Genomic DNA, 55,276 nt, shown 5'->3' with positions numbered 1-55,276 from the left:
CGCCCATGGATCCCACCACCCGGGCGATCTTCCAGACCGGGCCGGGGGCGCTGACCGTCGCCCGCCCGGACTGCCTGCACGACATGATCCACCTCGGCCCCGGCAAGGGCGGGTTCGAACGCTTTTCCCTTGCACTTTGAGGCGATTCCGACCGAGCGGTGCCCTTGCAGGGCGCGGCCCGGTTCGCTATGTTGTACTCGAGAGGTTGGCGCGGGCAAGCTCCTCGCCAACCCGGTCAGGTCCGGAAGGAAGCAGCCGTAACGAGACCCGCTTGGGTCGTGTTCCAGCCTCTCACCCCGCCCTTTCGGGCGGGGCACCCTTGGAACGGGAGGGCTTTTGATGATTGTTGCGATCACCCTCCGGGGCGCCCTCTGAGCGCCTCGACCAGTGGACTGGCCGGGCGACGGGCGGTCCTCCTGCGATTGTTCCACAGGCTGATATCATGACATTTCCGTCTCTGACCGAGCTCGGTTGGGGTGCGCATTTCGCCGCACAGACTGACGAGGTTTCCCCCCGCGCCGCAAGGATAAGCGGCATCGCCCGCACCCGGGTGACCGCCCTTTCGCGCGACGGGCCGCTGACCCTGTCCTGCCCGCACGGGCTCTCGACCGGCGATCTTGCCGTCGGGGATTGGGTGATCTTCGATCCCGACACCCTGCTGATCGAGCGCCTTCTCGACCGGTTCACGCGCGTTTCGCGCAAGGCCGCCGGCAAGGACGGGCGGTCGCAGCTGATCGCCGCCAATGTCGACACGCTGGCGATCGTGACCTCGTGCAACGCCGATTTCAACGAAGCGCGGATAGAGCGGTATCTGGCGATGGCGGCGGCGGCCGGGTGCCTGCCGCTGATCCTGCTGACCAAGGCCGATCTCGCCGAGGACGATGCGGACTACCGCGGCCGGGCGACGCGGCTGTCGCCGGTGGCGGTGGTCATCACCCTGAACGCCCGCGACCCCGAGGAGCTTGGCCGCATCGCCGCCTGGTGCGGCCCGGGGCAGACCCTGGCGCTGGTGGGCTCTTCCGGCACCGGCAAGTCGACGATCACCAACGGCCTGACCGGCGAGAACGTGGCGACGCAGGCGATCCGCGAGGACGACGCGAAGGGCCGTCATACGACCACCGCGCGCCACCTCTTGCCTACCGCGAACGGCGGGTGGATCGTCGACACCCCCGGCATGCGCGAGCTTGGTCTTGCGGATGCCGCCGAGGGCATCGCCGAGGTTTTTTCCGACATCGAAGACCTCGAGGCCGCCTGCCGCTTCAACGATTGCCGCCACGAGACAGAGCCGGGATGTGCCGTGCAGGCCGCGCTGGCCGATGGCACGCTTGACCCGGACCGGCTGTCGCGGTGGCAAAAGTTGCGGCGGGAGGATCGCCACAACTCCGAGACGGTGGCGGAAAACCGGGCGCGGAGCCGCTCGCTGGGCAAGGTGTATCGCGCGGCCCAGAAGGGCCGACGCGACCGGGGCAGGCCGGGCTGAGGGTTTCGGCCCGCAAGCGGGCCGACCAACGGGGGCGCCGCCGGCCTGCGGCCGCCGGCGCCCCCGGACCACCCACAATGCCCTGTTGGCGGCATGTTCCGGTCCCGTCGCCCGACCTCTCGCCGGGCCGTCCGCCGGGCTGCAAATGAGCTATGTGTGACACAAGGATCCACGGCCGAGGCGCCGGTGACGGGATGGGGCGCCCCGGGACGTCAGCGCAGCAGATACGGCATGCCAACCGGGCACGAGAGCCGCCCCCACGGGGAAAGCCCGCAGCCGGCCTCTCGGGGCGGAAGACGGGCGCTTCTCAGATCGGCCCGTGCTCCACCACGGCGCCGGGATGCGCCTCTGCCCACCCATCGAGGAACGCGGCCATCGCCGGCTCGCCCGCAAACGAGATCGCCTTGCGCGGCAAGGCAACCCCCTCTTCCAGCGCAAGCCGGGCGCAGGCCACGTGATCCCGTTCCGCCCGCTGGGGGCAGTTCTCGGAGCCGTGGATGATCGTGGTGAGCAGCGTCCCGCCGTATTGGTTCACGTGGCCCAGGTCGGGCTTGAGCGAGAGGACCCAGGCCATGATCTCCGGCAAGCCCTCCCAACCGGCGACCCGCACCAACGTCAGCCCCTCGGAATCCGGCCTGTCCCATTCCAGCCCCACCGCGATCAGCGCCTTGAGATGGGGCAACCGGCCCGGCTGGTTGAGGATCTGGCGCGGGAGCGTGCGGAAATCCTCGGGCAGCCGGGCCGGGTCGAGAAAGCGGCCCCCGGGCACCGCGCCTTCGGCCGCGGCGGCAAGCAGCGCCTCGTCCGCCGCCAGGGACCGGTCGACGCCCAGCCCCTCCAGCCGGGCGGCCAGCGCGGCGTTGCCGTAGACGCGGGCGTAGGCGTAGGCGCTGATGCCGTTCCAGGTCGCCTCGGGCCGCGCCCCGGCGGCGAGCAACAGTTCCGCCATCCGATCATCGCCCATCCGCCGCGCCGCCTGGTGCAGGGCCGGGCAGGCGCCATGCGCCATGCCGTGCGCGGGCCTGCCGTCGGAGCCTTCGTTCGGATCGGCCCCGGCCTCCAACAGCATGGCGACGGCCTCGACATCGCCAAAATCCATCGCCCGCAACAGCGCGTTGGTGCCCTTCGGATCGGCGCCATGGGACAGCAACAGGCGCAGCCCGTCGCGATGGCCCAGCTCCGTGGCGTGATAGAGGCTTTCGTTGTCGTTCGGCGTCGCGCCGTGATCCAGCAGCCATTCCGCCAGGACCAGGTTGCCCGCGTGCCCCAGCGCGAAATAGAGCGGCGACAGGCGATGCGCGGAGCCCTTCTCCGCCGGCGGTCCAAAGTCGAGGTCCGCCCCCCGCAGCCGCAACATCTCGGCGATGGCCAGCATGTCGTTGCGCTTGTCGGGCCAGTGATGGATCATCCGGCTCTGGCAGAGATGGACGAGCGGCGGCGCTAGGCCGATCAGGCGCGTGGCCATTCCCGGATCGGCCTCCAGGGCCCGCGCCACGGCGTCTCGCCGGTAAAGCGCAAGCTCGAGGCCGAACTCCCCGTCGGCCAGATCGGGGGCATCCTCCAGGATCCGGTCGATCACATGGGTCTGGCCATGGGCGATCGCGATCTTCAGCCGCTGCAGCCGGGCGGCGGCGTCCATGCCGCGCATCTCGACCGAGGCCTTGAGCGCGGGCCAGCTGGCGAACCCCTCTTCGCGGGCGATCACATGGAGGAAGTCGGCATGTTTGAGGGGCGTGCCCTTGGGCTTCGGCGCGGTGGCGCGCACCCGCGCGAGCGCATCGCTCCTGCCAAGGGCGAGGTCGCGGCCAAGGTCACGCGCCGCACGGCGCAGGCGGTCGAGGGCCTGATCATCAGGTGTCATCGGCTTTCCCATTCTTTTATCCCGGCGATCCGCTAAGACGGGCATGAGAAAGACCGTATGGGTCTTTGGTCAGAGACTGGGGGGGGCCGACACGGCTTTCCGCGGATCAGGAAGCCGCCCCAACGGCTGAGGCAATGATACCAACGCGCGATCCGGCGCGTCAATCACGCAGGCACGGGACGGCCCCCCTCCCCGCCCGCGCTCGGAGTCCGGTGGACGCCGCCCGCTCCGCTCCTTAAGTTGGAACAGTCCGACAGGAGACCGCATGACCGACGCCCCCGCCTACCAGGTGCTCGCCCGCAAGTACCGCCCCGAGACCTTCGCCGACCTCGTGGGCCAGGATGCCATGGTGCGGACCCTGCGCAACGCCTTCGCCGCGGACCGCATCGCCCAGGCCTTCATCATGACGGGCATCCGCGGGACGGGCAAAACCACCACGGCCCGGATCATCGCCAAGGGTATGAACTGCATCGGCCCCGACGGGACCGGCGGCCCCACGACAGACCCCTGCGGCCAATGCGAGCATTGCGTGGCGATCATGGAGGGGCGCCACGTGGACGTGATGGAGATGGACGCAGCCTCGCGCACCGGCGTGGGCGACATCCGCGAGATCATCGACAGCGTCCACTACCGGGCGGCCTCGGCCCGCTACAAGATCTACATCATCGACGAGGTGCACATGTTGTCCACCTCGGCCTTCAACGCGCTTCTGAAGACGCTGGAGGAGCCGCCCGCCCACGTGAAATTCATCTTTGCCACGACCGAGATCCGCAAGGTGCCGGTGACCGTGCTGTCGCGCTGCCAACGGTTCGACCTGCGCCGGATCGAGCCCGAGGTCATGATCGCCCTGCTGCGCCGGATCGCCAGTGCCGAATCCGCCGAGATCGCCGACGACGCCTTGGCGCTGATCACCCGCGCGGCCGAAGGGTCGGCCCGGGATGCGACCTCGCTGCTCGACCAGGCGATAAGCCATGGCGCGGGCGAGACGACCGCCGAACAGGTCCGCGCGATGCTGGGACTTGCGGACCGGGGCCGGGTGCTGGACCTCTTCGACATGATCCTGCGGGGCGACGCGGCCTCGGCGCTGACGGAGCTTTCGGCGCAATACGCCGACGGGGCCGATCCGATGGCCGTGCTGCGGGACCTGGCCGAGATCTGCCATTGGGTCAGTGTGATCAAGATCACACCCGAAGCGGCCGAGGACCCGACCGTCTCTCCGGAAGAACGCGACCGGGGCCGCGCCATGGCCGAGGGTCTGCCGATGCGCGTGCTGACCCGGATGTGGCAGATGCTGCTCAAGGCGCTGGAAGAGGTCGCCGCCGCGCCCAACGGCATGATGGCCGCCGAAATGGCGGTGATCCGGCTGACCCATGTGGCCGACCTGCCCACGCCCGAGGAACTGGTGCGGCGGCTGGGCGACGGCCCGCCACCGCCGGGCAACGGGCCTCCCCCGCCCGGTGGCGGCGCGGCGCCCGGCCAAGGCGGGGCGACCCCGGAAGCGCGGGGGGCGCCGAGCCCGACCCATAGCGGCCCCAGCGGGCCTTCGGCGCAGGGGGCGCTTGCGGTCAAGTCCGAGACCGCCCTCGCCCATTACGCTCGGTTCGAGGACGTGGTCGAGCTGATCCGCCACCACCGAGACGTCAAGCTGCTGGTCGAGGTCGAAAGCAACCTGCGCCTGGTGTCCTACAGCCCCGGCCGGATCGAGATGGAGCCGACGCCCGCGGCGCCGACAGATCTTGCGCAGAAACTCGGCGCCCGGCTTCAGGCCTGGACGGGCGTCCGCTGGGCTGTCTCGATCAGCAGCGGCGGCGGTGCGACGATTTCCGAGGAGCGCGATGCGGCCGAGCGCGCGATCCGGTCCGAGGCCGAGGCCCATCCGCTGGTGCAGGAGGTGCTTCGCGCGTTCCCCAAGGCGCAGATCACCGAGGTCCGGACCCACGCGGATATCGCCCAGACGGTCGAAGAGGATGCCCTGCAGGAGGTCTCGGAGGAGTGGGACCCCTTCGAGGAGGACTGACGCGGCCGGCGCGGCGCCTTGTCGGGCCGCAAGGCAAGGCCTAGGTTAGAAATAACTCGAATGGGAGACGACACGATGCTGAAGGGATTGGGCGGACTTGGCGACATGGCCAAGATGATGAAATCCGCACAGGAAATGCAGACCAAGATGGCCGAGATGCAGGAGCAGATGGCCATGATGAGCGTGACCGGCGAAAGCGGCGCGGGCCTGGTGAAGGCCACCGCGAGTGTCCAAGGAGAGCTCAAGGCGCTGGACATCGACCCGTCGATCTTCGATCCGAACGAAAAGGAAGTCGTCGAGGACCTGATCCTCGCCGCGATCAAGGACGCCCAGAGCCGCGCCCAGCAGAAGATGCAAGAGGAGATGGGCAAGATCACCGAGGGCCTCGGGCTGCCTCCTGGCATGAAACTTCCATTCTGAGGGATCCTCTCCTGTCTCTCCGTTCGCCCACCCGTCCCGCCGCAGGCACGATCCTTCTCCGAAGGATCGTAGCAGAATATTCGCGAATATTCTGGGCCCCATGACAGCCGGGCAGGACGACATAGATGCGTTGATAGAGATGATGGCCAAGCTCCCCGGGCTTGGTCCGCGGTCGGCGCGCCGGGCGGCCTTGCACCTGATAAAGAAGCGCGGTGTGCTGCTTGTGCCTCTGGCCGAGGCCATGACGCGGGTGGGTGCCACGGCGAGGGAATGCCTGAATTGCGGCAACATCTCCACTGGAGACATCTGCGACATCTGCGAAAGCAACAAGCGGGCCAACGGTCAGATCTGCGTTGTCGAGGACGTCGCAGACCTCTGGGCGATGGAGCGCTCCGGCGTCTTCAAGGGCCGCTACCACGTGCTGGGCGGAACGCTCTCGGCGCTGGACGGGATGGGCCCCGACGAACTGCGGATTCCGCAGCTGAAGGACAGGATCGGCGCCGAGGATGTCAGCGAGGTCATCCTCGCCCTCGGCGCAACGATCGACGGCCAGACGACGGCCCACTATATCGCGGACCATTTGCCCGGGATCACGGTCACGACCCTGGCTCAGGGCGTGCCCGTGGGCGGAGAGCTCGACTATCTGGACGACGGCACCATCACCGCGGCTCTGAATGCCCGCAAGGCGCTCTGACGGGCCGGGGCTCTGGCGCGAGTTTCCGACCAACGTCGGCTGAGCCCAGCCGGATTTCTTGCGGCCGCGCGATCGGTCTGGACGAAATCCTGCGCATCCTTGGTGCCTTGTGGCGACCCGGATTGAGGGATGGAGGGCGCCTGGTGTCACCGCTCCGCTGACAGTCCGCCAACAGGGTGTCCGCCCGGATCTGAGAGCTTGGGGACCAGCCTGCGGGGAGCCTCGGGCGGCTGCGCCGCAGACAGGTCCGGTGCGGGACCGCGAGCCGCGAGGCCCTCACCCTCCTCGGGCACCCAGCTCGGGCACCGGAACAGGATGATCAGCACATCGGCGCACGAACAGCCCGGTCAGGCCGGAAAACAGCCTGCCCGGACCCGGGCAGACTGAAGCGGAGCCTAGCGGCTTCCTTCGTCCTCGTCTCCGCTGCTTTCGGGGAGGTTGAACAGGCTATCCGCGTCGGGCAGGGCCTTGTTCTCGTCCTCGTCCTCGTCGTCATCGGAGGTTTCCGACAGGGTGAACGTCTCGAGCCCGGAGATCGCCGTCGGCATCTTGGGTTCGGCATCCATCCCCAGGCTGGTTTCGGTCGAAACCAGCTTGCGCCGCTCGTCGTCCGTCATCACGCCACCGTCCCGCGCCTTGCGCTCTGCGGCCTTGGCGACGGCGGCGTCGAGTTCCACCTGCTTGCACAGCCCCAACGCGACCGGGTCGATCGGTTCCATGTTGGAGATGTTCCAATGGGTGCGCTCGCGGATCGTCTGGATCGTCGGTTTGGTCGTGCCGACCAGCTTGGAGATCTGCGAATCCGCCAGCTCCGGATGGAACTTCACCAGCCAAAGGATCGCGTTCGGCCGGTCCTGGCGCTTGGACAGCGGCGTGTAGCGCGGGCCACGGCGCTTTTCCTCGCCCACGGCGGCAGCGTTGAATTTCAGCTTCAGCCTGTGGGTGGGGGACTTCTCGGCCTTGTCGATCTCTTCCTGCGTCAGCTGGTTGTTGGTGATCGGATCGAAGCCCTTCACGCCCGTCGCCACGTCGCCGTCGGCGATGCCCTGCACCTCCAGCTCGTGGAGCCCGCAGAAATCGGCGATCTGCTTGAAGCTGAGCGTCGTGTTGTCCACCAGCCAGACGGCGGTTGCCTTGGCCATGATCGGCGTATCGGACATGCAAATGCCTCCTAATCGAAAAACGTCTTCCCCCGGCCCCGGTCTGGGGGCGAGCCGTGTCAGGCTCCGGTTCTCGTTGTCGGGGAACTCGGGCGCTATATAGTCGCCGCAAACGCTCATGGAAAGTGCAAATGCTTCGTCTGACCGCCCTGCTGATGATCCTCGCCCTGCCCGGCCGCGCCGACGATGTGGCCGGAGAGTTCGACTATTACGTCCTGTCGCTGTCCTGGTCCGCCAACTGGTGCGCACTGGAGGGCGATTCCCGCGGCTCGCCGCAATGCGACCCGGCCCGCGACCACGGCTGGGTGCTGCACGGGCTCTGGCCGCAATACGAGACCGGCTGGCCCAGCGATTGCCGCAGCACCGAGCGCAACCCCACCCGCGCCATGACCGAGGCAATGGCCGACGTCATGGGCACATCGGGGCTTGCCTGGCACCAGTGGGAAAAGCACGGGCGCTGCACGGGCCTGTCCGCCGAGGGCTATTACGACCTCAGCCGCACGGCCTATGATCGCGTCACCCGGCCGGAGGTCTTTCGCCGGCTTACCCGCCCGGTCGAGCTGCCCGCAGAGGTCGTCGAAGAGGCCTTCCTGCGCGACAACCCCGGCCTCGTGCGCGATGCGATCACCATCACCTGCCGGTCCGGCCAGATCCAGGAGGCCCGCCTGTGCCTGACCCGCGACCTGGAGTTCCGCCGCTGCGGCGCCGACGTGATCCGCGATTGCACACTGGACGACGCACTCCTCCACCCGATGCGGTAGGGCGCCCTGCCGGGCTCAAACCTTCGTGAGGCGCGAATCCTCAATCCTGTGCTAAAGTTTGCCGACTGCAAGAGGCCGATCCGCTCGGCCACACGGCCAGAGCATTGCCGGATCGGCCCGTCAACCACAGTGGTGAGAGGTCGGAATGGCACAGACGATAGGAAATCCGTTGTCCTGGGCGGCAAAGGCCCTGGGCGGAACCGCGGAACATGTCAGCACGTCAGTCGACAGGATTGGTGGCGACGCGCCGGTGGAAATCAGGGTGAATACCCTCACGATCGACGACCTGCGCGGGGCATTGCGGTTGGGCCTCGACGATTTCGCAGCGGTCCGCGCGGATGTGTTGATGCTGGTTGTGCTCTATCCGGTCATGGGCCTCGTGCTTGCCGGGGTCGGGCTGCAGCTCGCGCTGCTGCCGCTGCTGTTCCCGCTGGCGGCGGGGTTCGCGCTGCTGGGGCCGTTGGCCGCCGTCGGCCTCTATGAGATGAGCCGCCTGCGCGAGGCCGGTGAGACGCCGGGCTGGGGCGCGGCGTTCGCACTGATCGGACGGCCGAGGTTCGGGGCGCTTCTGGTGCTGGGCGCGGCCCATCTGGTGATTTTCGCGGGCTGGCTGCTGGCCGCCTGGGCGATCTACGAGGTGACGCTGGGGCCAACCCCGCCGACCTCGGCCACGGCCTTCTTGTCGGATGTCTTCACCACCGGGGCCGGCTGGGCGATGCTGATCCTCGGCATGGCGGTCGGACTTGGCTTTGCGCTGCTGGTGCTGGCGACCAGCGTGGTGTCGTTTCCGATGCTGCTGGACCGCAACATCGGCGTGCCCCGCGCCATCGTCACATCGGTCGCCGTCGCCCGCGCCAATCCGCGTGTCATAGGCACCTGGGGCCTGATCGTCGCGGCGACACTGCTGATCGGGTCGATCCCGTTGTTGATCGGGCTGGTGGTGGCGCTGCCGGTCCTGGGCCACGCCACGTGGCACATCTATCGCCGGGCGATCAGCTATGCCTGATACCGGCCGGCAGGTCCATTCGGGCTTGCCGGCATACGGGGCCCGCCGGTCGACCGTCCGGCGTGGTCCATAACGTCAGTCGGTGTCCCAGTCCGGGCTGAACGAGCCGCTGACCAGCCGCTCGTTCCTGTTCAGCCCGTCGATCGCGGCGATCTGCTCGGGCGTCAGGGTGATATCCGCCGCGCCGAGGTTCTCTGCGATATTGGCTCGCTTGGACGAGGTCGGGATGACCACGTAGCCCTTGGCCATCAGCCACGCGAGCGCCACCTGTCCGCCGCTCGCCCCGATCTCTGTCCCGATGCCGTTGAGCACCGGATCGTCCGAAACCTCGCCCCGTGCCAGCGGGGAATAGGCGGTGAGGGTGAGACCTTTGGTCCTGCAGTGATCGACGATCGGCGTGTTCGTGAGATAGGGATGCAGCTCCACCTGGTTGACCAGCGGCGCCTCGCCCAGGATCTGCATGGCAAGATCGACGTGCCGGATGGTGAAGTTGGACACGCCGATGAACCGCGTCAGCCCCGCCGCGCGGACGGCCATGAACTGCCGCATGTATTCCGACATCTCGTACCGGTCGCCGATCGCGGGCCAGTGCACCAGCAGAAGGTCGACGCGGTCGAGCCCCAGCCGCTCGAGGCTCGCCTCCACATGTGGCCGGACCGCGCCCGGAGCCAGGTTCTCGGGCGCGACCTTGGTCGTGACCCAGATCTCTCCACGCGGCACGCCGCTTAGGGCGATGCCGCGCCCGACCTCGACCTCGTTTCCATAGCCCTCGGCCGTGTCTATGTGGCGATACCCAAGCTCCAGCGCCGTGGCGACGCAGGCCACGCAATCATCTCCAGTGCGCTTCCAGGTGCCGTAGCCGATTTGCGGAATTGTGCCGAGCATCCTGTATTCCTTTCGCAGCGGAGCGCCCCGGATCGTTCTCGCGCTAAAGTCTAATCCCCGGCCGGGGGCCCGGCAAGACGTCAGACCCGCAGCACGATCTTGCCGATGTGATCGGAGCTCTCGATCCGCGCGTGGGCCGCCGCGGCATCGTCAAGCGCGAATTCGCGGTCCATCACCGGCGCGATCCGGCCCGCGTCCAGCAGCGGCCAGACCTCGCGGCGCAGATCCTCGGCGATCCGGGCCTTGGCGGCATCCGATTGCGGCCGCAGCGTGGAGCCGGTCAGCGTCAGCCGGCGGGTCATCAGCTGCGCAAGGGTCAGCTCTGCCTTGGCGCCCTGCAGGAACGCGATCTGAACAAGGCGTCCATCGTCGGCCAGCGCCTTGAGGTTGCGCTGGATGTAGGGGCCGCCGACCATGTCCAGGATCAGGTTCGCGCCGCCCTCGGCCCGCAGGACCTCGACGAAATCCTCGTTGCGGTAGTTGATCGCCCGCTCTGCGCCAAGCGCCTCGCAGGCGGCGCATTTGTCGTCCGACCCGGCAGTGGCAAAGACCCGCGCCCCGGCCATGCGGGCCAGTTGGATCGCGGTGGTGCCGATCCCGGACGTCCCGCCGTGAACGAGGAACAGCTCGCCCCCCGTCAGCCCACCACGGGTGAAGACATTAGACCATACGGTGAAATGGGTCTCGGGCAGGCAGGCGGCCTCGCGCAGGGACATGTCGCGCGGCACCGGTAGGCAATGGGCAGCGAGGGTCACGGCGTATTCGGCATAGCCGCCGCCGGGCAGCAGGGCGCAGGCCCGGTCCCCGACCGCAAGGCCGGTCACGCCCGGCCCGACGGCGGCGATCTCTCCCGATGCCTCGAGCCCCGGCAGGTCGGAGGCCGTGGGCGGCGGCGCATAGAGGCCCGCCCGCTGCAGCGCGTCGGGACGGTTGACACCGGCAAAGGCGACCTTCAGCAGAACCTGGCCGTAGCCCGGCGCGGGCACCGGCCGTTGGCATGGGGTTAGGACCTCGGGGCCGCCGGGCTTGCGGATCTCGATGGTGCGCATTGTCTCGGTCATGGGGCTCCCTTCCGTCGTTGGATCAGGTTCTGTCACGGAGGCGTTCCGGGTGCCAGCCCGACTACTTGGCGTCCGGCGGGGTCCAGCGCCCGGGCAGGTCGGACGGCGGCACCCGCATCGGCGGCTTGACCATGGCACCCAGCTTCTGCAGCGGGCCGAGCAAGGGCTTCAACAGACGGTTGTCGTTGACCTGCGCCTTGACCTTCTCGATCCGCATGACGTCCTCGATCCGGCGATCGATGAAGGCGTCGGTGGCCTGGTGATCGACGCTGTCATCGCCAAGCCAGTAAAGCACCGTGGAGGCATAGACCCCCGACAAAGTCGCCCGCTTGGTGTACCAGTTGATGTCGTCCGCCGGATCGCCGAGCGCGTTCCAGATCGCATCCGCGGTGCCCCAGATCAGGCGGGCACCCTCGGGCCCGTGATGCGGCAGGGCGAACAGGGCAGAGCCGCGGCGCACGGCCTCCTTGTCGCCGGCAATGTCCAGGCGCAGCCGGACAGCACGGGCCACCTTGTCGCGAAAGCGCATGTCGTCGAGCTTTTCCCGGCGCAGGGCATCGGCCAGTTGCGCGTCGCCGCGCTTGTGGAAGGCCACGGCAAGATCGACCGCGCCCCGGGGGCAGATCGCCCGGGCCTCGGCAAGTGGCATGCCGCTGTCCTCGGCCGCGGCGCGAAAGGCCGCGTCCGACCAGCCGTCGAAGGCGACATGGGCGAGGATGGCGTCAAGCAGCGGGTCTCGTGCAGGATCCTGTGTGGTGGTCATCGAACGTCTCCCGTCGGTTTCATCATTCTGGGTGCCCGGCGTCGGGGCTTGTCACTGGACAACGTAGGGGGCCTTTGCTATAGCGCCACTTCCTGCAAATTCTTGCAACTTCAAACCGGAAAGGTGGTGACACCCACATGCAGGTCAGTGTTCGCGACAACAATGTCGACCAGGCGCTTCGTGCCCTGAAGAAGAAACTTCAGCGCGAAGGCGTGTTTCGTGAAATGAAGCTCAAGCAACATTTCGAGAAGCCGTCCGAAAAGAAAGCGCGCGAGAAGGCCGAGGCGATCCGCCGGCAGCGCAAGCTTGCCCGCAAGAAGGCCCAGCGCGAAGGTATGCTCTGAGCGATCTGGAAGAACACTTAGGTGTTTGATGACCCCCGTGGCTGCGATGCCCGGGGGTTTGTCGTTTCAAATGGCCCGCCGGTCCTTCCGGGGCCCAGAATATTCGCGAATATTCTGGCCGCTCCTGGCTACCGGCGCGCTCCTATCCGAAGATCCGGCTCCAGACGAACAGGGGCACGCCAAGCGCGACGCCCGTCGTCGCGGCGCCAGCAATCACGTAAAGCCCGTCACGCGCGAGGAAGCTCACGGAATAGAGCAGCACCGCCAACCCCAGAATTGAAGACGAGAAGGGCATAAGCTCGAGAAACGGCATCGCACTGCCCGACAGCACCGCCAGGGCCTGCGGCACCGCAATGCCGGGCGGATCCGCCAGAATTGCCAGCCGCGGAGAGGTATGGGCATCGATCCAGCCGGCCAGCCTGCGGATCCCACCCATCGCACGGCTCAGTTGACGACCGGTGACCTGCCGCTCCATCAGGACAGCCGGCAGCCAGAGGTGCGTCCGCCGAAACAGCATCTGCAATGCGACCAGCGCAATGGTCAGACCGCAGATCGACGAAAAGAACGGAATGCCCGACAGCGGCGACACCACCAGGATCGCCGGTATCATCAGGGCCGGCACGAAGGAGGCCGTCCCGAAGACCCGCAACAACATCCGCAACGACAAGACAGGCTCCGCCGACAAGGCGTCCAGCCGATCCACGATGTCCCCGACAGGATGGCCCGCGCAAGTCGAAGCCGGTTTCATCACTTTCATCTCCTCGCCACCGAGACCGGAGATGCGCTCTGTCGCTCAAGAATTCAACACTCTTGAAATGGCGGGCGAATGAAGGTCAACGCGGCCAACGGTCGGCCCATGCCAGCCCGTTTGGTCCCCGTGAAAGACAGACAGGACACTCGAAATCACGCCGGCAAGCCGCCTTGCGGCGCCATGTGCGACGGTCTCACCGCCCGCTCAGCTCTCGGCCCACTTGATGGAGCACCCCATTGACGGCACCTGCTCGCGCGGGCCCTCGCCCGTCCGGGCCACCTGCGCCATGGCTTCGTAGAGCTCCCGGGTCAGGTCCGGCGGCCCCGCAGAGTCCCGGCTCGCATCGAGGCGTCCGCGGTATTGCAGCTCCAGCTTGCCGTTGAATCCGAAGAAATCGGGCGTGCAGACCGCACCATAGGCCCGGGCAACCGACTGGTCCTCATCGTGAAGGTAGGGAAAGAAGAAATTCTTCTCTTCGGCCAGCTTCACCATGTTCTCGAAACTGTCGTCCGGGTGGCTCTCGGCATCGTTGGAGCAGATGGCGGCAAAGCCCACCCCGAGCGGCGCCAGGTCGCCGGCATCCCGCAGGATCCGGTCCAGAACGGCGCGGACATAGGGACAATGGTTGCAGATGAAGGCCAGGACAAGCCCATTCTCCGCCTTCAGCCCCGAGAGGTCATAGAAATGGTGATCCGTCGCCGGCAGCCGGAAATCGGGGGCCTTCCAGCCGAAGTCGCAAACAGGGGATTTGGGCGCCATCATATCCTCCAGACCGGGCCTGATTCCGGCGGCCCGCTTGCCATTGAAGGAAACACCAGTCCGCCCGCTCTTCAACCCTCGCGCACAGTGGCTGCAGTTTCGCGCAGCCGCTGTGCGATGGGCAAGGCCGCCTTGTCGGGCTCGAAATCGCGAATAAGTGTGGATGATGTATCCGGAAGGAGAGAACATGACCGACAGCTATACCCCCCCCGAAGGTCTGGACCTGGGACCCGGAAAACGGTGGCAAGTTCAGCAAGACCAACCGCCCGACCGCCGGTGCGACCCACGACGCGGAGCTGCCCCGCGGCGAACATTCCCTGCAGCTCCACTCACTGGCCACGCCCAATGGCGTCAAGGTGACCGTCATGCTCGAAGAGTTGCTGGACGCGGGCCACACAGGCGCCGAATATGACGCCTGGCTGATCGACATCGGCGAAGGCGAACAGTTTGGATCGGGCTTTACCGAGATCAATCCGAACTCCAAGATCCCCGCCCTGCTCGACCTGACCGGACCGGAACCCGTGCGCGTCTTCGAGAGCGGGTCGATCCTGTTGCACCTGGCCGAGAAGTTCGGCGCCTTCCTCGCGCCCTCTGGCCCCGAGCGGACGGAACAGCTCAACTGGCTCTTCTGGCAGATGGGGTCCGCCCCCTATCTCGGCGGCGGCTTCGGCCATTTCTACAGCTACGCGCCGGAGAAATTCGAATACGCGATCAACCGCTACGCGATGGAAACCAAGCGTCAGCTCGATGTGCTCGACAGGCAACTGGCGGAGCGGCCGTATCTGGGCGGCGACACCTACTCCATTGCCGATATGGCGAACTGGCCCTGGTTCGGGCAGCTCGTCTTGGGGCGTCTCTACGACGCCGCGGAATTCCTCGACGTCGACAGCTACACCAACGTCGTCGAATGGGCGAAACGGATCGACGCGCGCCCCGCGGTCAAACGAGGTCGGATGGTCAATCGTCCTTGGGGAGAGCCCTCGACCCAAATGCCGGAGCGCCACTCCCCCGCCGATTTCGACTCCATCGGCTCCGACAAGAACCGCCAGGCCGCCGAATAGGACGGCGGCCGCCCACGTTCACCGCGCCTTGAGCGTGTCGCGGATCTCAATGAGAATATCGAGCTCCGAAGGGCCACTGGGCTCTTCGGGCTTTTTCTCCACAGGCGTCTGCGCCGAGGACTTGATGCGGTTTACGGCCTTGACGAGAAGGAAGACGACGAAGGCGACAATCAGGAAATTGATGACGGCCATGATGAAATTTCCGATCGCAAAGACCGGGGCGCCAGCGTCCTGCGCGGCCGTCAGCGACGCATAGGTCTCGCCATTCATGGCATAGAACCATCCGGTGAAATCGATCCCGCCGGTAAACAGCGCGATGAACGGGTTGATCAGATCGCCGACAAGCGAAGTTACGATCGTCGTGAACGCGGCCCCAACGATGATGCCGACGGCCATGTCCATGACATTGCCCTTGGCGATGAAATCCCTGAATTCCTGGATCATGACGTTCCGATCAATTTCTGACATGCGCCCCCTGCACAGCCGCCGAACTCCTTAGCGCACTGCAGGAATATGCCAAGAGATTTCCGTCGCGCCGCCAGAACGCCGAGCCGGGAAAACCGCTCCACATCGCCGCAGGAATGGGAATACCTAAGCCCCTTCGGCGGACGCGTCTGCCCGCCAGGACAAGGCTACCGCCGCGCCGGAGGCCTAGGCCGGCAGCTTGCCCGTCATGACATAGCGCAGGATCTGCGCCACCTGCGCCGGCGTCTCGGCCACGGCGCGAGCGGCCTCATCGACCTCTTTCAGGGCATGGGCATGCTCCGGCATGTGCATCACGATGACCGGCTTGCCAAGCGCCGAGGCATATCCCGCATCAAAAGCCGCGTTCCATTGCTTGTATTTTTCGCCGAAACGCACAACGACCACATCCGCGTTCTCGATCCCGTGCCGGGTGCGAATGGCGTTCACCCCGGCCCCCTTGCGATCGTGCCAGAACTTGTCGGCCTCCGCGCCCAGTATCGCCACGCCGCAATCGTCGCTCGCGGCGTGATCGGTGACAGGCCCGGTAAAGGCGATATCCAGCCCTTCACAGCCTTGCACCACCTCGACACGCCAATCCGTGTGGATTTCCCCGGACAGATACACGTTCAACGTCATGTCTTCCCCTTCATCTTGGCCAATAAACTCCCGCCGGAGGCACCCGCCCTCAGCCGCGCAGGCTGCCGCCCGTCGCCTTGGTGACCTTCTCGACGATTTTCGCCGACACGGCCTCGATCTCCTTATCCGTCAGCGTCGCCGTGTCCGGCTGCAACCGAACGGTCATGGCGAGGGACTTGCCGCCGCCCTCCAGCATGAACTCGTCGAAGATCCGCACGGACTCGACCAGCGCCTTGTCGGCCCCGGCCGCGGCATTGACCAGTGTCAGCGCCTCGACCTCGGCATCGACGACAAAGGCGAAGTCCCGCTCCACGGCCTGCAGATCGGGCGCCACCAGCGCGGTGCGCGTGGCGCTTGTCTTTCTCGGAAGCGGAACGGCATCCGGCCAGATGACAAAGCCCACCGCGGGTCCCTTCACATCCATCGCCGCCAGAACCTTGGGATGCAATTCGCCGAACACGCCCAGAACCTTCTTCGGCCCCAGGCAAATCACTCCGTGCCGCCCCGGATGCCACCAGCCGTCGCCGGTCCGCAGGATCTGCACCTTCGCCGGCGCCCCGATCGCCGCCAAAACGGCCTCCACGTCCGCCTTCACGTCGTAGATATCGACGGCCCGCGCCGCGCCATGAACGTCCTTCGGCCCGGTCCGCCCCACGCGCAGGCCCGCCGCCTGAACATCCTGCTCTCCCGGCTCGCCGCCGGCAAAGGCCGCGCCCACCTCGAACAGGCCCAGATCCTGGAACCCCCGCGCCTGGTTCCGCGCCGCCGCCTGCAGGAGCCCCGGCAATAGCGACGGCCTCAGGTGGCTCATCTCAGACGAGATCGGGTTCTCCAATCGCGTCGCATCGGTCCCGCCGCCAAACAGCGCAGCCGACGCCCGGTCGATGAAAGAGTAGGTCACGCATTCATTCAGCCCCATCGCCGCAATCGTCCGCCGCGCAACCTGCTGCCGCTTCTGGCCCGGCGTCAGGATCGGCTTCGGCACGCCGACGCTCGTCCGGGTCAGCGGCCGGCCTTCCAGCTGGGTCAGCGATGCGATCCGCGCCACCTCCTCGACCAGGTCGGCCTCGCCCATCACATCGGGCCGCCACGGCGGCGCATAGGCCAGGTCGCCCTCCAGCCGAAAGCCGAGCGCCTCCAACGTCGACCGTTGGGCGTCGGCGGGAATATCCATCCCGACAAGGCTCACCACCCGGTCCGTATCCAGCCTGTAGCCGCGCTTCACGTCCGGGATCTCTCCCGCCGTCACCAATGTCGAGGCCTCGCCCCCCGCCACATCGACAATCAGTCGGACGGCCATCTCAAGCCCCTCCGGCGTGAACACCGGGTCGATGCCCCGCTCGAACCGATACCGGGCATCCGAATTGATCTTCAACGCCCGGCCCGTGTAGGCGGTCCGCACCGGATCGAAATAGGCCGCCTCGACAAAGACGTTCACGGTCTCGGCGGTGCAGCCAGTCCGCAGGCCGCCCATCACGCCCGCGATGCTCTCCGGCCCCTCGGCATCGGAGATGACCGTCATCCCCGGCTGGAATTCATAGCTCTTGTCATCGAGCCCGACAAGCCGCTCGCCGCCCTCCGCCCGGTGCAGCCGCAAGGCCCCGCCAGTGATCGTGTCCGCGTCGAAGACGTGCAGCGGCCGGTTCAGATCGTAGGTGAAGTAGTTCGTCACATCGACCAGGAACGAGATCGGCCGCAAGCCGATCGCCCGCAGCCGGTCCTGCATCCAGCGCGGCGAGGGCCCGTTCCGGACGCCCCGGATCAGCCGGCCGTAGAACACCGGGGCCTGCTCCAGCGTGTCCGCATCGATCGACACCGACACGGGACAGTCGAAGGCCGCCGGCACGGGCTCGACCGACAGCGGCAAGAGCCGCCCAAGGCCGCGCGCCGCCAGGTCCCGCGCGATCCCGTGCACCCCCAGGGCATCCGGCCGGTTCGGCGTGATCGCGATCTCGATCACCGGATCGACCCGCGCGGGCTCGTGCTCCGCCAACCAGTCGACAAAGGACTGCCCGACCTCGCCAGACGGCAACTCGATGATGCCGTCGTGCTCGTCGGACAATTCCATCTCGCGCTCGGAACACATCATCCCGTGGGACTCTATCCCGCGGATCTTGCCCACGCCGATCGTCGTGTCGATCCCGGGGACATAGACGCCCGGATGCGCCACCACGACCGTGATCCCCTGCCGCGCATTCGGCGCCCCGCAGATGATCTGCCGCTCGCCCTGCGACGTCGCCACCTGGCACACCTTCAACTTGTCCGCGTCGGGATGTTTCTCCGCGCTCAGCACCTTGCCGATGGTGAACGCCTCGAGCCGCGCGGCCGGATTCTCCACCCCCTCGACCTCGAGCCCGAGATCGGTGAGCGCGTACAGGATATCGTCCAGAGACGCCTCGGTCTCCAGATGGTCCTTGAGCCAGGAAAGCGTGAATTTCATTCTGTGCCTGTGGGTCCGGGTCTGATCGGGCGCGGTGTAGCCCAAGGGGGCAAAAGGGGAAAGCCCCCGGACCCTTCATTGCCTCTCATATCCCCGCCGGAGGCGCACGGTCGCAGATCCCGCGCCGCACGCACGAACAGGACAGCCGACCCGGCCCCGACCCGGTCACCCCGCGGCGAGGTTCGCCCGCAGGATCATGTCCGGCTCATCGAAGCAGGACCCCATCAGCACGGTGAACCCGGTCGGAAAGGAGGGCTGGTCAAAGGTCACCTGGATCCGGCCCCAATGATAGCTCGCCCGCCCGTCGGGCGCCGAGATCGCCACGTCGCAACTCTGTCGCGCAGCCGGGCCGATCCAGAACCCGCCATGCACACCCCGCGCGTCATAGTTGAAGGCAAGTTCATCGACATAGAGCATCACCTCGTCCCCGTCCCAGGGCGCCGAGATCAGCGCATAGGGCTCCAGGTCCGTCTCGTAGACCATCTCCCCGTCCATCGTGTACCAGACCTCGTCGGCCAAGACCGCAAGGGGAAAGCCGGACAGGGCAGCCGCAAAGACAAGAGAGCGCATCGGATATCCTTTCAGGACGGTCAGATCCTCAGAAGGCCATGCAAAATGCCGATCCGTCAAGAAAAACGGGGTGCGCTGCCTCCGCCCCGAGCCGAGGACCGGAGAGGCAGACCGACCACCCCTATCCCCGCCTGCGACACGGGTCCATTCAGGCCAACGCCCTGGCATGAGACCGCGGGGGCGGGTTCAAACTCCCGGGTATCGGCTGCGCGGACAAGGCGGAAACTTGCCGACAGTCTAAACCAGACACCGGTCTTCGACCTCCCTGGCCGTATTTCGTGGGTCATGCCCCCTATGGCGGCGACCGCAACGGCGACCTCGATCGAGGTTGCGACAAGTTCGGACACGCCGCCCTCCGGATCATGCGCCGACCCGCCGCCAGGACAGAGTGTCCCGACGTTGATCGCGCGGGCTTTGCGATGCTGCAACAGATGGCCGAAGAACCGCAGGTTGGTCGTCTCGGCGCATACGGACCGGTCCGCGACAGTCTCCGCCGAGGCCAGGCCATGTTCGATGGCTTTCGCGCTGGTCAGGCGCCAGACCAATTTCAGGATTTCCGGAGGCGCCTCCCCGGGCTCGTCGGGATGTTGCGGGTTCGCGAAGGTCACACTTCGAATGGCCTCCAGTTTTCCGCGCAGCTCAGGTGTCGGGACAGGAGAGGAGAACACGGTCGTGCCGGACGCCATTATCGGCTGCGCCGCGTCCGGAAGCACCTGAATTAGTTCGGCATACCTGTTCCCGATGATCGGGACCTCCAGATCGGCATGTGCGCCGGATCGGGATGCGCCGAGCCCGAATGGGCCACTGCACGCCGAGCCCACAGTCCGGCCGCTTTGCGGAGGCCCGGGTAAGTCGCGCCCGCCATATCCGGGTAGCGCATCAGGATGCCGAAGGTCTGAAGGGACGCCGCCCAGCCCTCCCAAAGGACCACGTGGATCCGGCTCCCGGCCTCCCGGCTTTGGGACGGCGGGCGGGGCGATGCCGAAGGCGAGCGTCGTTCGCCGTCAGCTGTTGTCGTAGCGTTGGGCTAGGTCCACCGAGTCCCCGATCGACGCCAGCTTCAGCTCCCGCGCCAGGCGCAGCGAGGGCTTGACGGCGAAACAGACCGAGCCCACCACGAAGAACCAGATCGCGATCACTTCATAGGCCTTCCAGAAGAACAGGATCGAACCCACCAGGAAGGCAATCGCGGCCAGGAAGTCGATGATCGTATGTGCCAGCTCGAAGGCCGCGTAGATCCGCTGCGACCTCTCGCTCCGGTTCCCGTTCCTCAAGTCAAAAAGACCCATTTCCACGTTCCTTTCCGATTGATGTCACATCTGCCGGCAGGATAGCGCGGCCCGCCGCCCCGTCACTGCGGCCCGCACACTGTGGCCCTGACCGCATGGGGCGATCGCGGGAAGCGTCGCAGGGCATTCGCCACGCGCCCCGCCCGAGGGCCGATCAGGCCGAGAGACCGCGCGGCAGTGTCGGCACGTCCAGCGCCGAGAAGCCGTAGTGCCGGAGCCACCGCTGGTCGCTGTCGAAGAACGCCCGCAGATCCGGGATCCCGTATTTCAGCATCGCCAGCCGGTCGATACCGAGGCCGAAGGCAAATCCCTGCCAGACGTCCGGGTCGATGCCCGCAGCGGCGAGCACCTTTGGGTGGACCATGCCCGACCCGCCAGCCTCGAGCCAGTCGTCCCCCTCGCCAAGCCGCAGCTGGCCGTCGACCCACGAGCAGCGGAAGTCGATCTCCGCCGAGGGCTCGGTGAAGGGAAAGTGCGAAGCGCGGAAGCGAACCTCCACCTGGTCGACCTCGAACAGGGCGGCGGCGAATTCTTCCAGCACCCACTTGAGGTTGGCCATGGAAATGTCGCGATCGATCGCCAGCCCCTCGATCTGGTTGAACATCGGCGTGTGGGTCTGGTCGTAATCGGCGCGGTAGACCCGGCCCGGAGCGATGATGCGGCAGGGGGCGCCATGGGCCTCCAGGTGACGGATCTGCACCGGCGAGGTGTGGGTGCGCAGCACGTGGGGCGGGCGGTCGTCGCCGTCGGCACGGGCCATGTAGAAGGTGTCCATCTCGGCCCGGGCCGGATGGTGACCGGGAATGTTGAGCGCGTCGAAATTGTACCAGTCGCTCTCGACCTGGGGGCCTTCGGCGACCGAGAACCCCATGTCGGCGAAGATCGCCGTGACTTCCTCGGTCACCTGGCTGATCGGGTGGATGGTCCCCGCGGGGCGCGGACGCCCCGGCAGGGTCACGTCGAGCCATTCGGTGCGCAGCCGCGCGTCCAGCGCCGCATCGGCGAGCCCGGCTTTCTTGGCCGTGAGCGCGGCTGTAATCTCGGATTTCAGCGCGTTGAGCTTCGGCCCCGCGACCTGCCGTTCCTCGGGCGACATCCGCCCGAGCTCGCGCATGGCCAGGCTGACCTCGCCCTTTTTTCCGATCGCCTGCACCCGCAGGGTTTCGAGCGTGGCCTCGTCTTCGGCCCTGGCGATGAGGGCCAGATACTTCTCTCTCAGATCGTCCATTTGGCGCGTCCTCGGATGGGTCGATGCGCGAGGTAGCCGCACGCCGCGCCTTTTGCAACCGGGGGAAAGGGGGCGCTGCCCCCTCTTGGCCGCAAGGGCCAATTCACCCCCGGGATATTTTCGACCAGAAGAAGGTCAGCCCGCGCCCAGCACGGCATGAACGGCCTTTGCCGTCTTTTCGACGATCTCGTCGGCCTCGTCGCGGGTCAGGCAGAAGGGCGGCGCGAAGCCGATGATCTCGGCCTGGGGCATGGCCCGGCCGATCACGCCGTTCTCGAGCAGATGCGCGACCGTCTTCACGGTGGTCTTGTCGTTCGGATCGAGCGCCGCACGGGTGGCCTTGTCGGCGGTCAGTTCCACAGCGCAGAGCATGCCTTCGCCCCGAACGTCGCCGACGTTGGGATGATCGCCCAGCGCCTCGCGCATGCGGCCGCTGAAGTAGTTTCCGACCTCGCCCGCGTTCTGCACCAGGTTGAGATCGTCGATCAGCTGCAGGTTGGCGACGCCGGCTGCGGCACCGATCGGATGGGCGGAGTAGGTCCAGCCGTGGCCGATCGGGCCGAGTTCGTCCGTTCCGGCCTCGAGCACTTTCCAGACCTTGTCGGATACGATGGAGCCCGACAGCGGCGCATAGGCCGAGGTCAGCCCCTTTGCGATGGTGATCAGGTCAGGCCGCAGCCCGTAGTGATCCGACCCCATCATCGTGCCGAGCCGGCCGAACCCGGTCACCACCTCGTCGGCCACCAGCAGGATGTCGTGCCGTTCCAGCACCGGCTGGATCGCCTCCCAGTAGCCCTCGGGCGGGGGCACGATGCCGCCGGTGCCGAGCACTGGTTCCGCCCAGAAGGCGGCGATGGTCTCGGGGCCTTCGCGTTCGATCATTGCCTCGAGCTCGGCCGCGCACCAGGCGGAGAACTCCTGCTCGGTCATCTCGCCCTTGTCGCGACCGTAGTAGTAGGGCGCCTCGGTGTGCAGGATCTGCGCGAGCGGCAGGTCGAACTTCTTGTGGAACAGGTGCAGCCCGGTCAGCGACCCGGTCATCAGGCCGGAGCCGTGGTAGCCGCGCCAGCGCGAGATGATCTTCTTCTTCTCGGGCCGTCCGAGGATATTGTTCATGTACCAGATCAGCTTGATGTTCGTCTCGTTCGCATCGGACCCGCCGAGACCGAAGAACACCTTGGACATGTGGTCGGGCGCCCGGTCCATCACCATCTTGGCGAGCGTCACCGACGCCTCGGTCCCGTGACCGACATAGGAATGGTAATAGGACAGCTCGCGGGCCTGCTTGGCGATGGCCTCGGCGATCTCCTGCCGGCCATACCCCGCGTTGACGCAATAGAGCCCGGCAAACCCGTCAAGCAGACGGGTGCCGTTGCGGTCGGTGATGTGGCAGCCCTCGCCGCCGCTGATCAGGCGCTGCGGCACGTTGCCCCGGGCAAACTCCGCCAGATGGGTGGAGGAATGCAGGAACGAGTCGCGGTCCCATTGCTCCAGAGGGTCGTTCTTCAGCATGGCGCTCTCCCCGGCCAGTCGCATTTCGTTTGGGCATGCCTAGCGTAACAGGGGCGCCTGTTACAGGGGGTGCGGCAAGACAGCAGGCGCACCGGCGGCCGCTGTCCGGGCTCTCGAATGGCGCAGAGACAGGTGCCCTGGCCATCCGGGTGCCGGTCTCTGCCGCGCCGACGTCTTGCCAGCAGGCCAATGCCGAACAGACCGATCGAGAGAAGCGGCAAACCGGCGGGGACCGGGACGACGCCACCGATGTCGGTGGATGGCGCCTGGCCCCGGACGTCGAACAAGCGGCTCGGGGAACTGCCATAGCTGCCTGCGGAACATCCGGTGCATCCGAGAATATCGGAAAAGTCGCTGCAGCTGAGCAGTGTCCTTTCCTCGAATTCGAACAAATTCGTGTTGGCATAGGTGTCCAGGGCCTGGGTCGCCTTCTGCCAGGAGAAGGCGATGTCGAGGGTGGACCGGTACTGATTGCCGGCAAACGGCCCGCCGAAGTCCGCCGTGCCGAAGCTGAGCACCGGACCGAAGTCGTAGCTGAATTTGTAGCCGAATGTCCTTTTCTCGAAATCGCTGCCGTCGGGGCCGGCGACAAAAAGCCGGGCCTCGGGATCGTTGAGCAGAAACGTCCGGCTGACCAGCCCTTGGTCGATGGCCCTGGCAAAGTTCGAGGCGAGGCCGGTGATGGAGTCCGGGTTGAACACCCGGTCATGTAGATGAAATCGCCCGGGTTTGCGGCGGCGGCGGCCTCTCGGCCCGCCTGCCAGGTGGCGTGGTCGACGCCGGAAAGGCTGCGTCCCCAAAATGCCTGGTTGAAGTCGTGGCGGAGGGTTGCGGCCGAAATGGCACAGACGGACAGGGGCGCGGCAAAGGCCCCGGCGAAAAAGTTCTTGATCATACGAAACTGTGCCTGACGTGGTCAGATTTCTTGGCCGCAGCCTGAAATGACATCGGCCCGTTATGGGGTAGCTGATGAAAACGCTTGGTCAAGCAGTGCAACCGCGACATATCTCCGGCCCCGGAACCTTCTCCCGAACGAAAAAGGCCGCGCTCGGGGGCGCGGCCTTTCGGTCAGATATGATCGGCTTCAGGCCAGCGCGGCCTTGGCCTTTTCGACGATCGTGCCGAACGCTTCGGGCTCGTGCACGGCCAGGTCGGCCAGAACCTTGCGGTCCACTTCGATCCCGGCCAGCGACAGGCCGTTGATGAACTTGGAATAGGTCAGGCTCTCGTCGATCGAGCGCACCGCGGCGTTGATCCGCTGGATCCAAAGCGCGCGGAAGTTCCGCTTGCGCACGTGGCGGTCGCGCGTAGCGTATTGGTTGGCCTTGTCGACGGCCTGCTTGGCCACCTTGAAGGTGTTCTTGCGCCGGCCGTAATAGCCCTTGGCTGCATCCGTGACCTTCTTGTGGCGACGGTGGGTGACGGTTCCGCTCTTCACTCGCATGGGTCTGGCTCCTTAACGCGCGTAGGGCATCATCGGCTTGATGATCTGCTCATCAGCCTTCGACAACGTGGTGGTCCCGCGCGCATCGCGGATGAACTTGGTGGTGCGCTTGATCATGCCGTGGCGCTTGCCCGCCTGACCGGCCTTGATCCGACCCGAGGCCGTCACCTTGAACCGCTTCTTGCAGCTCGACTTCGTCTTCATCTTGGGCATTTCGGTCTCCTGACTGGTGCCGTTTGGCCGCGACTCGGCATGCCACTGATGGCCGGCCGCGACGTTTGAACGTGCCCTATAGTGCCCCCGCGGACCGTTGGCAAGACGGTCCGGCGGAGCGCGGCGGCGGAAACTGCGCGGCCCGCAGAGCTCTGCCCATGGCAGAGCCCGAGGCAAACCAGTGCGCGGGCCCGCAAGGGACCGCGCTCCGCAACCTTCCGGGCGGTCAGGTCAGTTCAGATAGCGTCCGATGACGCGAACGAAGACGTCCGGGATCTCGCTCACTTGGAATCCGCCCGGCTGTTGATTCACTGCGAGGGCCGTCAGCCCGCCGCCGATCAGGATCATCAGGGCGGCTCCGCGAGGGGTGCGGCCGTCCGATATCGCGCTCACGATCGCGGGGATCGCAAAGGCGAGGATGATGATACCGATGACAAAGACCAGGTCCGAGTCCATGCCCGCCTCTACACTGCCCTATCGGACCATGAGTTTAACCGGGTTCCTGGCGGAAGATCAATCTTTCCTCGCAGGGCGCGACCCGCAGGATGTTGGTGGAGCCGGGCGTGTTGAACGGCACGCCGGCGACGACGACGATATTGTCCTCGGGCTTGGCGCCAAGGATGCTCTGAACCGCGCGCACCGCATAGACGACGGCCGTCTTGAACCGGTCGAGGTCGCCGGTCATCACCGGGTTCACCCCCCAGGTCAGGCAAAGCGCCCGCGCCGTGTTGCGCTGGGTCGTCATCATGATGATCGGGACCTCCGGCCGCTCCCGCGCGATCAGAAGCGCGGTCGTCCCGCTCTCCGAGAAACAGCAGATCGCAAGCACGTTGGTCGCCTCGGCGATTTCGCGCGCGGCAGACACCACGCCGTCGGCGACCGTCGTGCGGTGCACCGATCGGCTGGCCTTCATGATCTCGTTGTAGGTCGGGTCGGATTCCACCTCGATCGCCACGTTGTCCATGGTCGTGACCGCCTCGATCGGGTAATCGCCCGCCGCGGATTCCGCCGAGAGCATGGTGGCATCCGCGCCCTCGTAGATCGCTGCGGCGACGTCCGACACCTCGGCGCGGGTCGGCATCGGGCTCTCGATCATGCTTTCCAGCATCTGCGTCGCCACGATCACCGGCTTGGCCACCGCACGGCATCTGCGCACCAGCTGCTTCTGGATCGGCGGCACGTTCTGCACCGGAAGCTCGACACCCAGGTCGCCCCGCGCCACCATGATCCCGTCCGACACGTCCAGGATCTCCTCGAAGGCCCTCACGGCCGCGGGCTTTTCGATCTTTGACAGGATGTTGGCCCGCCCCTTGGCAAGCGCGCGCGCCTCGAGGACGTCCGCCGCCCGCTGCACGAAGGACAGGGCCAGCCAGTCCACGCCCAACTCGCACACGAATTCCAGGTCCTTGCGGTCCTTGTCCGACAGCGCCGCCAGAGGCAGCACCACGTCGGGCACGTTCACCCCCTTGCGGTTGGAGATGATGCCCCCGACCACGACCTCGCAATCGGCGAAGTCGCGCCCGCAATCCTTGACCTTCAGCCGGATCTTGCCGTCGTTCACCAGCAGGGTGGAGCCCGGCTCCAGCGCGTCGAAGATCTCCTTGTGCGGCAGTTTCACCCGGGTGACGTCGCCCTCGGCATCGTCCAGGTCCAGCCGGAACGACGCGCCGGGCACCAGCTCGGCCTCGCCATCCTTGAAGGTGCCGACCCGCAGTTTCGGCCCCTGAAGATCGGCGAGGATGCCGATCGGGCTGTCCACGTCCTTCTCGACCTGCCGGATGATCTCGTGCCGCGCCCGGATCTCGGCATGGTCGCCGTGGCTCATGTTCAGGCGGAAGACATCCGCCCCGGCAAGGTGCAGCGCCTTGATCATCTCGTAGGTGCTTGACGACGGACCCAGGGTCGCGACGATCTTGACGTTGCGCTGACGTTTCATGGGAGGTCTCCGTTCAATTGTCTCGTGGGGCGCTCAGGCCCGTTATCGCTAACGCGAAAGTCGCGGCCCTTATTGCCCAATTCCATTCCGCCGACAACTGGCCTATGTCGACAGACGAGCGAATGAAGCAAGCATGCCCCATACTGCCTACGAGATCATCAACCAGGACGCAGACTCCCCGTGGCTGTTGACCTGCGACCACGCCAGCAACCGGGTCCCGCCTTCGGTGGCCGGCGGCGACATCGGCCTGCCCCCGTCCGAGATGCAGCGCCATATCGCCTATGACATCGGCGCGGCCGGGGTCACCCGGCACCTGGCCGACCTGCTCGGGGCGCCCGCGGTCCTGTCGAATTTCTCGCGGCTGGTGATCGATCCGAACCGCGGCGACACCGACCCGACCCTGGTGATGAAACTCTATGACGGGACGATCATTCCCGCCAACCGCCATGTCGACGCCGAAGAGGTCGCCCGCCGCAAGGCCGCGCTCTATGCGCCCTATCACGACGCCATCGCCCGGCTCGCCGCCCGGCGCGAACAGACGATCTACGTCGCGGTCCACAGCTTCACGCCGCGGCTGAACGGCCGGGCGCCGCGGCCCTGGCATATCGGTATCCTGCATGCCTGGGATCAGCGGTTCTCCCGCCCCTTCATCGACCGGCTGATGGCGCAACGGGACATAGTGACCGGCGAGAACCAGCCCTACCCCGGCCACCTGCCCGGGGATGCGGTGGACCGTCACGCCCTGCGCCACGGCCGCCCCAACGCCCTGATCGAGCTGCGCCACGACCTGATCGACACGCCCGCCGGCCAGCGGGCCTGGGCCGAGCGCCTCGCCCCCCTGCTCCTGGCGGCCCGCGCCGACATGGACCCCGCCTGACGCCCGAAGAAAGGACATCCACATGGACGACCAGACCCGCATCGAACTCGAAGCCGCCGCCTTCCGCCGCCTGCGCCAGCACCTGATGGAGGACCGCGCGGACGTTCAGAACATCGATCTGATGAACCTCGGCGGCTTCTGCCGCAACTGCCTGTCCCGCTGGTATCAGGAGGCCGCCGCCGAGCGCGGCATCGCCATGACCAAGGAAGAGGGGCGCGAGGCGTTCTACGGCATGCCCTACGACCAGTGGCGCAGCGCCCAGCCCGAGGCCGATGCCGACAAGCGGGCCGCCTTTCAGGAAAGCTTCGAGCGCAACGTCGGCTCTCGCGACTAGCCGTCACCGTGGCCGTCCGGGCAGGCACGCCCGCCGCAGGCGCCCGCGGTCAACGCCGGTCACATTGCGATCCACGCCCCCGCGATTCGCGGCGAATGACGGCATCCCGACGACGGGGCCCGTCAGAATAGGGCAATATTGCCCCCATGGCGCTGAACAATCACCGCCGGCCATGCCGCCTGTGGCCGGGCTGGAAACGCTAACCGCCTAAAGTTTGACACGATTGATCCCGATTTCGTAGCTTTTCTTCCGTAGGACGGATCTGGCAAAGGCCATTGACGCCTAAGGAACGACAGCATGGAAAGCGCGTTGCGCCCTCCCCTCCTCGGGATCCTCTCATCCCTCGAGGGCGCCGCGCCGGACCGTGATGCAAACGCCTTCCCGACAGCCCGAAAACTCCCCCGACACGCCCCAACGCTCCCGATGTCCCCGGAAATTGCACCGCGCCGATACCGCGCCGATCGTGAATTGACGGTCTCCCGCGGCCAGAAGCACGGCCGCGCCACAGATTTCCCGTTCTCGTGATGGCAAGTGCCTTGATCACGGCACTTTCCCTGTCCATGTTCGACTTGGCGGGCCGGACACCCCCAAGGAATTGCCGGTCCGTCGTTGAACTCCTGAATGGCCGGGCGTGGCGCATGCCCGGACGGTCAGTGCGGCGCCGCCCGACCCAGCGGCGCCAGAAGGCCGCGGCCCATTGGCTGCGGCCTTCTGCGTTTCCACCTCTCAGATCGCGATCTTGAGGGCTTCTTCGAGGTAGATCTCGCGTAGCCGCCGCGCCACCGGGCCGGGGGTGCCCTCGCCCAGCGCGACCCCGTCGATCTTCACCACCGGCATCACGAAAGCCGAGGCCGAGGTTACGAAAGCCTCGTCCGCCTCTCTCGCCTCATCAGGCGTAAACCCCCGTTCTTCCACGGTCATCTGCGCCTCTCGCGCCAGGCGCAGCACCGCGGCACGGGTGATGCCGTGCAGGATCTCCGTCGACAGCTGCCGGGTGATGATCGCACCGTTCTTGACGATATAGGCGTTGTTGGAGGTGCCCTCGGTCACCTGTCCGTCCTCGACCATCCAGGCATCGTCCGCCCCGGCCTTCTTCGCTGCCATCTTGCCCATGGATGGGTAGAGCAGTTGCACCGTCTTGATGTCCCGCCGCCCCCAACGGGCGTCGGGGATGGTGATGACGCTGATCCCGGCCCGGGCGGCGGGCGAATCGGCCAGCCCCGGCTTCGACTGGGTGAACAGCACGATTGTCGGCGCGACGTCCTCGTCGGGATAGACGAAGTCGCGGTCCGCCGGCGCCCCGCGCGTGACCTGCAAATAGATCAGCCCGTCCTCGATCTCGTTCAGCGTGACAAGTTCCCGGTGGATCGCCAGCAATTCGCCCCGCTCCACTGGGGCCCGCATCTCCATCTCGCCAAGGGACCGTTGCAGCCGCCGGGCGTGGCCGTCGAAGTCGATCAGCTTGCCACCCAGGACGCTCGTCACCTCATAGACGCCGTCGGCAAAAAGGAACCCGCGGTCGAAGATGGAAACACTGGCCTCCTGCTCGGGCAGATACTGGCCGTTGACATAGACGGTGCGCATGGCGGTTCTCCTCTGGATCTTCCGCGTGGTCCTCAAATCGCGCCCCGGGGTCAAGCCCCAAGACGATGGCCGGCCCTCACCCCCAGAGCGCGGCCTCCGGCGGATGCACGCCGGCCCCGTCGTAGAGCAGCGGCGTGGCGCGATCTTCCGCCAGCAGAAGCGGCGCGTCGAGGTCCACGACCTCGGCCCCCTGCGCCACCAGGACCGCCGGCGCCATCGCCAGGGACGAGCCCACCATGCAGCCCACCATGATCCGGAACCCCGACGCCTCGGCCTCCGCCCTCAGCGCCAGCGCCTCGGTCAGGCCGCCGGTCTTGTCGAGCTTGATGTTCACCATGTCGTACTTGCCCCGAAGCCCGGGCAGAGAGGCCCGGTCATGACAGCTTTCGTCGGCACAGACCGGCAGGGGCCGTGCGATCTCGGCCAGGATCTCGTCCTGGCCCACGGGCAGCGGCTGCTCGACCATGTCCACCCCAAGCCGCACCATGTGCGGCGCAAGCTCCGAATAGATCTCGGCGGTCCAGCCCTCGTTGGCATCGACGATGATCCGGGCGCCTGGTGCGCCGCGCCGAACGGCCTCCAGCCGCGCCATGTCGCCCTCGCCCCCCAGCTTGATCTTCAGCAACGGCCGATGGGCATGCCGCGCCGCCGCCGCTTCCATCTTCTCCGCCGTGTCGAGCGACAGCGTATAGGCCGTCACCTCCGGCCCGGGCCGCGCCAGCCCCGCCATCTCCCAGACGCGACGCCCGGCCGCCTTGGCCTCGGCGTCCCACAACGCACAATCCACCGCATTCCGCGCCGCGCCGCCCGGCAGGGCGTCCTGCAAATCCGCCCGGTCGATCGCCTCCGGGAGGTCGGCGATCTGCGCCGCCACGCTTTCCAGCGACTCGCCATAGCGGGCATAGGGCACGCATTCGCCCCGGCCCTGCCCGGCATGAACCGTCAGGACCCGCGCCTCGGTGCGCGACCCCCGCGCAATCGTGAACGCCTCCGCCAGACGAAAACTCTCGGCTTCAACACGCAAGCGCCCGCTCCTTCATTGCCTTGATAATATCCCCGCCGGAGGCTCCGCCACCGGCCAGACGCGCCGTCAGATCGCCGCCAGCGCGTCCACCAGCCGCCCCGCCCCCTGGCGGAACGGATCCGCGGCCGGCAGGCCCATCCGATCCTCGATTTCCTTCAGGCAGGCCAGCGCCTCGTCCTCGCCCAGCGCGGCGGTATTGACCGAGATCCCAGCGACCTGGCACGCCGGGTTCGCGACCCGCGCCAGCGGCAGCGCGGTGTCCCGCAGGGCCTCCAGCGATGGCAGCGCATAGCCGGGCAGCCCCCGCATGTGGGTCCGCGTCGGCTCGTGCGAAAGGATCAGCGCGTCGGGCTGGCCGCCGTGGATCAGCGCCAGCGTCACCCCGGAATAAGAGACGTGGAACAACGACCCCTGGCCCTCGATATGGTCCCAATGGTCCGCGTCGTTGTCGGGGGTCAGCCACTCGATCGACCCGGCCATGAAATCCGCGATCACCGCGTCCAGCGGCACGCCCTCGCCGGTCACCAGGATGCCGGTCTGGCCGGTCGCCCGGAACGTCGACTTCTGCCCCCGGCGCCGCATCTCGGCATCCATCGCCAGCGCGGTGTACATCTTGCCGGCCGAGCAATCCGTGCCCACCGCAAGGCAACGCTTGCCCGTGCGCTTCACGCCATCGGCGATCGGATACTTGACCGCGGGCAGCCGGACGTCGTGCAGCAGCCGCCCGTTGGCCTCCGCCGCCGCCACCAGCCGCGGCTGGTCGCGCAGCAGCGTATGCAGCCCCGAGGCGATGTCGAACCCGGCCTCTACGGCAGCGACCAGAACCTCCATCCAGCTCTCGGAGATCACCCCCCCGCGGTTCGCGACACCGATCACCAGGGTCTGCGCCCCGGCACTCCGCGCCTCGTCCAGCGTCATGTTAGGCAACCGCAGGTCGGCCTTGCAGCCGGGCAGGCGGAACTGGCCGACCGCGTTCTCCGGGCGCCAGTCGCGGATCCCTTGCGCCACCTTCGCCGCCAGCGCGTCGGGCGCATCGCCCAGAAACAACAGGTAAGGTGTCTTGATCATGCAGGTCTCGTCCTTCGGCCTCGGGTTTCGAGGAATCCATCACGGACCGCCCCCCGTGGCAACCGCCTGCCGCCGGGTCGGACGCTCATCCCGGCCCGCCCGAATGTTTCTGCACCTGCAAAAGAGCCTTGCCTCGCCCTGCGCAAGATAATAACCACAACTAAACCTGAAACGAACAAAGATTACCTGCCCATGTCCTTTCGACGACAACCCACGCCGCCCGCCCGTCCGAATCGCTGCCAACTCTTCGGCCCCGGCTCGCGCCCCGCGATCTTCGAGAAGATGGCCGGGTCCGCCGCGGACGTCATCAACCTCGACCTCGAGGACAGCGTTGCCCCCAGCGACAAGGACAGCGCCCGCGCCAACATCATCGCCGCCACCCGCGACGTCGACTGGGGGACCAAGACCCTCTCGGTCCGGATCAACGGCCTCGACACGCCGTGGTGGTACCGCGACGTGGTCGATCTACTGGAGCAGGGCTCGGATCGGCTCGACCAGATCATGATCCCCAAGGTCGGTTGCGCCGCGGACCTCTACGCCGTCGATGCGCTCGTGACGGCGGTGGAGCGGGCCATGGGCCGCGACAGCCCCATCGCCTTCGAGGTCATCATCGAAAGCGCCGCCGGCATCGCCCATGTAGAAGAGATCGCCGCCGCCTCGCCCCGGCTTCAGGCGATGTCCCTCGGGGCCGCGGATTTTGCGGCCTCCATGGGCATGGCCACCACCGGCATCGGCGGCACCCAGGAACAATATTACATGCTGCACGACGGGGCGCGGCACTATTCCGACCCCTGGCACTGGGCTCAGGCCGCGATCGTCGCCGCCTGCCGCACCCACGGCGTCCTGCCGGTCGACGGTCCCTTCGGCGATTTCTCCGACGACGAGGGCTTCCGCGCCCAGGCCCGCCGGTCCGCCACGCTCGGGATGGTCGGGAAATGGGCGATCCACCCCAGGCAGGTCGCCCTGGCGAACGAGGTCTTCACCCCGACAGAGGCCGCTGTGGCCGAAGCACGAGAGATCCTGGCTGCGATGGAGGCCGCGAAGGCACGGGGCGAGGGGGCTACGGTCTACAAGGGCCGCCTGGTGGACATCGCCTCGATCAAGCAGGCCGAGGTCATCGTCCGGCAGTCAGAGATGATCGCGGGCTAGTGGCCCGCGATCACGCTATCAGTCAGACGGCTACCCGCCGTCTGCGGCCGACGAAGGCAAAGGCGGCCAGACCGGCCAGCAGCATTCCAAACGTCGCAGGCACCGGCACGGGCGCGACGTTCATGCCGATTCCGGTCGCGGCCGCCGTGGTAAAGCTCGACGCCGCCAGCAAGAAGCTGTATTCACCGCCGTTGGCATTGAACGCGGACACGGTCGGCGCCGTCACCCCCGGGTCTCCGGTGGTGAGGTAGCCGAATGTTGCGTTCTGGCTTGCTTGCACGATGTTCCCGCCCGTCCCGGTCAAAAGGCCGGACAGGTCGATGATTCCCATGTCGTCGCGGTCGGTAGCCGCGGTCGGGTCGAGGTCGTAGAACAGCTTCAGGCCGATGTTCTCCAGCAGCAGCCCGGTTCCCGTTGCGGGGAAAAGCTCTGCATAGAAGCTGAAGTTCCAGAGCGCACGGGGAGTTGGGTCTGAACCAGCGGCAGCGAGTCCGGGTTGAACCGAATAGGTGCCGTCACTATCGGACACCGGCGTAGGGGCAGCACTATAACGTCGGGTGGCAAGGATCCCGAGCAACAGCTCGTTCCCCGCGATATCGGTGAAGGTGCCGTAGTTGGCCGGGGATGTGGGGATGCCGGACCCCGAGAAGGTCACGTTGGTTCCGAAATCCGCGAGGTCCCCCTCGGTCCCGATCGTCGGATCGATCGGCATCGCAGTGACCGGCGTTGTGGCGATCGCTGCCAATACTGCGCCAATACAAATGGCTCGTTTCATCGTCGATCTCCTCACCCTACAATTTATCGAGTGATCTATGGAAATTCCCCCGACGTCAAGACCCCGCACCCATCGGCAATGACAGGTCGCCCGTTTCACACTGCGACGAGGCCCTGCATCCATGCTATCCTGATCCGACCCCTGCGCAGGAGGATTGCCAATGACAACCACCCACATCATCCGACTCACGGCCCGGGTCGCTATCCTCGCGGCCGCCACCCTCCTGCCCCGGTCCGCCACGGCACAGGGCATCTGCGCTGGTGACCTGCCGGCGCCGGATCCCTGTCTTGTCGGCAACTGGATCGGAGAGAACACGGCCGGCATGGCGGTCCGGGACGCGCTGGAGCGGATGCCGGGCGTGGATGTCTTGCCCGACGTGCCCCCCGCGCTCGGCCTCACGATCTACGAGGACGGGCTCTACGTGACGCTCCCCTTCGCGACGAACGCGACGACCCTGATCGACGACGAGGATGGCGACGGCATCAGCGTGCTGATCACCGATCTGGCGATCGGCACCGAGGTCGGACGGATCTGGGGCGATGGCGGCACCCTGTCCTTCTGCACGCTCGAGGTCACGCCCCCGCTGCTGAACATGGACATGACAGCGTCGGACGGCACGCGCGGGGCGGCGGGCTTCGCCGTCACCGAAATCGGCGGCTTCACCCCCGCGATCGGCTACACCTGCTCGGACGGTTTCCTGATGTTGGACGTCCAGCTGCCCCAGCCCATCGGCACGGTCTATTACCAACTCAGCCGTATCGCGGATAGCCGCTTCGACGAGACCTTCGCCGATCTCGTCGATCGGCGCTTCGGCATCGACTAGGCGCGACCAAGGGATGGTGGGTGGGGCGATGTCGGTCCCGGCAGGGACCGGCGAGCGTCACCGACCATCCCGAACCCTGCTCATACAGGGCCGCCCGCCGCGCCCGGGCTCGGTTGTCCCGGATTCGTTGCATCAGACCGGCCAACGCGCCATATAGCCTTCCAACGCGTTCACCCCGGGACTCTTCATGACCATCTACCTCGATTTCGAAAAACCCCTCGCGGAGATTGAGGGCAAGGCGGCCGAGCTGCGCTCTCTTGCCAGGACGACCGAAGGCATGGATGTCGAGGACGAGGCCAAGGGCCTCGACAAGAAGGCGGCCGACCTTCTCAAGTCGCTCTATGCCGATCTCACGCCCTGGCGCAAATGCCAGGTGGCGCGGCACCCCGAGCGGCCCCATTGCAAGGATTACATCGACGCGCTCTTCACCGAGTGGACCCCCTTGGCCGGCGACCGCAATTTCGCCGACGACGATGCGGTCATGGGCGGGCTCGCCCGGCTCGAGGGGCGGCCCGTCATGGTCATCGGCCACGAGAAGGGCAACGACACCAAGAGCCGGATCGAGCGGAATTTCGGCATGGCCCGCCCCGAGGGCTATCGCAAGGCGATCCGCCTGATGGACCTGGCCGACCGCTTCGGCATCCCCGTGGTGACCCTCGTCGACACCCCCGGCGCCTATCCCGGCAAGGGCGCCGAAGAGCGCGGCCAGTCCGAGGCCATCGCCCGGGCGACCGAAACCTGCCTGCGGCTGCAGGTGCCGCTGGTCTCGGTGATCATCGGCGAGGGCGGATCGGGTGGCGCCGTCGCCTTCGCCACGGCGAACCGCGTGGCGATGCTGCAGCACTCGATCTACTCGGTAATCTCGCCGGAGGGCTGCGCCTCGATCCTCTGGAAGGACGCCGAGAAAATGCGCGAGGCGGCCGAGGCGCTGCGACTGACCGCGCAGAACCTGGCGGAACTGGGCGTCTGCGACCGGATCATCCCCGAGGCGACCGGTGGCGCCCATCGCAACCGCGCGGCGACGATCGACGCGGTGGGCAAGGCGATCGGCGCCATGTTGTCCGAACTCACCGGTCAGGACGGCAAGGCGCTGCGCGACAATCGACGCAAGAAATATCTTGGCCTCGGGACCAGAGGCCTGGCTGCGTGATCCGGGGTCTGGCCCTCGCGCTGCTGCTGGCGGCGCCGGCGCTGGGCGAGACCTCCGGCGGCCTTGAGGGCCGCACCGTCACGTTCGGCGCATTGCTCTATGAGGACGACCGCGACAAGCCGATCTTCGAAGGTGCGCGCCATGTCGCAGAGGTCGGCCCCGGGCTCGAATACGGGCTGGAGCAGGAAGGGCCACAGAACGGCTGGGACATCGTCCCGGCCTACGTGGACATCTCGGACGACCGGGTCGTCATCCGCTACCCGCCGGACAGCACGGCGTATTTCCCCGAAATCGGTTTCAATGGATATGTTCTAGATTTCCTCGTCGATTGCGTGCTGTTCCGCTCTGCCCGGGTCGACACCGAATTGAGCACGGGAACCCTGTCGGACGCGGATCTCTTCGTAGAGGGCGCTCGGCTTTACATCGACGTCGGCGGACAGAAATACGAACCCGCGACGACCTTCGCGATCCAGCTCGAGGTCATGGATTGTCCGATCGGGTAACAAGGGGGCGCTGCCCCCTCTTGGCCCGTGCCGGTCCAATTCACCCCCGGGATATTTGAAACCAGAAGAAGGGGCCGCATTGACGACCAGGGAACTCTCACTGCGGGCGACGGAAACAGAACGCCCCGTCGTTGAATCGATGTCGTGCTGGACTACTTCTATGCGTCAGGGTGGTTTGACCATGAAGCCGGGGACACTTTCATGAGATTCTTGCGCCGCAGTCTTGTCGGCATTTTCCTGCTGTCTGTCACCCTGGCGCTTTTCGCGCTGGCCGGTCGGACCGTTTTCGACGCGGTCGAGACGCGTATGAACGCCGAGCCCCGGGCGTTTCCGCAGCGCGAGCGGGTCATCGCGGTCAACGTGGTCGATTTCACTCCGGAATCCATCATCCCCGAGCTCGACGTCTTCGGCGAATTGCGCAGCCAGCGGACGCTTGATCTTCGCGCCTCGGTGGGCGGGACGGTCGTCTCGGTGGCCGACAATTTTGTCGAAGGCGGCACCGTGGCGGCCGACGAGGTGCTCTTGCGGGTGGATCCGACCGATGCGCAATCCGCGCTTGCCCGCGCTCAGGCCGATCTGCAGGACGGCCTGGCCGAGGTGCGCGACGCCGAGCGGGCGCTGAACCTGGCCGAAGACGAGCTGGCCGCCGCCGAGGACCAGGTGACCCTGCGCACGCAGGCCCTGGAGCGGCAGCGCGACCTGGCCGGCCGGGGCGTGGTCACCGCGGCGGCGCTGGAGGATGCGGAGCTTGCGGCGTCGGCCGCGCGGGCCGCCGTGCTGTCGCGGCGCCAATCGGTCGCGCAGGCCGAGGCGCGCATCGATTCCGCCCAGACCGAATTGTCCCGCATTCGCATCGACCTCGACGAGGCCGAGCGGACCCTTGGCGACACCGAGATCCGGGCGGCCTTTGCCGGCACCCTGTCCGGGGTCTCGGTGATCGAAGGAGGGCGGATCACGTCGAACGAGCTGTTGGCGCAGCTGATCGACCCGAGCCGGCTTGAGGTGGCGTTCCGGGTCTCGACCTCGCAATACGCGCGGCTGCTGGATGCGGAGGGCGCCCTTCGGCAATCCCCGGTGACCGTGACGCTCGACGTCTCCGGTGTCGATCTGACTGCCCGCGGCGTGCTCAGCCGGGAAAGTGCCGGGGTCGCCGAAGGTCAGACCGGGCGGCTGCTGTTTGCGCGGCTTGACGCCGCGCCGGCGTTCCGGCCCGGGGATTTCGTCACCGTGACCATCGCAGAGCCCGCGCTGGAGCGGGTGGCGCGTCTGCCGGCGACCGCGGTCGCCGCCGACGGCACCGTGCTTGTGGTCGGCGAGGGCGAGCGACTGGAACTGGCCCAGGTGGAGCTGTTGCGCCGGCAGGGGGACGATGTGATCGTCCGCGGCACCGATCTGGGCGGGTCGATGGTCGTCGCGGAACGCTCGCCCCTTCTGGGCGCAGGGATCAAGGTGCGGCCGATCCTGCCGGGCGGCGCCTCGGCCCTGCCGGAGGGTCCGCAGACCCTGCGGCTGGAGCCCGACCGCAGGGCGCGCCTCAAGGCCTTCGTCGAAGGCTCGCGGATGCCGGACGAGGCGAAGTCCCGGATCCTCGCGCAGCTGGAAGAGGAAGAAGTGTCTGCCGAGGTGGTTGCCCGGCTCGAAAGCCGGATGGGGAGCTGATCCATGGCCGACGCCCGCAGAACCGACCGCCCGCGCGGCATCCTGAGCTATTTCACCCGGCACCGGACCGCGGCCAACCTGTTCCTGGTGCTGATGATCGGCGCGGGGCTCTGGGCCGTTCCCAACATGCGGGCCCAGTTCTTTCCCGACATCGTGGTCGACAGCGTCACCGTCAGCGTCTCTTGGGACGGGGCCGGCGCGGAGGATGTCGACCGGGCCGTCGTGCAGGTCATGTCCCCTGTGCTGCTGGCCGTCGAAGGGGTGACCGACAGTGAGGCGCGCTCGACCGAGGGGCGCGGCCGCATCTCGCTGGAATTCGAACCCGGCTGGGACATCGAAAAGGCGACCGAGGACGTGCAGGCCGCGGTCGACACGATCTCGTCCTTGCCCGAGGCAGCGGAGGACCCCGAGGTCCGCTCGGGCGGCTGGACCGACCGGGTGACGGATGTGGTCATCCGCGGGCCGGTGGGCACCGACCAGCTGGCAAGGTTCGCCGATGAATTCACTCTGCGCCTGTTCCAGGCGGGCGTGACTCAGACCACGATCCAGGGCATTGCCGCGCCCTCGACGCTGATCGAGGTACCGTCCCTGGCGCTGATCGAACATGGCGTCACCCTGTCCGAAATCGCGCAGGCGATCCGTGCCGAGGCCGACACCGACCCTGCCGGCGACGTCTCCGGCTCCGCCCGGGTCCGGACCGGCACCGCCAAGCGCAGTCCCGAGGAGATCGCGGGGATCGTCCTGCGCTCCAACCCCGACCGGTCGGAGCTGACCATCGGCGACATCGCCACGATCACATCGCTCGGCGTGGACCGGGAACAGGCCTATTTCGTCGGATCCGACCCCGCGATCACGGTCAGCGTCGCGCGCTCCGAACGGGGCGACACGATACAGTTGCAGCGGCTGGTCGAGGAAACCGCGCGTGAATTCCAGGCCAACCTGCCCGCCGGCGTGCAGATCGACCTGATCCGCACCCGGGCAGATTACATCACCGGGCGGCTCGACATCCTGATCGACAACGGGCTGATGGGGCTCGGCCTTGTCGTGGCGCTTCTGTTCCTGTTCCTCAACGCGCGCACCGCGTTCTGGGTGGCGGCGGGCATCCCGGTGGCCATGTGCGCGGCGATCTTCGTGATGTACATGGCCGGGCTGACCTTCAACATGATCTCGCTCTTCGCGCTGATCATCACGCTCGGCATCGTCGTGGACGACGCCATCGTGGTGGGCGAGCACGCCGATTTCCGCGTCAGGCGATTGGGCGAGGGCCCTGTCGAGGCGGCCGAGAACGCGGCCAAGAAGATGTTCCTGCCGGTGTTTTCCGCAACGGTGACCACCGTGATCGCGTTCTTCGGACTGGTGGCAATTGGCGGCACCTTCGGCGATCTGATCGCCGACATCCCCTTCACCGTGATCGCCGTTCTGATCGCGTCCCTCGCCGAATGCTTTCTGATCCTGCCCAACCACATGAGCCACGCGGTCGCCGCCGCGAACAAGAACCATTGGTACGACATCCCTTCACGGCTCGTGAACCGGGGCTTCAACTGGGTCCGTGACACGCTGTTTCGCCCCTTCATGCGCCTGGTCATCTGGGCGCGCTACCCTGTCTTTGCCGGGATGGTGCTGGTGCTGGGCGGGCAGGCCGCCCTGCTGGTCCGCGGCGATGTGCAATGGCGGTTCTTCAACTCGCCCGAACAGGGCTCCGTCACCGGCAATTTCGCGATGCTTCCCGGCGCCACCCGCGAGGACACGCTCGAGATGATGCGAGAGATGCAGCGCGCGGTCGAGGCTCTCGGCGCCCGCTATGAGGAGGAACACGGCACCAATCCGGTGGATTACGCCATCGCCCAGGTCGGCGGCAACACCGGGCGGGCGATCTCGGGCTCCGACACCAAGGATGCCGACCAGCTCGGCTCGGTCTCGATCGAGCTGATCGACGCCGACCTGCGCCCCTATTCCAGCTTCGCCTTCGTCTCGGCGCTGCAGGACGAGGTGGTTCAGCACCCGCTGGCCGAGACCGTCAGCTTCCGCTCCTGGGGCCAGGGACCGGGCGGGGACGACATCGACATTCAGCTTTTCGGCGCCAATCCCGAAGAGCTCAAGGCCGCGGCCGAGGACCTCAAGTCCGAGCTTCTGCAATTCGCCGAGATCACGGCGGTCGAAGACAACCTGGCCTATGACAAGGAAGAGCTGATCCTCTCGCTCACCCCAAGGGGCCAGGCGCTCGGTTTTACCATCGACGGGCTGGGCAACACCCTGCGCGACCGCCTCGGCGGTATCGAGGCGGCCAGCTATCCCTCCGGCGCCCGCTCCGCCACGATCCGGGTGGAGCTTCCGGACGGAGAGTTGACGGCGGACTTTCTCGACCGCACCCAGATGCGGTCCCCGGGCGGGGTCTACGTGCCGTTGGCCGACATCGTCACCGTCGACAGCCGGACCGGCTTCTCGACGATCCGGCGCGAGAACGGGATCCTGCTGATCTCGGTGACCGGAGACCTGACCGACGACGACGCCGACCGCGCCTCCGAGATCAACCAGATCATCGGCGACGACATCCTGCCCGCACTCGAGGAAACCCATGGCATCCAGACCCGCCTCTCCGGCCTCGCGGAACAGGAACGGGCGTTCATGGCCGACGCCCGGACAGGGATAACGCTGGTGCTGGCCGGCATCTTCCTCACGCTGGCCTGGATCTTCTCCAGCTGGACCAGGCCGATCGTGGTCATGGCCATCATCCCCTTCGGCCTCGTGGGGGCCATAATGGGGCACAATGTCTGGGAAATCCCGATGTCGATCTTCTCGGTGGTCGGGCTGATCGGGATGATCGGGATCATCATCAACGATTCCATCGTGCTGGTGACGACCATCGACGAATACGCCGAGGATCGCGGGCTGATCCCCGCCATCGTCGACGGCACCGCGGACCGCCTGCGGCCGGTCCTGCTGACGACGCTCACGACGGTGCTGGGCCTTGCGCCCCTGCTCTACGAGGGATCGAGCCAGGCGGAATTCCTCAAGCCCACGGTGGTCACGCTGGTTTTCGGCCTGGGCTTCGGCATGGTCCTCGTGCTGATGGTCGTGCCGGCGCTCATGGCGATCCAGTCCGACATCGGCAAACAGGCCCGCGCGGCGCGCCGCGCCTTCGGCGCACAGACGGCCGCCGTAACCTGGCCGGCCCTGGCCGGGGGCTTCGCCGCCCTCGCCCTGTTCGGCGCCACCCTCGGTCACACGATCCTGTTCGGGACGCCCTGGCCGGCCCTCGCGAACGCCCTGCCCTTCGACATCGACAGCACGTCCCGCCAGCTTGCCCTCTTCGCGGCCAGCCTCGGGGCAGTGCTGCTGGCGCTCTACGTCGTCGCGGCCCTCGCCTTCGGCATCACCCGCGGTTATCGGAGTGCCGACCCGAACGAGACCTGAGACAGCCGGAGGCCGGCACCCCGAAGGGCCCGACCAGACATTCATCTTGGCCGAAAAACTCCCGCCGGAGGCATCCGACACAGGCCAGAAAGACCACCGCCGGATCGACAGAGACCGCCAACCCGAAAGGTCAGTCGCAGCCCCGGATGTCGATGGCCCGGTCGCGGCCCAGGATGGTGAAGCGCAAGGCGGACCGATCCAGCGCAAACGCGCCGCCGTCGATGTGAACGAGGTCGGCCTCGGCCGAGAGCACACCGCCGCTGCGCGAGGTGACCGGCTCGGACACCCAGACCTGCGGGTCCCCCGCCTCGATCACGACATCGTCGGTGCGGCCTATCGCCGGCACCCCCAGCTCGGCCTGCAAGCGCAGCCCGTCGGTCGTGGGCGTCAGCCGGCAGCGCACCGAGGTGACGCCGGCATCGGCCCCCGACACCGGCTGGTCGACCAGCGCGGCGAGGATCTGCGGTGACCGGTGCCCGGCCCCGGGCGGCAGCTCCGCCGCGACCGAGAGCCGGACGGGAATGCAGACCTCGGCGCAGACGCCGATCTCCACCTCGCCCGACAGCCGGGCCGCGACACCGTCCGCGGGGGTCGTGAACTCCATCGGGATCACCACATGGCCGGCATAGCCGATGGACCGCATGCCGTTGCTGTGGCTGACCTCGGGGACGGGCCAGTGCATCTGCACGCCGCTCACGTTCTCGACCCGCCCCCAGTCGAACAGCGGCGGAATCCCCGCATCCCCCGGCGCACGCCAATAGGTCTTCCACCCGGGCGCGAGGGTCACTTCCAACCCGGCCATATGGGTGCCCCGATCGGTCCGCCATCCGGGCAGAAGCCGCACGGAGACCACGCCCTCGGGCACCGCGCTTTGTGCGGACAGGGGAGACGCGGCGGCGGCCAGAAAGCCGCAGGCGAGGGCGAGACTGCGAAGCATGCGGGGACGATAGAACCGCCGCACGGAAAGAAAAAGTCACGTTGCGGCGAGGCTTTCCGCTTCTCGCCCTTGTCAGTTGCCCCCCGGCACCACATCATTCTGGTATGACACCAGAGCCCACCTCTCTCGCCGGTCGCCTTCTGGTGGCCATGCCCGGCATGGGCGATCCCCGGTTCGATCACGCCGTGATCTACCTGTGTGCCCATTCCGAGGATGGGGCCATGGGATTGATCGTGAACAAGCCCACGCCCGAGGTGAACTTCCCCGACCTTCTCGACCAGCTCGAAATCGTGCCGGGCCCCGAGACGCGCGACATTCGGGTCTACTACGGCGGCCCGGTCGAAGGGGCGCGGGGCTTCGTGCTGCATTCGACCGACTACGCCTCCGAAGGGGCGACCATGCCGGTGGATGACGACGTCGGCCTCACCGCCACCCTCGACGTGCTCGAAGAGCTCGCCAAGGGCCGCGGGCCGACCTCGTCTCTGCTGGCGCTGGGCTATTCCGGCTGGGGCCCCGGCCAGCTGGAGGGAGAGATCGCCTCCAACGGCTGGCTGACCTGCCCGGCCCGGCGCGACATCGTGTTCGGCCGCGCGAACGAGCACAAATGGACGGCCGCGATGAAATCCTTAGGCATTGATCCGCTGCTCTTGTCGGACGCGGCCGGGCGGGCCTGACGATCGGGGCTTGCCGGCGGGCCGAGGCCGATGGCCTGCGCCCCTCGGCGGTCAATCCCCGTCGATCAGGGCCGCCACGATGGCGCGGGCACTTTCGGTGTCCCAGTCCGCCCCGCCCTGCAACCGGGCAACCTCCTGGCCGTCGCGGTCGAGGATCACCGTCACCGGCAGGCCCAGGACGCCCATTTCCCGCGCAAAGCTCTGGGTCGGATCACGATGCAGGGGCAGGTTCTCTACCCCGATCTCGTCGAAGAACCGCGCCATCGCCTGCGGCGGATTGCGCCCCGTCGCCACGGTGACGACCGCGAAATCCTCTCCGCCGAAATCGGTCTGAAGCGCCGAGAGCGCGGGCATCTCCTCGCGGCAGGGGGCGCACCATGTCGCCCAGAAGTTCAGCAACACGATCTGGCCGGCGTGATCGGCCATGGTGACGGGGCTGCCGTCCTCGGCCTCGAAGGCGGCGTCGGACACCGCCATCGGCTCCGCGTGAACGGCCAGCTTGCGCATGTCCCCATCGCGCAGATCCGAAATATCGCCGAGAGCGGTGTTTGCAACGAGGGCCAGCCCCGTATAAAGCAGCGCAGTCTTGAAGCTCATGCCGGGGCCCTTCCTCATGTCGTCTCCCTCAGATACCCAGTCCAACCAGATGTGGGGCGGCCGCTTTGCCGAAGGTCCCGATGCGATCATGGAGGCGATAAACGCCTCGATCGGGTTTGACAGGCGGCTGGCCCCGCAGGATATCGCCGGGTCGCGTGCCCATGCCGCCATGCTGGCCGCCACAGGTATCCTGAGTTATAGTGATGCCGAGATGATCCGGGAAGGGCTGCTCACCGTCTTGTCAGAGATCGAGACCGGCAGCTTCGCCTTTTCCACCGCCCTGGAAGACATCCACATGAATGTCGAGGCGCGGCTGACCGAGATCATCGGCGACCCCGCCAAGCGCCTGCACACCGGCCGGTCGCGCAACGACCAGGTGGCGACCGATTTCCGCCTCTGGGTGCGCGAGCAATGCGACATGGCAGAGGACGCCCTTCTGGCGCTGATGCGGGCCTGCCTCGACCAGGCCGAGGCCGGGGCAGACTGGGTGATGCCGGGGTTCACCCATCTGCAGACCGCGCAGCCGGTCACCTGGGGCCACCACATGATGGCCTATGTCGAGATGTTCGGCCGCGATCTGTCGCGCCTGCGCGATGCGCGGACGCGGATGAACGAATGCCCGCTGGGGGCCGCGGCGCTGGCCGGCACTTCGTTCCCCATCGACCGCCAAATGACCGCCGAGGCGCTGGGCTTTGCCGCCCCCTGCGCCAATTCGCTCGATGCCGTGTCGGACCGGGACTTCGCGCTGGAATACCTGGCGGTTGCGTCGATCTCGGCGATGCACCTGTCGCGGCTGGCCGAAGAGCTGGTGATCTGGTCGTCCGCGCAGTTCCGGTTCGTGCGTCTGTCGGACCGCTGGTCGACAGGTTCGTCGATCATGCCGCAGAAGCGCAACCCGGATGCGGCAGAGCTGCTGCGCGCCAAGCTGGGGCGCATCTTCGGCGCCAACGTCGCGCTGATGACGGTGATGAAGGGGCTGCCGCTGGCCTATTCCAAGGACATGCAGGAAGACAAGGAGCAGGTCTTCGACGCCGCCGACAACTGGCTGCTGGCGCTGCGGGCGATGGGCGGGATGGTGGCCGACATGACCGCGAACCGCGACGCCCTGCGGGCGGCGGCCGCGTCCGGGTTCTCTACCGCGACGGACCTGGCGGACTGGCTGGTCCGGGCGCTCGGCCTGCCGTTCCGCGAGGCGCATCATGTGACCGGCGCCCTGGTGGCCATGGCCGAGGCGAAGGCATGCGACCTTGCCGACCTGACGCTCGCCGACATGCAGGACGTCCACGACGCGATCACCGAGGATGTGTTCGGCGTCCTGACCGTCGATGCCTCGGTGGCCTCGCGGGTCAGCTACGGCGGCACCGCGCCCAAAGAGGTCCGCCGCCAGGCCGCCCGCTGGCGCGAGGTGCTGGGATGAGAATCGTGACATTGCTGCTGTTGCTGGCCGCCTGCGGCGCCGACGGCGACCCGGTCCGGCCCGCCGGCGGACCCGGCCCTGTCCCCCCCGTTCTGGGAGCTGAATGATGTCGTTCATACGCATGATCTACCTCGCGCTGGCGCTTTGGGGGGCGATCCACCCGATGTTCTGGTTCGTCACCTGGCTACGGGCCAACGACTGGTCCTTCGGCAGCCTGATCGACGCCTGGTACGTGAACGCCTCGACCACGGGGCTGGTCTGGGATCTGACGATCGCGGCCATCGCGCTGACGATCTGGATCATCGCCGAGGTCTGGGTCCGCAAGAACTGGCTGGCGCTCGTGGCGATCCCGGCGACATTCTGCATCGGTGTCAGCTGCGGTCTGCCGCTCTACCTTTTCCTGAGGACGCGACCGGTCTGAGGGCCGCGCCCCCCGGGCTTTTCTGACTGCGCAAGTTTTGGGTCGGGCGCCGATCCGGAGGACGGACCATGGATCATTTTCAGTATCGCAACGGTCGGCTCATGGCCGAGGACGTGGCACTGGAAGACATCGCCGCGGCGGTCGGCACCCCGGCCTATGTCTATTCCACCGCCACGTTGCTGCGGCATTTCAAGCTGTTCGACGAGGCGCTCTCCGGCATGCCGCACATGGTCTGCTTCGCCATGAAATCCCTGTCGAACATCGCGATCCTCAAGCTTCTGGCGGCCGAGGGCGCGGGGATGGACGTGGTCTCGGGCGGCGAATACGCGCGGGCCCGGGCGGCCGGCGTGCCCGGCGACAGGATCGTCTTTTCAGGCGTCGGCAAGACCCGCGAAGAGATGCGCATGGCCCTCGAGGGCGGAATCCGCCAGTTCAACGTCGAAAGCGAGCCCGAGATGCGGGCCCTGTCGGAGGTCGCCGTCTCGTTGGGCCAGGTCGCCCCCATCACGGTGCGGGTGAACCCCGATGTCGACGCCAGGACCCACGCCAAGATCGCCACCGGCAAATCCGAGAACAAGTTCGGCATCCCGATCGCCCGGGCCCGCGAGGTCTATGCCGAGGCCGCCGCCCTGCCGGGCCTGAAGGTCGTGGGCATCGACGTCCATATCGGCTCCCAACTGACCGAGCTCGCCCCGTTCGAGGCCGCCTACCGCAAGGTTGCCGACCTGACCGAGGCGCTGCGGGCGGATGGTCACGTGATCGAGCGGCTGGATCTGGGCGGCGGGCTGGGCATCCCCTACACCCGGTCGAACGAGGTGCCGCCGCTGCCGACGGATTATGGCGCGCTGATCCGGCGCACCGTGGGCCATCTGGGCTGCGAGGTGGAAATAGAGCCCGGCCGGCTGATCTCGGGCAACGCCGGTATCCTGCTCAGCCGAGTGATCTACGTGAAGAACGGCGAGGGGCGCGATTTCCTTATTCTCGACGGGGCGATGAACGACCTGATCCGGCCCGCGATGTATGATGCCTGGCACGATATCGTCCCGGTCAGGGAACCCGGCGCGGGGGCCGAGACGCGGCCCTACGACATCGTCGGGCCGATCTGCGAATCCGGCGACACCTTCGCGAAGGGCCGCGAGATGCCTGCGATGGCCGAGGGCGATCTGGTCGCGTTCCGGTCGGCCGGGGCCTATGGCGCGGTGATGGCCAGCGAATACAATTCGCGCGCCCTGGTGCCCGAGCTGCTGGTGCACGGCGATCAATTCGCAGTTATCCGCGCAAGACCGACCTTTGACGAGATGATTGCGCGAGATACCCTTCCCCCATGGCTCTGAGCGCCCTAGCTTGAGGGTTGGACCGAAAGGAGCGCCGTTCTGACCGACCTTCACCGCGCTCTTCCTCACCTTCGGAGGCCCGTTGCCCTGACCCGTCTGGGTCTTGTGGCCGAACGTGTGACCCGTTGTTTCTGGCCGCTCTGGTCGGTTGTCTTCGTCATTCTGGCGCCGATGATGATGGGCTGGCACGACCGCCTGCCGCTGGAGCTGTTCTGGGCGCTGGCGGTCGCGGCTGTCCTGGCGCTGGGCTATTTCACCTGGCGCGGGGTCCGGGCGTTTCACTGGCCCACCCGGGCCGAGGCGATGGCCCGCGTGGATGCGTCGCTGCCCGGCCGGCCGCTTGCGGCACTGGCTGACAGCCAGGCTATCGGGTCGGCTGATGCGGATTCGGCCGCCGTATGGCAGGCGCACCAGACCCGCATGGCGGCGCGCAGCCGCGACGCGCGGGGGGCGGAGCCCGACCTGCGGGTCTCGTCGCGCGACCCTTACGGGCTGCGGTTCATGGCGCTTCTGGCGTTCACGGCGGCGCTGCTGTTCGGATCTCTCCTGCGGGTCACAAGCGTCTCCGACATGACCCCCGGCGCCGGCGAGCAGGTATTGGCGACAGGTCCCGTCTGGGAAGGCTGGGTGGAGCCGCCGGCCTATACCGGCAAGCCGTCGCTCTATCTCAACGACATCCCCGAGGGGCCGCTTCGGGTGCCGGAGGGCTCCGAGGTGACCCTGCGCCTTTACGGCGAGATCGGGGCGCTGAGTGTGAACGAGACCGTATCCGGTCGACCCGAAGTCGTGGCCGACGAAGACGCCGCCGTGCCCGCGGCGGCCGATCCCGAACAGACCTTCGCCGTCGAGCGCAACGGCCGGATCGTGATCGACGGCCCGGGCGGAACGAGCTGGGAGATCGCGGTGATCGACGACGCCCCGCCGAGCGTCGCCACCGCCGGCCCCGTCGAGGCGGAGGCCCTGGGAGAGATGTCCCTGCCGTTCACCGCGACGGACGATTACGCCGTGACCGCCGGGCGTGCGGTGATCGCGCTGGATCTCGATGCGGTCGACCGGCAATTCGGGCTGACCCGGGCGCCGGAACCTCGCGAGCCGGTGACCCTCGACCTGCCGATGCCATTCGCGGGCGACCGCTCGAACTTCACCGAGGCGCTGATCGACGATTTCTCGCAGCATCCTTGGGCGAACCTGCCGGTGACCGTGACGCTGGAGGTCCGGGACGCTTTGGAGCAGGTGGGCGCGGCCCCGCCCGAACCGATGATCCTGCCCGGCCGGCGATTCTTTCAGCCCGTCGCCCGGGCCGTGATCGAACAGCGCCGCGATCTGCTCTGGTCCAAGGCGAATGCCGGGCGGGTCTCCGACCTGCTCAAGGCCATTGCCTATCGTCCCGAAGACGGGCTGATCCGGTCGGAGACGTCATATTTGCGGCTACGGGTCATCACCCGGCGGCTGTCCATGATGGCGGAGTTCGGCATCGACGACGCCGGCCGGGATGAGATCGCCGAGGCCCTGTGGGATCTTGCGATCCAGCTGGAGGAAGGCACCCTGACCGATGCCCGCGAACGGCTGCGCCGCGCCCAGGAACGGCTGGCGGAAGCGATGCGCAACGGCGCCTCGGACGAGGAAATCTCCGAGCTCATGCAGGAATTGCGCGAGGCGGTGGACGACTACACCCGAATGCTGGCGGAACAAGCGGGCCCGCAGGAGGGCGACGGGACGGACGAGCCGCAGACCGCCGAGGGCGATACCTTCGAGTTCACCCAGGACGAGCTTCAGGCGCTGATGGACCGGATCCAGGAGCTGATGGAAGAAGGCCGGATGGCCGAGGCCCAAGAGCTGATGGAGCAGCTCAACCAGCTGATGGAGAACATGCAGGTCACCCAGGGTGAGGGCGGCGGGCAGCAATCTCCGGGCCAGCAATCCATGCAGGACCTGAGCGAGACGCTGCGCGACCAGCAGGGGCTCTCTGACGAGGCGTTCCGCGATCTGCAGGAACAATTCGGCCAGAACCAGCAGGGTCAGCAGCAGCAGGGTCAACAGCCGGGCCAGCAGCCCGGTCAGGGCGGTGAGCCGGGCGATCAACCCGGGCAGCAATCCGGCGAGGGGGAGCCCCAGGGCGGCCAACCCGGACAACCCGGACAGGGTGAGGGCACCCAGCAATCTCTGGCCGACCGTCAGCAGGCCCTGCGCGACGAACTGGAGCGCCAGCAACAGAACCTCCCGAACCTGGGCGGCGAGGCGGCCGACGGTGCGCGACGGTCGCTCGAACGCGCCGAATCCGCCATGGACGGGGCCGAGGACGCACTGAGGGAGGGCGACATGGCCGAGGCCATAGACCGGCAGTCCGAAGCCATGGATGCCCTGCGCGAAGGCATACGGGACCTAAGCCGAGCGCTTGCAGAAAACTCGCAAGAGCAGCCGGGCCAGGGACAGCAGCAGGGCGACGCGACCGGCCGGGTGGAACCGATGCGGCGCGATCCGTTGGGCCGTCAACTCGGCGAATCAGGTCAGTTCGGCACCGAAGAAAACCTTCTGCAGGGCGAGGATATCTATCGCCGGGCCGAGGAATTGCTGGAAGAATTGCGTCGGAGATCCGCGGATCAGGGCCGGTCCGAAGAAGAGCTGGACTACCTGCGCCGCCTCCTCAAACGCTTCTGAGCGCGACGGGACACTCCGGGCCCCAGAAAATTCGCGAATTTTCTGTCCGATTATTCGCGAATAATCGACCGCCTCGGATCACTCGGCCGGAGTGTCGTCAGCGTCGTACATCCCGTCGATGATCCCCTGCAGGTTCAGGTCGAGCCAGAGACGCGCCGCGTCGACATTGTCGACATATGCCAGAAGCGCGGGGCCAGTCGCCGGGACGGTTTCCGCGATACGGGGTGCGAAGTGATAGACCCCGGTGGCCGCAGCCGCGACCAGAAGGACCACGCCGAAACCAATCCGGAAGCCGCGCCGATGGGTCTGCGCCGTTTTCTCGGCGGCGGTCCGCGTGTCGGTCGGATCCTGCGCCGGCTCGTCCGCCGGCCGCAGGGTCGAATTGATCTCGTCGATATCGGGAAGACTGTCCTTGCGCGGAGGCCTCTGGTCGGCCGGCGGGGCGGCGGCTGGGCGCACGGATCTGGGCGGCGTATCGAGGGCCAGGTCGCCCTGGCTTTCCATCGGGTCCGGCTGACGGGGGCGCCGCAGCGCCGTCGAAGTGGCACGCTCTTCCCGCAGGACATCCGCGACCGCGGGATCGAGGCTCCGGCGTCGAGGGGCGGCGGCTACCTCCGACTCGGAGGTCCGGGGAGGTGCGGTCTCCGCCTCGGACGCCTCCTCACCCGTCGCATCCTCTACCGGATCGGCGGCAGCAGGCGCCGCGATCGGTTCGGGTTCGGGCTCAGCCGTTTGCCCGCGATATTCGAACCATGTCTGTCCGCAGTTTGAGCATTGAACGTCGCGCCCCGCATCCGGGATCACGTCGTCCGGAACCTCATATTGTGCCGCGCAATTGGGGCAGATCAGCCGCATTCTGATGTCCTCGCTGCCCGGCGACTGCACTTGGCAGGCCGATCCCGGTTCGTCGGCAGAATCCTGCCTCATTTCCAATGCGATTGCAAAGCCGCCAGACACCGGCGCGTGGAGATTGCAACACCCGGCCGATTTGGGCAGAACGTGCAAAAGGGAGAGCCCCGGGGTGATCGAGCTTCAACATGTCGCGTACAGCTATGGCGGGGGCGAGCTTTTCTCGGACCTCTCGCTGAGCCTTGCGCCCGGGTCGTTTCACTTCCTGACCGGCCCGTCGGGTTCCGGCAAGACAACGCTGCTCAAGCTTTGTTACGCCGAACTCAAGGCGACCTCCGGCGATGTGCAAATTTTTGGCGAGGATGTGCGGTCGATGGAGCGGGACCGTGTTGCCCTGGCCCGCCGGCGGATCGGCGTCGTGCACCAGGATTGCCAATTCCTCGACCACCTGCCCCTGTCCGAGAACGTCGCCCTGCCCCTGACAGTCGCAGGACGCGGCGGCGAGCTGGGCCAGGACCTGACGGACCTTCTGGCCTGGGTCGGGCTGACCCGCCAGGCCGGGCAACTGCCGCCCGAGCTCTCCGGCGGCGAACGCCAGCGCGCGGCTTTGGCCCGGGCCGTGATCATGTCCCCCGAGGTCATCATCGCGGACGAGCCGACAGGCAACATCGACTGGGAAATGTCCCAGCGCCTGCTCGCCCTGCTGGTCGAGCTGAACCGCATGGGAAAGGCCGTCCTGATCGCGACCCATGACCTGCAATTGATCCGTGCGGCCAAGGCACAGGTCCAGGCCCGCGTGCTGCGCCTGAAGGATCGCCGCCTGCAGGCCGCCGGAGCCGACCTGTGAGCAGTGCCGAGCAGACCACCTCTCCCGGACTGCCAGCGCGGATACTGGCCTTTGTCGTCGGCGACAGCCAGGCCGACCGCGCCGTTCCGCCCACCGGTTTCACCGCCCGGCTCACTGTCTTCACCTCGGCCGCGATGGCCTTCCTCGCCGTCTTCGCATTGGCGCTGTCCATGGCCACCGGGCGGCTCGCCTCGCGCTGGTCGGCAGAGCTTGCACGGTCGTCCACCCTCAGGATCTCGGCCCCCGACGACCAGATCGCCGGGCAGACCGCCGCCGCGCTCGAGGTGCTGCGGACCACCCCCGGGATCGCCACGGCCCGCCCGCTGGACGGCGGCGAGGCCCGCGCCCTGCTCGAACCCTGGTTCGGCCCCGATCTGCCGGTGGAATCCCTGCCTATCCCGCAGCTCGTCGAGATCGTCGAGACCGGCGACGGCTATGACACGACCGGCCTGCGCGCCCGCCTGCAGGCAGAGGTGCCCGGCGCCGTTCTGGACGATCACACCCGCTGGCGCCAGCCGCTGGTAGAGGCCGCGGGCCGGTTGCGGATGCTTGGCATTGCCGCGATCCTGCTGATCGCGGCCTCGACCGCCGCGATGATCACCCTTGCAGCCCAGGCCGCGCTGACGGCCAACGACCAGGTGATCCGCGTGCTTCGTCTAGTCGGTGCGCAGGATGCCTATATCGCGCGGGCCTTCGTGCGCCGCTTCACCCTGCGGGCGCTGACCGGCGCGGCCGCGGGCACCCTGGCCGGCATGGCCGCGATCTGGCTTTTGCCACGGGCCGATGCGGCCGGGGGCTTTCTCACCGGGCTGGGGTTCCAGGGCATCGGCTGGCTCTTGCCCGTCGTGATCCCGCCGCTGGCCGCGATCACCGCGTTCCTGGCCACCCGCTGGGCCGCGATCCGAACCCTCCGCGCCAAGTCATGACCGCGGTCCGCACCCTCCGGTCGCTTCTGTTCATCGGCCAGATGTATGCCGCGATGCTGCCGATAGCGATCCTCTACCTGCCCTGGGCCATCGCATCGCCGACCGGGGCGATCGCTGCCGCGCATGCCTATTGCCGCTGGGTCCTCTGGACCGCCCGCTGGATGGTGGGCATCCGCACCGAGGTGCGCGGCACGCCGCCCACGGGCGAAGTGCTCGTTGCTGCCAAACACCAGAGCTTTCTGGATATCATCATCATCTTCGCCGCCCTCCCGCGGCCGCGCTTCATCATGAAACGTCAGCTGGTCTGGGCGCCGATCCTGGGCCAATACGCCCTCCGGATGGGCTGCATTCCGGTGGATCGCGGCCGCCGCGCCCAGGCGATCAAGAAGATGGTCTCGGACGTCCGCAAGGGCAAGGCCGATCCCGGCCAGCTGATCATCTATCCGCAGGGCACCCGGATCGCCCCCGGTGTCGATGCGCCCTACAAGATCGGCTCCGCCGTCCTCTATCACGAGGTCGGGGCGCCCTGCATCCCGGCGGCTACCAACGTCGGCCTGTTCTGGCCGCGCCGCGGCCTGCGCCGGACGCCAGGGCTCGCGGTGGTCGAGTTCCTGGACCCGATCCCGGCGGGCCGGCCCACGAGCGATTTCATGGTCGAGCTTCGCCAGGTGGTGGAGCAGCGGTCCAACATGCTGATGGCCGAGGCCGGCTTCGCGCCCATACCGGAGAGCGACAATGCAATGGATAGATGATCTCGAAACGCTGGAGCAGCTCTACGGCCCCCCGGTCCCGACCTCTCTGAAGAAGGTCCTCGATCACATAAGCCCAACCTACCTGCGCTGGATCGAGGCCGCGCGGTTCTGCATATTGTCGACCGTAGGCCCGGAAGGCACCGACGCGAGCCCGCGCGGCGACACCGACCCGGTCGTGCGGGTGGCGGATCGCAGCACGATCTTGATGCCGGACTGGCGCGGCAACAACCGGACGGATTCCCTGCGCAACATCGTCCGGGACGGGCGCGTGTCGCTGATGTTCATGGTCCCGGGCTCTACCAACGTGGTGCGTGTGAACGGCACCGCCCGGCTCACTGCAGATCCAGCGGCCACGGCGGAATTCGAACAGAACGGCAAACACCCAAGGACCGTGACCGTCATCACGGTCGCCGAGGTCTATTTCCAATGTGCCAAGGCGATCCTGCGGTCAGAGCTCTGGTCCGGCGCGGATCTCAGCGCGACTGTTCCGACCGCGGGGGATTTCCTGCGCGAGCTTGACGCGGGTTTCGATGCCGAGGCCTACGACATCCGCTACGCCGAAGAGGCGCAAGCCAGGATGTGGTAGCCTGCGCCGTCGCCTATTTCCGGCGGCGATGCTCCTCCAGCCGGGGGAGGATCTCGACGAAATTGCAGGGCCGGTGCCGGTAATCCAGCTGCAGCACGAGGATCTCGTCCCAGGCATCCTTGCAGGCACCGGTCGAGCCGGGCAGCGCGAAGAGGTAGGTGCCGTGCGCCACGCCGCCCGTCGCACGGCTCTGCACGGCCGAGGTGCCGATCTTGGCCATCGACACCATGGTGAAGACGGTGCCGAAGGCATCGATCTCCTTCTCGTAGACGTCCCGGTGGGCCTCGACCGTCACGTCGCGCCCGGTCAGCCCCGTGCCCCCGGTCGAGATCACGACGTCGATCTGCGGGTCTGCGCACCAGAGGCGCAACCGCTCCGCGATCAGGGCGCGATCATCGGACACGATCTCGCGGCCGGCCAGGATGTGCCCGGCGGCCTCGATCCGCGCGACCAGCGTGTCGCCGGACCGGTCGTCGGCGGCGGTGCGGGTGTCCGACACGGTCAGAACGGCGATTCGCACCGGCACGAAATCGCGGCTGTCGTCGATCCTGCTCATACCCGGGCCTTCGTGGGGGCGAGCGTGGGCGTGTGCGATCGGCTTGCCGGAACGGTCATGTCGCCGCCCTCAAGCGGGCCTGGATCGCCAGCAGGTCGGCCCAGGCTTCGCGCTTCGCCTGCGGTTGCCGCAACAGGTAGGCGGGATGGAACATCGGCAGGGCGGGGATGCCCAGGACCTCGGCCCAGGTGCCCCGCAGGCGGGTGATCCCCGCCCGCCCCAGAAGCGCGTCGCAGGGGGTGTTGCCCATCAGGATCAGCAGCTCGGGTGCGGCAAGTGCGATGTGGCGTTGCAGGAACGGCAGGAACATGGCGGTCTCGGCCTTCTCCGGCTTGCGGTTCTCGGGCGGGCGCCAGGGCAGGACATTGGTGATGTAGACGGCCCGGCCGATGTCTTCGGCGGCACGGCCCATGCCGATGGCGGTCAGCATCCGGTCCAGCAACTGCCCGGCCCGGCCGACGAAGGGCCGGCCCTCCCGATCCTCCTCGCGGCCGGGGGCCTCGCCCACGATCATCAACCGTGCGCCGGGCTGGCCATCGCAGAAAACGAACCGCCGGGCGCCGGCCTTCAGGTCACAATGCTCGAACGCCTCCATCGCCGCAGCGAGGGCCCCGAGGTCGCTGGCCGCCTCCGCCGCGGCCTGGGCCTCTGCCACCGGATCCGTGACCGCCGGCCGCGGCGGCCGGGCGGGCGGCGGCGAGGCCACCGAGGCGGCGGCGGCAGGCGCCGGGGCCGGGGCCGGGGCCGGCGCCCGGGACTGCGGCAAATCATAGCGATCGACCGGCGCGTCGAGTATCGCCTCGTCCGCCCCCATCTCGATCTGCCAGTCGAGCACGGCCTTCGCGGCCCAGAAATCCATCGCCGAATCCATCGGTCCCCAGACTACGTCCGCCCCCCGCGAAACACCATGGGACGGCGGGCGGGGCGATGCCGAAGGCGAGCGTCGTCCGGCGTCCCGACCTTGCCGCCCCCGCGCACCGTTCCTATAACGGGGAGGACCGTCAGGAGGCCCCGATGACATACCGTGCGCCCCATCTTCTGGGCATCGAACCTCTGCACCCGACGGAGATCACCACCGTTCTGGACCTCGCCCAGACCTACGCCGAGGACGCGCGGGCCGGCCGCCGCCACTGGGACGCCCTGGCGGACATGACCCAGATCAACATGTTCTTCGAGAACTCAACCCGCACCCAGGCCAGCTTCGAGCTTGCCGGCAAGCGTCTTGGCGCGGACGTGATGAACATGGGGATGCAGACCTCTTCGGTGAAGAAGGGCGAGACCCTGATCGACACGGCGCTGACACTCAACGCCATGCGCCCCGATCTTCTGGTGGTGCGGCACCCCAATTCCGGCGCCGTGGACCTGCTCAGCCAGAAGGTGAATTGCGCGGTGATCAACGCCGGCGACGGCCGGCACGAGCATCCCACCCAGGCCCTGCTCGACGCGCTGACGATCCGCCGCGCCAAGGGCCGGCTGCATCGCCTGTCGATCGCCGTCTGCGGCGACATCGCCCACAGCCGAGTGGCCCGCTCCAACATCCTGCTGCTTGGCAAGATGGAAAACCGCGTCCGCCTGATCGCCCCGCCGACGCTCATGCCCTCGGGCG

General features: G+C 67.3%; 56 protein-coding genes and 1 other RNA gene (2 of these 57 cut by a window edge). 28 read left to right on the top strand and 29 right to left on the bottom strand.

Features of this window, described 5'->3' with window-relative positions; genetic code table 11:
• The 3 genes from ROA7023_RS03165 to rsgA form a co-directional block, all read left to right on the top strand.
• Positions 1-140, top strand: partial view of a bifunctional 2',3'-cyclic-nucleotide 2'-phosphodiesterase/3'-nucleotidase gene (locus tag ROA7023_RS03165; RefSeq protein ID WP_085877553.1) — the end only. It extends 1,714 nt beyond the left edge of the window; the window shows 140 of its 1,854 coding nt (coding positions 1,715-1,854); its start codon lies beyond the left edge, outside the window; the stop codon is at positions 138-140.
• Positions 141-199: 59 nt separating this feature from the next.
• Positions 200-296, top strand: an RNA gene (gene ffs / locus ROA7023_RS03160) — signal recognition particle sRNA small type.
• A gap of 146 nt (positions 297-442) precedes the next feature.
• Positions 443-1,480: a ribosome small subunit-dependent GTPase A gene (rsgA, locus tag ROA7023_RS03155; RefSeq protein ID WP_085877552.1), complete on the top strand. Its 1,038-nt coding sequence runs from the start codon at positions 443-445 to the stop codon at positions 1,478-1,480.
• A 307-nt stretch (positions 1,481-1,787) separates the two neighbouring features.
• Here the strand turns inward: rsgA and ROA7023_RS03150 are convergent, their stop codons facing one another.
• Positions 1,788-3,341: an ankyrin repeat domain-containing protein gene (locus ROA7023_RS03150; RefSeq protein WP_085877551.1), complete on the bottom strand. Its 1,554-nt coding sequence runs from the start codon at positions 3,339-3,341 to the stop codon at positions 1,788-1,790.
• A 265-nt stretch (positions 3,342-3,606) separates the two neighbouring features.
• Between ROA7023_RS03150 and ROA7023_RS03145 the strand changes: the two genes are divergently transcribed.
• The 3 genes from ROA7023_RS03145 to recR all read left to right on the top strand — a co-directional run bounded on the left by ROA7023_RS03145 (position 3,607) and on the right by recR (position 6,472).
• Positions 3,607-5,358: a DNA polymerase III subunit gamma/tau gene (locus ROA7023_RS03145; protein ID WP_085877550.1), complete on the top strand. Its 1,752-nt coding sequence runs from the start codon at positions 3,607-3,609 to the stop codon at positions 5,356-5,358.
• A gap of 75 nt (positions 5,359-5,433) precedes the next feature.
• Entirely contained in the window at positions 5,434-5,778 is a 345-nt protein-coding gene (locus ROA7023_RS03140) for a YbaB/EbfC family nucleoid-associated protein (RefSeq protein WP_085877691.1), read from the top strand.
• Positions 5,779-5,878: 100 nt separating this feature from the next.
• A complete protein-coding gene (gene recR, locus ROA7023_RS03135) occupies positions 5,879-6,472 on the top strand; it encodes a recombination mediator RecR (RefSeq protein ID WP_085877549.1) in 594 nt (197 codons plus the stop codon).
• 395 nt (positions 6,473-6,867) lie between these two features.
• Here the strand turns inward: recR and ROA7023_RS03130 are convergent, their stop codons facing one another.
• Positions 6,868-7,632, bottom strand: coding sequence for a DUF1013 domain-containing protein (locus tag ROA7023_RS03130; protein ID WP_085877548.1), 765 nt, complete (start codon positions 7,630-7,632; stop codon positions 6,868-6,870).
• 131 nt (positions 7,633-7,763) lie between these two features.
• On the opposite strand from ROA7023_RS03130, the gene ROA7023_RS03125 reads away from it, so the two are divergent.
• Both ROA7023_RS03125 and ROA7023_RS03120 read left to right on the top strand, forming a co-directional pair.
• Positions 7,764-8,393 (top strand): ribonuclease T2 family protein, encoded by a 630-nt coding sequence (locus ROA7023_RS03125; protein WP_085877547.1) that lies wholly within the window; start codon positions 7,764-7,766, stop codon positions 8,391-8,393.
• Between the two features lie 145 nt (positions 8,394-8,538).
• On the top strand, positions 8,539-9,399 hold the full coding sequence (locus ROA7023_RS03120; protein ID WP_085877546.1) for a DUF2189 domain-containing protein: 861 nt from the start codon (positions 8,539-8,541) through the stop codon (positions 9,397-9,399).
• A 75-nt stretch (positions 9,400-9,474) separates the two neighbouring features.
• Here ROA7023_RS03120 and ROA7023_RS03115 read toward each other — a convergent pair whose 3' ends face one another.
• The 3 genes from ROA7023_RS03115 to ROA7023_RS03105 form a co-directional block, all read right to left on the bottom strand.
• On the bottom strand, positions 9,475-10,284 hold the full coding sequence (locus ROA7023_RS03115) for an aldo/keto reductase (protein WP_200812449.1): 810 nt from the start codon (positions 10,282-10,284) through the stop codon (positions 9,475-9,477).
• 80 nt (positions 10,285-10,364) lie between these two features.
• Positions 10,365-11,345, bottom strand: coding sequence for an NAD(P)H-quinone oxidoreductase (locus ROA7023_RS03110; RefSeq protein WP_085877544.1), 981 nt, complete (start codon positions 11,343-11,345; stop codon positions 10,365-10,367).
• A 61-nt stretch (positions 11,346-11,406) separates the two neighbouring features.
• Complete coding sequence (locus tag ROA7023_RS03105) at positions 11,407-12,108, bottom strand: COQ9 family protein (RefSeq protein ID WP_085877543.1); 702 nt, start codon at positions 12,106-12,108, stop codon at positions 11,407-11,409.
• 137 nt (positions 12,109-12,245) lie between these two features.
• Here ROA7023_RS03105 and rpsU point away from each other — a divergent pair, with 137 nt between their 5' ends.
• Positions 12,246-12,452, top strand: a complete 207-nt coding sequence (rpsU, locus tag ROA7023_RS03100) for a 30S ribosomal protein S21 (protein ID WP_009159816.1) — start codon at positions 12,246-12,248, stop codon at positions 12,450-12,452.
• A 142-nt stretch (positions 12,453-12,594) separates the two neighbouring features.
• On the opposite strand, the gene ROA7023_RS03095 is transcribed toward rpsU, so the two are convergent.
• The gene (locus ROA7023_RS03095; RefSeq protein ID WP_085877542.1) at positions 12,595-13,200 is read right to left on the bottom strand and encodes an exopolysaccharide biosynthesis protein; all 606 of its coding nucleotides are present in this window, start codon (positions 13,198-13,200) and stop codon (positions 12,595-12,597) included.
• A 207-nt stretch (positions 13,201-13,407) separates the two neighbouring features.
• Positions 13,408-13,962 (bottom strand): thioredoxin family protein, encoded by a 555-nt coding sequence (locus ROA7023_RS03090; protein ID WP_085877690.1) that lies wholly within the window; start codon positions 13,960-13,962, stop codon positions 13,408-13,410.
• 200 nt (positions 13,963-14,162) lie between these two features.
• Between ROA7023_RS03090 and yghU the strand changes: the two genes are divergently transcribed.
• Positions 14,163-15,023: a glutathione-dependent disulfide-bond oxidoreductase gene (gene yghU / locus ROA7023_RS03085; RefSeq protein WP_085877541.1), complete on the top strand. Its 861-nt coding sequence runs from the start codon at positions 14,163-14,165 to the stop codon at positions 15,021-15,023.
• Between the two features lie 18 nt (positions 15,024-15,041).
• Here the strand turns inward: yghU and mscL are convergent, their stop codons facing one another.
• The 13 genes from mscL to pyk all read right to left on the bottom strand — a co-directional run bounded on the left by mscL (position 15,042) and on the right by pyk (position 26,756).
• Positions 15,042-15,467 (bottom strand): large conductance mechanosensitive channel protein MscL, encoded by a 426-nt coding sequence (gene mscL, locus ROA7023_RS03080; protein ID WP_085877689.1) that lies wholly within the window; start codon positions 15,465-15,467, stop codon positions 15,042-15,044.
• A 207-nt stretch (positions 15,468-15,674) separates the two neighbouring features.
• The gene (locus ROA7023_RS03075) at positions 15,675-16,124 is read right to left on the bottom strand and encodes a YtoQ family protein (protein WP_085877540.1); all 450 of its coding nucleotides are present in this window, start codon (positions 16,122-16,124) and stop codon (positions 15,675-15,677) included.
• 49 nt (positions 16,125-16,173) lie between these two features.
• Positions 16,174-18,564: a phenylalanine--tRNA ligase subunit beta gene (gene pheT, locus ROA7023_RS03070; protein WP_085877539.1), complete on the bottom strand. Its 2,391-nt coding sequence runs from the start codon at positions 18,562-18,564 to the stop codon at positions 16,174-16,176.
• A gap of 165 nt (positions 18,565-18,729) precedes the next feature.
• On the bottom strand, positions 18,730-19,134 hold the full coding sequence (locus ROA7023_RS03065) for a hypothetical protein (RefSeq protein WP_085877538.1): 405 nt from the start codon (positions 19,132-19,134) through the stop codon (positions 18,730-18,732).
• 56 nt (positions 19,135-19,190) lie between these two features.
• Entirely contained in the window at positions 19,191-19,820 is a 630-nt protein-coding gene (locus tag ROA7023_RS03060; RefSeq protein WP_159458428.1) for a hypothetical protein, read from the bottom strand.
• A gap of 318 nt (positions 19,821-20,138) precedes the next feature.
• Positions 20,139-20,423, bottom strand: coding sequence for a YrhK family protein (locus tag ROA7023_RS03055; RefSeq protein WP_085877536.1), 285 nt, complete (start codon positions 20,421-20,423; stop codon positions 20,139-20,141).
• 154 nt (positions 20,424-20,577) lie between these two features.
• Positions 20,578-21,651 carry a phenylalanine--tRNA ligase subunit alpha gene (pheS, locus tag ROA7023_RS03050; RefSeq protein ID WP_085877535.1) on the bottom strand — a complete coding sequence of 358 codons (1,074 nt, stop codon included), beginning with the start codon at positions 21,649-21,651 and terminating at the stop codon, positions 20,578-20,580.
• 135 nt (positions 21,652-21,786) lie between these two features.
• On the bottom strand, positions 21,787-23,163 hold the full coding sequence (locus ROA7023_RS03045) for an aspartate aminotransferase family protein (RefSeq protein WP_085877688.1): 1,377 nt from the start codon (positions 23,161-23,163) through the stop codon (positions 21,787-21,789).
• The gene (locus tag ROA7023_RS03040) at positions 23,157-23,864 is read right to left on the bottom strand and encodes a hypothetical protein (protein WP_085877534.1); all 708 of its coding nucleotides are present in this window, start codon (positions 23,862-23,864) and stop codon (positions 23,157-23,159) included. Before ROA7023_RS03040 ends, ROA7023_RS03045 begins: the two co-directional genes overlap by 7 nt.
• A 383-nt stretch (positions 23,865-24,247) precedes the next feature.
• The gene (gene rplT / locus ROA7023_RS03035; protein ID WP_085877533.1) at positions 24,248-24,607 is read right to left on the bottom strand and encodes a 50S ribosomal protein L20; all 360 of its coding nucleotides are present in this window, start codon (positions 24,605-24,607) and stop codon (positions 24,248-24,250) included.
• A gap of 12 nt (positions 24,608-24,619) precedes the next feature.
• Entirely contained in the window at positions 24,620-24,820 is a 201-nt protein-coding gene (gene rpmI / locus ROA7023_RS03030) for a 50S ribosomal protein L35 (protein WP_085877532.1), read from the bottom strand.
• 231 nt (positions 24,821-25,051) lie between these two features.
• Positions 25,052-25,276, bottom strand: a complete 225-nt coding sequence (locus ROA7023_RS03025) for a hypothetical protein (RefSeq protein WP_085877531.1) — start codon at positions 25,274-25,276, stop codon at positions 25,052-25,054.
• 34 nt (positions 25,277-25,310) lie between these two features.
• The gene (pyk, locus tag ROA7023_RS03020; RefSeq protein WP_085877530.1) at positions 25,311-26,756 is read right to left on the bottom strand and encodes a pyruvate kinase; all 1,446 of its coding nucleotides are present in this window, start codon (positions 26,754-26,756) and stop codon (positions 25,311-25,313) included.
• Positions 26,757-26,889: 133 nt separating this feature from the next.
• Between pyk and ROA7023_RS03015 the strand changes: the two genes are divergently transcribed.
• Together ROA7023_RS03015 and ROA7023_RS03010 are read left to right on the top strand one after the other, a co-directional pair.
• On the top strand, positions 26,890-27,633 hold the full coding sequence (locus ROA7023_RS03015) for an N-formylglutamate amidohydrolase (protein WP_085877529.1): 744 nt from the start codon (positions 26,890-26,892) through the stop codon (positions 27,631-27,633).
• A 22-nt stretch (positions 27,634-27,655) separates the two neighbouring features.
• Positions 27,656-27,967: a DUF1244 domain-containing protein gene (locus tag ROA7023_RS03010; RefSeq protein WP_085877528.1), complete on the top strand. Its 312-nt coding sequence runs from the start codon at positions 27,656-27,658 to the stop codon at positions 27,965-27,967.
• 726 nt (positions 27,968-28,693) lie between these two features.
• Here ROA7023_RS03010 and ROA7023_RS03005 read toward each other — a convergent pair.
• The 3 genes from ROA7023_RS03005 to dgcN form a co-directional block, all read right to left on the bottom strand.
• Positions 28,694-29,551, bottom strand: coding sequence for a D-amino-acid transaminase (locus ROA7023_RS03005; RefSeq protein ID WP_085877527.1), 858 nt, complete (start codon positions 29,549-29,551; stop codon positions 28,694-28,696).
• A gap of 76 nt (positions 29,552-29,627) precedes the next feature.
• Positions 29,628-30,575, bottom strand: coding sequence for an N-acetyl-D-Glu racemase DgcA (gene dgcA / locus ROA7023_RS03000; protein WP_085877526.1), 948 nt, complete (start codon positions 30,573-30,575; stop codon positions 29,628-29,630).
• Positions 30,576-30,641: 66 nt separating this feature from the next.
• Entirely contained in the window at positions 30,642-31,643 is a 1,002-nt protein-coding gene (gene dgcN / locus ROA7023_RS02995; protein ID WP_085877525.1) for an N-acetyltransferase DgcN, read from the bottom strand.
• A gap of 192 nt (positions 31,644-31,835) precedes the next feature.
• Here dgcN and ROA7023_RS02990 point away from each other — a divergent pair, with 192 nt between their 5' ends.
• Entirely contained in the window at positions 31,836-32,792 is a 957-nt protein-coding gene (locus tag ROA7023_RS02990) for an L-malyl-CoA/beta-methylmalyl-CoA lyase (RefSeq protein WP_085877524.1), read from the top strand.
• 22 nt (positions 32,793-32,814) lie between these two features.
• Here the strand turns inward: ROA7023_RS02990 and ROA7023_RS02985 are convergent, their stop codons facing one another.
• Positions 32,815-33,567 (bottom strand): VPLPA-CTERM sorting domain-containing protein, encoded by a 753-nt coding sequence (locus ROA7023_RS02985; RefSeq protein WP_159458427.1) that lies wholly within the window; start codon positions 33,565-33,567, stop codon positions 32,815-32,817.
• Between the two features lie 160 nt (positions 33,568-33,727).
• Here ROA7023_RS02985 and ROA7023_RS02980 point away from each other — a divergent pair, with 160 nt between their 5' ends.
• The 5 genes from ROA7023_RS02980 (at position 33,728) to ROA7023_RS02960 (ending at position 41,116) form a co-directional block, all read left to right on the top strand.
• Positions 33,728-34,390: a hypothetical protein gene (locus tag ROA7023_RS02980; RefSeq protein ID WP_085877522.1), complete on the top strand. Its 663-nt coding sequence runs from the start codon at positions 33,728-33,730 to the stop codon at positions 34,388-34,390.
• 187 nt (positions 34,391-34,577) lie between these two features.
• Entirely contained in the window at positions 34,578-35,540 is a 963-nt protein-coding gene (locus ROA7023_RS02975; RefSeq protein WP_085877521.1) for an acetyl-CoA carboxylase carboxyltransferase subunit alpha, read from the top strand.
• On the top strand, positions 35,537-36,043 hold the full coding sequence (locus ROA7023_RS02970; protein ID WP_085877520.1) for a hypothetical protein: 507 nt from the start codon (positions 35,537-35,539) through the stop codon (positions 36,041-36,043). The genes ROA7023_RS02975 and ROA7023_RS02970 overlap by 4 nt, the downstream gene beginning before the upstream one ends.
• A gap of 201 nt (positions 36,044-36,244) precedes the next feature.
• A complete protein-coding gene (locus ROA7023_RS02965; RefSeq protein WP_085877519.1) occupies positions 36,245-37,702 on the top strand; it encodes an efflux RND transporter periplasmic adaptor subunit in 1,458 nt (485 codons plus the stop codon).
• Between the two features lie 3 nt (positions 37,703-37,705).
• Entirely contained in the window at positions 37,706-41,116 is a 3,411-nt protein-coding gene (locus ROA7023_RS02960) for an efflux RND transporter permease subunit (protein ID WP_085877518.1), read from the top strand.
• A 130-nt stretch (positions 41,117-41,246) separates the two neighbouring features.
• On the opposite strand, the gene ROA7023_RS02955 is transcribed toward ROA7023_RS02960, so the two are convergent.
• Positions 41,247-42,053 (bottom strand): protein-disulfide reductase DsbD domain-containing protein, encoded by an 807-nt coding sequence (locus ROA7023_RS02955; protein ID WP_085877687.1) that lies wholly within the window; start codon positions 42,051-42,053, stop codon positions 41,247-41,249.
• Positions 42,054-42,157: 104 nt separating this feature from the next.
• Between ROA7023_RS02955 and ROA7023_RS02950 the strand changes: the two genes are divergently transcribed.
• Positions 42,158-42,727 (top strand): YqgE/AlgH family protein, encoded by a 570-nt coding sequence (locus ROA7023_RS02950; RefSeq protein ID WP_085877517.1) that lies wholly within the window; start codon positions 42,158-42,160, stop codon positions 42,725-42,727.
• Positions 42,728-42,778: 51 nt separating this feature from the next.
• Here ROA7023_RS02950 and ROA7023_RS02945 read toward each other — a convergent pair whose 3' ends face one another.
• Positions 42,779-43,342 carry a TlpA family protein disulfide reductase gene (locus ROA7023_RS02945; RefSeq protein WP_085877516.1) on the bottom strand — a complete coding sequence of 188 codons (564 nt, stop codon included), beginning with the start codon at positions 43,340-43,342 and terminating at the stop codon, positions 42,779-42,781.
• On the opposite strand from ROA7023_RS02945, the gene argH reads away from it, so the two are divergent.
• The 4 genes from argH (at position 43,341) to ROA7023_RS02925 (ending at position 49,154) form a co-directional block, all read left to right on the top strand.
• On the top strand, positions 43,341-44,741 hold the full coding sequence (argH, locus tag ROA7023_RS02940) for an argininosuccinate lyase (RefSeq protein WP_085877686.1): 1,401 nt from the start codon (positions 43,341-43,343) through the stop codon (positions 44,739-44,741). The genes ROA7023_RS02945 and argH overlap by 2 nt on opposite strands.
• A gap of 106 nt (positions 44,742-44,847) precedes the next feature.
• Positions 44,848-45,162 carry a DUF2834 domain-containing protein gene (locus ROA7023_RS02935; protein WP_085877685.1) on the top strand — a complete coding sequence of 105 codons (315 nt, stop codon included), beginning with the start codon at positions 44,848-44,850 and terminating at the stop codon, positions 45,160-45,162.
• Positions 45,163-45,230: 68 nt separating this feature from the next.
• A complete protein-coding gene (gene lysA / locus ROA7023_RS02930) occupies positions 45,231-46,496 on the top strand; it encodes a diaminopimelate decarboxylase (protein WP_085877515.1) in 1,266 nt (421 codons plus the stop codon).
• Positions 46,497-46,535: 39 nt separating this feature from the next.
• Entirely contained in the window at positions 46,536-49,154 is a 2,619-nt protein-coding gene (locus tag ROA7023_RS02925) for a TIGR02302 family protein (protein WP_085877514.1), read from the top strand.
• A gap of 78 nt (positions 49,155-49,232) precedes the next feature.
• Here ROA7023_RS02925 and ROA7023_RS02920 read toward each other — a convergent pair whose 3' ends face one another.
• Complete coding sequence (locus ROA7023_RS02920) at positions 49,233-50,009, bottom strand: zinc-ribbon domain-containing protein (RefSeq protein WP_085877513.1); 777 nt, start codon at positions 50,007-50,009, stop codon at positions 49,233-49,235.
• Between the two features lie 166 nt (positions 50,010-50,175).
• On the opposite strand from ROA7023_RS02920, the gene ROA7023_RS02915 reads away from it, so the two are divergent.
• The 4 genes from ROA7023_RS02915 to ROA7023_RS02900 are packed head-to-tail and all read left to right on the top strand — an operon-like array spanning position 50,176 to position 53,114.
• Entirely contained in the window at positions 50,176-50,850 is a 675-nt protein-coding gene (locus ROA7023_RS02915) for a cell division ATP-binding protein FtsE (protein ID WP_085877512.1), read from the top strand.
• A 29-nt stretch (positions 50,851-50,879) separates the two neighbouring features.
• Complete coding sequence (locus ROA7023_RS02910) at positions 50,880-51,776, top strand: cell division protein FtsX (RefSeq protein WP_085877684.1); 897 nt, start codon at positions 50,880-50,882, stop codon at positions 51,774-51,776.
• A complete protein-coding gene (locus ROA7023_RS02905) occupies positions 51,773-52,528 on the top strand; it encodes a lysophospholipid acyltransferase family protein (RefSeq protein ID WP_085877511.1) in 756 nt (251 codons plus the stop codon). The genes ROA7023_RS02910 and ROA7023_RS02905 overlap by 4 nt, the downstream gene beginning before the upstream one ends.
• A complete protein-coding gene (locus tag ROA7023_RS02900) occupies positions 52,512-53,114 on the top strand; it encodes a pyridoxamine 5'-phosphate oxidase family protein (protein ID WP_085877510.1) in 603 nt (200 codons plus the stop codon). Before ROA7023_RS02905 ends, ROA7023_RS02900 begins: the two co-directional genes overlap by 17 nt.
• 13 nt (positions 53,115-53,127) lie before the next feature.
• On the opposite strand, the gene moaB is transcribed toward ROA7023_RS02900, so the two are convergent.
• Complete coding sequence (moaB, locus tag ROA7023_RS02895) at positions 53,128-53,670, bottom strand: molybdenum cofactor biosynthesis protein B (RefSeq protein WP_085877509.1); 543 nt, start codon at positions 53,668-53,670, stop codon at positions 53,128-53,130.
• Positions 53,671-53,725: 55 nt separating this feature from the next.
• On the bottom strand, positions 53,726-54,541 hold the full coding sequence (locus tag ROA7023_RS02890; RefSeq protein ID WP_085877508.1) for a uracil-DNA glycosylase: 816 nt from the start codon (positions 54,539-54,541) through the stop codon (positions 53,726-53,728).
• 143 nt (positions 54,542-54,684) lie between these two features.
• Between ROA7023_RS02890 and ROA7023_RS02885 the strand changes: the two genes are divergently transcribed.
• Positions 54,685-55,276: the 5' portion of an aspartate carbamoyltransferase catalytic subunit gene (locus ROA7023_RS02885; RefSeq protein ID WP_085877507.1), read on the top strand. The gene runs 365 nt beyond the window's last position; only the first 592 of its 957 coding nucleotides appear in the window; the start codon lies at positions 54,685-54,687; its stop codon lies off the right edge, out of view.

This window comes from Roseisalinus antarcticus (assembly GCF_900172355.1).
Taxonomy (GTDB): Bacteria; Pseudomonadota; Alphaproteobacteria; order Rhodobacterales; family Rhodobacteraceae; genus Oceanicola; species Oceanicola antarcticus_A.
The sequence above is the reverse complement of the archived record's forward strand: the minus strand, read 5'-3'. Positions and strand labels throughout refer to the sequence as shown.

What these genes read in the sequence shown, in the direction of transcription:
- ROA7023_RS03015 (WP_085877529.1), top strand. Translation starts at nt 26,890, where the DNA reads ATGCCCCATACTGCCTACGAGATCATCAACCAGGACGCAGACTCCCCG.
- ROA7023_RS03025 (WP_085877531.1), bottom strand. Translation starts at nt 25,276, where the DNA reads ATGGACTCGGACCTGGTCTTTGTCATCGGTATCATCATCCTCGCCTTT.
- rpmI (WP_085877532.1), bottom strand. Translation starts at nt 24,820, where the DNA reads ATGCCCAAGATGAAGACGAAGTCGAGCTGCAAGAAGCGGTTCAAGGTG.
- ROA7023_RS03090 (WP_085877690.1), bottom strand. Translation starts at nt 13,962, where the DNA reads ATGGCGCCCAAATCCCCTGTTTGCGACTTCGGCTGGAAGGCCCCCGAT.
- ROA7023_RS03010 (WP_085877528.1), top strand. Translation starts at nt 27,656, where the DNA reads ATGGACGACCAGACCCGCATCGAACTCGAAGCCGCCGCCTTCCGCCGC.
- ROA7023_RS03120 (WP_085877546.1), top strand. Translation starts at nt 8,539, where the DNA reads ATGGCACAGACGATAGGAAATCCGTTGTCCTGGGCGGCAAAGGCCCTG.
- ROA7023_RS02965 (WP_085877519.1), top strand. Translation starts at nt 36,245, where the DNA reads ATGAGATTCTTGCGCCGCAGTCTTGTCGGCATTTTCCTGCTGTCTGTC.
- ROA7023_RS02980 (WP_085877522.1), top strand. Translation starts at nt 33,728, where the DNA reads ATGACAACCACCCACATCATCCGACTCACGGCCCGGGTCGCTATCCTC.
- ROA7023_RS02990 (WP_085877524.1), top strand. Translation starts at nt 31,836, where the DNA reads ATGTCCTTTCGACGACAACCCACGCCGCCCGCCCGTCCGAATCGCTGC.
- moaB (WP_085877509.1), bottom strand. Translation starts at nt 53,670, where the DNA reads ATGAGCAGGATCGACGACAGCCGCGATTTCGTGCCGGTGCGAATCGCC.
- ROA7023_RS03125 (WP_085877547.1), top strand. Translation starts at nt 7,764, where the DNA reads ATGCTTCGTCTGACCGCCCTGCTGATGATCCTCGCCCTGCCCGGCCGC.
- ROA7023_RS02890 (WP_085877508.1), bottom strand. Translation starts at nt 54,541, where the DNA reads ATGGATTCGGCGATGGATTTCTGGGCCGCGAAGGCCGTGCTCGACTGG.
- ROA7023_RS02975 (WP_085877521.1), top strand. Translation starts at nt 34,578, where the DNA reads ATGACCATCTACCTCGATTTCGAAAAACCCCTCGCGGAGATTGAGGGC.
- ROA7023_RS03005 (WP_085877527.1), bottom strand. Translation starts at nt 29,551, where the DNA reads ATGCGCACCGTCTATGTCAACGGCCAGTATCTGCCCGAGCAGGAGGCC.
- ROA7023_RS02960 (WP_085877518.1), top strand. Translation starts at nt 37,706, where the DNA reads ATGGCCGACGCCCGCAGAACCGACCGCCCGCGCGGCATCCTGAGCTAT.
- ROA7023_RS03140 (WP_085877691.1), top strand. Translation starts at nt 5,434, where the DNA reads ATGCTGAAGGGATTGGGCGGACTTGGCGACATGGCCAAGATGATGAAA.
- ROA7023_RS03060 (WP_159458428.1), bottom strand. Translation starts at nt 19,820, where the DNA reads ATGGCGTCCGGCACGACCGTGTTCTCCTCTCCTGTCCCGACACCTGAG.
- ROA7023_RS02920 (WP_085877513.1), bottom strand. Translation starts at nt 50,009, where the DNA reads ATGCGGCTGATCTGCCCCAATTGCGCGGCACAATATGAGGTTCCGGAC.
- ROA7023_RS03130 (WP_085877548.1), bottom strand. Translation starts at nt 7,632, where the DNA reads ATGTCCGATACGCCGATCATGGCCAAGGCAACCGCCGTCTGGCTGGTG.
- ROA7023_RS03105 (WP_085877543.1), bottom strand. Translation starts at nt 12,108, where the DNA reads ATGACCACCACACAGGATCCTGCACGAGACCCGCTGCTTGACGCCATC.
- rplT (WP_085877533.1), bottom strand. Translation starts at nt 24,607, where the DNA reads ATGCGAGTGAAGAGCGGAACCGTCACCCACCGTCGCCACAAGAAGGTC.
- lysA (WP_085877515.1), top strand. Translation starts at nt 45,231, where the DNA reads ATGGATCATTTTCAGTATCGCAACGGTCGGCTCATGGCCGAGGACGTG.
- ROA7023_RS02900 (WP_085877510.1), top strand. Translation starts at nt 52,512, where the DNA reads ATGCAATGGATAGATGATCTCGAAACGCTGGAGCAGCTCTACGGCCCC.
- ROA7023_RS03115 (WP_200812449.1), bottom strand. Translation starts at nt 10,284, where the DNA reads ATGCTCGGCACAATTCCGCAAATCGGCTACGGCACCTGGAAGCGCACT.
- ROA7023_RS02935 (WP_085877685.1), top strand. Translation starts at nt 44,848, where the DNA reads ATGTCGTTCATACGCATGATCTACCTCGCGCTGGCGCTTTGGGGGGCG.
- ROA7023_RS03055 (WP_085877536.1), bottom strand. Translation starts at nt 20,423, where the DNA reads ATGGGTCTTTTTGACTTGAGGAACGGGAACCGGAGCGAGAGGTCGCAG.
- ROA7023_RS03045 (WP_085877688.1), bottom strand. Translation starts at nt 23,163, where the DNA reads ATGCTGAAGAACGACCCTCTGGAGCAATGGGACCGCGACTCGTTCCTG.
- ROA7023_RS03075 (WP_085877540.1), bottom strand. Translation starts at nt 16,124, where the DNA reads ATGACGTTGAACGTGTATCTGTCCGGGGAAATCCACACGGATTGGCGT.
- ROA7023_RS03110 (WP_085877544.1), bottom strand. Translation starts at nt 11,345, where the DNA reads ATGACCGAGACAATGCGCACCATCGAGATCCGCAAGCCCGGCGGCCCC.
- pheS (WP_085877535.1), bottom strand. Translation starts at nt 21,651, where the DNA reads ATGGACGATCTGAGAGAGAAGTATCTGGCCCTCATCGCCAGGGCCGAA.
- argH (WP_085877686.1), top strand. Translation starts at nt 43,341, where the DNA reads ATGTCGTCTCCCTCAGATACCCAGTCCAACCAGATGTGGGGCGGCCGC.
- ROA7023_RS03150 (WP_085877551.1), bottom strand. Translation starts at nt 3,341, where the DNA reads ATGACACCTGATGATCAGGCCCTCGACCGCCTGCGCCGTGCGGCGCGT.
- ROA7023_RS03095 (WP_085877542.1), bottom strand. Translation starts at nt 13,200, where the DNA reads ATGAAACCGGCTTCGACTTGCGCGGGCCATCCTGTCGGGGACATCGTG.
- dgcN (WP_085877525.1), bottom strand. Translation starts at nt 31,643, where the DNA reads ATGATCAAGACACCTTACCTGTTGTTTCTGGGCGATGCGCCCGACGCG.
- pheT (WP_085877539.1), bottom strand. Translation starts at nt 18,564, where the DNA reads ATGAAATTCACGCTTTCCTGGCTCAAGGACCATCTGGAGACCGAGGCG.
- ROA7023_RS03065 (WP_085877538.1), bottom strand. Translation starts at nt 19,134, where the DNA reads ATGCGCTCTCTTGTCTTTGCGGCTGCCCTGTCCGGCTTTCCCCTTGCG.
- recR (WP_085877549.1), top strand. Translation starts at nt 5,879, where the DNA reads ATGACAGCCGGGCAGGACGACATAGATGCGTTGATAGAGATGATGGCC.
- ROA7023_RS02945 (WP_085877516.1), bottom strand. Translation starts at nt 43,342, where the DNA reads ATGAGGAAGGGCCCCGGCATGAGCTTCAAGACTGCGCTGCTTTATACG.
- ROA7023_RS03145 (WP_085877550.1), top strand. Translation starts at nt 3,607, where the DNA reads ATGACCGACGCCCCCGCCTACCAGGTGCTCGCCCGCAAGTACCGCCCC.
- mscL (WP_085877689.1), bottom strand. Translation starts at nt 15,467, where the DNA reads ATGATCCAGGAATTCAGGGATTTCATCGCCAAGGGCAATGTCATGGAC.
- rpsU (WP_009159816.1), top strand. Translation starts at nt 12,246, where the DNA reads ATGCAGGTCAGTGTTCGCGACAACAATGTCGACCAGGCGCTTCGTGCC.
- ROA7023_RS02985 (WP_159458427.1), bottom strand. Translation starts at nt 33,567, where the DNA reads ATGAAACGAGCCATTTGTATTGGCGCAGTATTGGCAGCGATCGCCACA.
- pyk (WP_085877530.1), bottom strand. Translation starts at nt 26,756, where the DNA reads ATGAAACGTCAGCGCAACGTCAAGATCGTCGCGACCCTGGGTCCGTCG.
- rsgA (WP_085877552.1), top strand. Translation starts at nt 443, where the DNA reads ATGACATTTCCGTCTCTGACCGAGCTCGGTTGGGGTGCGCATTTCGCC.
- ROA7023_RS02955 (WP_085877687.1), bottom strand. Translation starts at nt 42,053, where the DNA reads ATGCTTCGCAGTCTCGCCCTCGCCTGCGGCTTTCTGGCCGCCGCCGCG.
- ROA7023_RS02905 (WP_085877511.1), top strand. Translation starts at nt 51,773, where the DNA reads ATGACCGCGGTCCGCACCCTCCGGTCGCTTCTGTTCATCGGCCAGATG.
- ROA7023_RS02950 (WP_085877517.1), top strand. Translation starts at nt 42,158, where the DNA reads ATGACACCAGAGCCCACCTCTCTCGCCGGTCGCCTTCTGGTGGCCATG.